The 45,136-nt window shown below is 62.2% G+C and carries 49 protein-coding genes; 29 read left to right on the forward strand and 20 right to left on the reverse strand.

What is annotated here, in order from left to right; genetic code table 11:
* From V7787_RS37230 to def, 5 genes are all read right to left on the reverse strand, one after another.
* Nucleotides 1-298 (reverse strand): tetratricopeptide repeat protein (locus tag V7787_RS37230; RefSeq protein WP_336092625.1); only part of this gene is annotated, 298 nt, incomplete at its 3' end.
* An 11-nt stretch (nucleotides 299-309) separates the two neighbouring features.
* Nucleotides 310-1,683 carry a Trk system potassium transporter TrkA gene (gene trkA, locus V7787_RS37235; protein ID WP_010951472.1) on the reverse strand — a complete coding sequence of 458 codons (1,374 nt, stop codon included), beginning with the start codon at nucleotides 1,681-1,683 and terminating at the stop codon, nucleotides 310-312.
* 23 nt (nucleotides 1,684-1,706) lie between these two features.
* The gene (gene rsmB / locus V7787_RS37240) at nucleotides 1,707-3,017 is read right to left on the reverse strand and encodes a 16S rRNA (cytosine(967)-C(5))-methyltransferase RsmB (RefSeq protein WP_064492539.1); all 1,311 of its coding nucleotides are present in this window, start codon (nucleotides 3,015-3,017) and stop codon (nucleotides 1,707-1,709) included.
* Nucleotides 3,014-3,946, reverse strand: a complete 933-nt coding sequence (fmt, locus tag V7787_RS37245) for a methionyl-tRNA formyltransferase (RefSeq protein WP_064492538.1) — start codon at nucleotides 3,944-3,946, stop codon at nucleotides 3,014-3,016. The genes rsmB and fmt overlap by 4 nt, the downstream gene beginning before the upstream one ends.
* A gap of 60 nt (nucleotides 3,947-4,006) precedes the next feature.
* Nucleotides 4,007-4,513, reverse strand: a complete 507-nt coding sequence (gene def / locus V7787_RS37250) for a peptide deformylase (RefSeq protein ID WP_003253111.1) — start codon at nucleotides 4,511-4,513, stop codon at nucleotides 4,007-4,009.
* A 206-nt stretch (nucleotides 4,514-4,719) separates the two neighbouring features.
* Between def and dprA the strand changes: the two genes are divergently transcribed.
* The 4 genes from dprA to V7787_RS37270 all read left to right on the forward strand — a co-directional run bounded on the left by dprA (nucleotide 4,720) and on the right by V7787_RS37270 (nucleotide 7,992).
* Nucleotides 4,720-5,817 (forward strand): DNA-processing protein DprA, encoded by a 1,098-nt coding sequence (gene dprA, locus V7787_RS37255; protein ID WP_019436826.1) that lies wholly within the window; start codon nucleotides 4,720-4,722, stop codon nucleotides 5,815-5,817.
* A 42-nt stretch (nucleotides 5,818-5,859) separates the two neighbouring features.
* Nucleotides 5,860-6,417 (forward strand): L-threonylcarbamoyladenylate synthase, encoded by a 558-nt coding sequence (locus V7787_RS37260; RefSeq protein WP_010951476.1) that lies wholly within the window; start codon nucleotides 5,860-5,862, stop codon nucleotides 6,415-6,417.
* Between the two features lie 334 nt (nucleotides 6,418-6,751).
* Nucleotides 6,752-7,246, forward strand: a complete 495-nt coding sequence (locus tag V7787_RS37265) for a hypothetical protein (protein ID WP_064492537.1) — start codon at nucleotides 6,752-6,754, stop codon at nucleotides 7,244-7,246.
* A 428-nt stretch (nucleotides 7,247-7,674) separates the two neighbouring features.
* Entirely contained in the window at nucleotides 7,675-7,992 is a 318-nt protein-coding gene (locus V7787_RS37270; protein WP_064492536.1) for a hypothetical protein, read from the forward strand.
* A 127-nt stretch (nucleotides 7,993-8,119) separates the two neighbouring features.
* Here V7787_RS37270 and V7787_RS37275 read toward each other — a convergent pair whose 3' ends face one another.
* Nucleotides 8,120-9,097 carry an NADPH:quinone reductase gene (locus V7787_RS37275; protein ID WP_064492535.1) on the reverse strand — a complete coding sequence of 326 codons (978 nt, stop codon included), beginning with the start codon at nucleotides 9,095-9,097 and terminating at the stop codon, nucleotides 8,120-8,122.
* A gap of 134 nt (nucleotides 9,098-9,231) precedes the next feature.
* On the opposite strand from V7787_RS37275, the gene hemF reads away from it, so the two are divergent.
* Nucleotides 9,232-10,143 (forward strand): oxygen-dependent coproporphyrinogen oxidase, encoded by a 912-nt coding sequence (gene hemF, locus V7787_RS37280; RefSeq protein WP_014754944.1) that lies wholly within the window; start codon nucleotides 9,232-9,234, stop codon nucleotides 10,141-10,143.
* A gap of 25 nt (nucleotides 10,144-10,168) precedes the next feature.
* A complete protein-coding gene (gene aroE, locus V7787_RS37285) occupies nucleotides 10,169-10,993 on the forward strand; it encodes a shikimate dehydrogenase (protein WP_003253098.1) in 825 nt (274 codons plus the stop codon).
* Nucleotides 10,994-11,122: 129 nt separating this feature from the next.
* Here aroE and V7787_RS37290 read toward each other — a convergent pair whose 3' ends face one another.
* From V7787_RS37290 to betC, 3 genes are all read right to left on the reverse strand, one after another.
* Nucleotides 11,123-12,688 carry a SulP family inorganic anion transporter gene (locus V7787_RS37290; RefSeq protein WP_064492534.1) on the reverse strand — a complete coding sequence of 522 codons (1,566 nt, stop codon included), beginning with the start codon at nucleotides 12,686-12,688 and terminating at the stop codon, nucleotides 11,123-11,125.
* Between the two features lie 144 nt (nucleotides 12,689-12,832).
* A complete protein-coding gene (gene choX / locus V7787_RS37295; protein WP_003253093.1) occupies nucleotides 12,833-13,756 on the reverse strand; it encodes a choline ABC transporter substrate-binding protein in 924 nt (307 codons plus the stop codon).
* A 14-nt stretch (nucleotides 13,757-13,770) separates the two neighbouring features.
* A complete protein-coding gene (betC, locus tag V7787_RS37300) occupies nucleotides 13,771-15,288 on the reverse strand; it encodes a choline-sulfatase (RefSeq protein ID WP_064492533.1) in 1,518 nt (505 codons plus the stop codon).
* 108 nt (nucleotides 15,289-15,396) lie between these two features.
* Between betC and V7787_RS37305 the strand changes: the two genes are divergently transcribed.
* A complete protein-coding gene (locus tag V7787_RS37305) occupies nucleotides 15,397-16,296 on the forward strand; it encodes a choline sulfate utilization transcriptional regulator (RefSeq protein WP_064492532.1) in 900 nt (299 codons plus the stop codon).
* Nucleotides 16,297-16,328: 32 nt separating this feature from the next.
* Here V7787_RS37305 and V7787_RS37310 read toward each other — a convergent pair whose 3' ends face one another.
* A complete protein-coding gene (locus V7787_RS37310; protein ID WP_064492531.1) occupies nucleotides 16,329-16,946 on the reverse strand; it encodes an NAD(P)-dependent oxidoreductase in 618 nt (205 codons plus the stop codon).
* Between the two features lie 52 nt (nucleotides 16,947-16,998).
* Between V7787_RS37310 and V7787_RS37315 the strand changes: the two genes are divergently transcribed.
* A complete protein-coding gene (locus V7787_RS37315) occupies nucleotides 16,999-17,331 on the forward strand; it encodes a DOPA 4,5-dioxygenase family protein (protein WP_020189868.1) in 333 nt (110 codons plus the stop codon).
* A gap of 120 nt (nucleotides 17,332-17,451) precedes the next feature.
* On the opposite strand, the gene trpA is transcribed toward V7787_RS37315, so the two are convergent.
* Both trpA and trpB read right to left on the reverse strand, forming a co-directional pair.
* Nucleotides 17,452-18,261 carry a tryptophan synthase subunit alpha gene (trpA, locus tag V7787_RS37320; RefSeq protein ID WP_064492530.1) on the reverse strand — a complete coding sequence of 270 codons (810 nt, stop codon included), beginning with the start codon at nucleotides 18,259-18,261 and terminating at the stop codon, nucleotides 17,452-17,454.
* A complete protein-coding gene (gene trpB / locus V7787_RS37325; RefSeq protein WP_010951489.1) occupies nucleotides 18,258-19,475 on the reverse strand; it encodes a tryptophan synthase subunit beta in 1,218 nt (405 codons plus the stop codon). The genes trpA and trpB overlap by 4 nt, the downstream gene beginning before the upstream one ends.
* 110 nt (nucleotides 19,476-19,585) lie before the next feature.
* Here trpB and V7787_RS37330 point away from each other — a divergent pair, with 110 nt between their 5' ends.
* Nucleotides 19,586-20,482: a LysR family transcriptional regulator gene (locus V7787_RS37330; RefSeq protein ID WP_064492529.1), complete on the forward strand. Its 897-nt coding sequence runs from the start codon at nucleotides 19,586-19,588 to the stop codon at nucleotides 20,480-20,482.
* Here the strand turns inward: V7787_RS37330 and V7787_RS37335 are convergent.
* The gene (locus tag V7787_RS37335) at nucleotides 20,479-20,802 is read right to left on the reverse strand and encodes a DUF883 family protein (protein WP_003253078.1); all 324 of its coding nucleotides are present in this window, start codon (nucleotides 20,800-20,802) and stop codon (nucleotides 20,479-20,481) included. The two genes, V7787_RS37330 and V7787_RS37335, sit on opposite strands and share 4 nt — an antisense overlap.
* A 150-nt stretch (nucleotides 20,803-20,952) precedes the next feature.
* Here V7787_RS37335 and V7787_RS37340 point away from each other — a divergent pair, with 150 nt between their 5' ends.
* Together V7787_RS37340 and V7787_RS37345 are read left to right on the forward strand one after the other, a co-directional pair.
* Nucleotides 20,953-21,168, forward strand: a complete 216-nt coding sequence (locus V7787_RS37340) for a dodecin (protein ID WP_003253076.1) — start codon at nucleotides 20,953-20,955, stop codon at nucleotides 21,166-21,168.
* A gap of 100 nt (nucleotides 21,169-21,268) precedes the next feature.
* Nucleotides 21,269-21,490, forward strand: a complete 222-nt coding sequence (locus V7787_RS37345; RefSeq protein WP_064492528.1) for a DUF1161 domain-containing protein — start codon at nucleotides 21,269-21,271, stop codon at nucleotides 21,488-21,490.
* A 71-nt stretch (nucleotides 21,491-21,561) separates the two neighbouring features.
* On the opposite strand, the gene V7787_RS37350 is transcribed toward V7787_RS37345, so the two are convergent.
* The gene (locus tag V7787_RS37350) at nucleotides 21,562-22,566 is read right to left on the reverse strand and encodes an LLM class flavin-dependent oxidoreductase (protein ID WP_064492527.1); all 1,005 of its coding nucleotides are present in this window, start codon (nucleotides 22,564-22,566) and stop codon (nucleotides 21,562-21,564) included.
* A gap of 152 nt (nucleotides 22,567-22,718) precedes the next feature.
* On the opposite strand from V7787_RS37350, the gene V7787_RS37355 reads away from it, so the two are divergent.
* Together V7787_RS37355 and V7787_RS37360 are read left to right on the forward strand one after the other, a co-directional pair.
* On the forward strand, nucleotides 22,719-23,144 hold the full coding sequence (locus V7787_RS37355) for an OsmC family protein (RefSeq protein WP_003253070.1): 426 nt from the start codon (nucleotides 22,719-22,721) through the stop codon (nucleotides 23,142-23,144).
* Nucleotides 23,145-23,219: 75 nt separating this feature from the next.
* On the forward strand, nucleotides 23,220-23,453 hold the full coding sequence (locus V7787_RS37360; RefSeq protein ID WP_020191563.1) for a DUF1161 domain-containing protein: 234 nt from the start codon (nucleotides 23,220-23,222) through the stop codon (nucleotides 23,451-23,453).
* Nucleotides 23,454-23,488: 35 nt separating this feature from the next.
* Here the strand turns inward: V7787_RS37360 and V7787_RS37365 are convergent, their stop codons facing one another.
* Nucleotides 23,489-23,902: a PA0061/PA0062 family lipoprotein gene (locus V7787_RS37365; protein ID WP_064492526.1), complete on the reverse strand. Its 414-nt coding sequence runs from the start codon at nucleotides 23,900-23,902 to the stop codon at nucleotides 23,489-23,491.
* A gap of 55 nt (nucleotides 23,903-23,957) precedes the next feature.
* Nucleotides 23,958-24,371, reverse strand: coding sequence for a PA0061/PA0062 family lipoprotein (locus V7787_RS37370; protein WP_020191562.1), 414 nt, complete (start codon nucleotides 24,369-24,371; stop codon nucleotides 23,958-23,960).
* An 85-nt stretch (nucleotides 24,372-24,456) separates the two neighbouring features.
* Between V7787_RS37370 and V7787_RS37375 the strand changes: the two genes are divergently transcribed.
* Nucleotides 24,457-25,533: an aminopeptidase gene (locus V7787_RS37375; protein ID WP_064492525.1), complete on the forward strand. Its 1,077-nt coding sequence runs from the start codon at nucleotides 24,457-24,459 to the stop codon at nucleotides 25,531-25,533.
* Between the two features lie 106 nt (nucleotides 25,534-25,639).
* Here the strand turns inward: V7787_RS37375 and V7787_RS37380 are convergent, their stop codons facing one another.
* Both V7787_RS37380 and V7787_RS37385 read right to left on the reverse strand, forming a co-directional pair.
* Nucleotides 25,640-26,290, reverse strand: a complete 651-nt coding sequence (locus V7787_RS37380; protein WP_064492524.1) for an HAD family hydrolase — start codon at nucleotides 26,288-26,290, stop codon at nucleotides 25,640-25,642.
* 121 nt (nucleotides 26,291-26,411) lie between these two features.
* Nucleotides 26,412-26,960, reverse strand: coding sequence for a gamma carbonic anhydrase family protein (locus V7787_RS37385; RefSeq protein ID WP_004575263.1), 549 nt, complete (start codon nucleotides 26,958-26,960; stop codon nucleotides 26,412-26,414).
* A gap of 66 nt (nucleotides 26,961-27,026) precedes the next feature.
* On the opposite strand from V7787_RS37385, the gene prlC reads away from it, so the two are divergent.
* From prlC to V7787_RS37415, 6 genes are all read left to right on the forward strand, one after another.
* The gene (gene prlC / locus V7787_RS37390) at nucleotides 27,027-29,114 is read left to right on the forward strand and encodes an oligopeptidase A (protein WP_019436839.1); all 2,088 of its coding nucleotides are present in this window, start codon (nucleotides 27,027-27,029) and stop codon (nucleotides 29,112-29,114) included.
* Nucleotides 29,111-29,392, forward strand: a complete 282-nt coding sequence (locus tag V7787_RS37395; RefSeq protein ID WP_010951500.1) for a YheV family putative zinc ribbon protein — start codon at nucleotides 29,111-29,113, stop codon at nucleotides 29,390-29,392. Before prlC ends, V7787_RS37395 begins: the two co-directional genes overlap by 4 nt.
* Before the next feature lie 124 nt (nucleotides 29,393-29,516).
* On the forward strand, nucleotides 29,517-31,511 hold the full coding sequence (locus V7787_RS37400; protein ID WP_064492523.1) for a M3 family metallopeptidase: 1,995 nt from the start codon (nucleotides 29,517-29,519) through the stop codon (nucleotides 31,509-31,511).
* 70 nt (nucleotides 31,512-31,581) lie between these two features.
* Entirely contained in the window at nucleotides 31,582-32,640 is a 1,059-nt protein-coding gene (locus V7787_RS37405; protein ID WP_064492522.1) for a PA0069 family radical SAM protein, read from the forward strand.
* A 305-nt stretch (nucleotides 32,641-32,945) separates the two neighbouring features.
* Nucleotides 32,946-33,665, forward strand: coding sequence for a carbonic anhydrase (locus V7787_RS37410; RefSeq protein WP_003253046.1), 720 nt, complete (start codon nucleotides 32,946-32,948; stop codon nucleotides 33,663-33,665).
* A 192-nt stretch (nucleotides 33,666-33,857) separates the two neighbouring features.
* Entirely contained in the window at nucleotides 33,858-35,390 is a 1,533-nt protein-coding gene (locus V7787_RS37415; protein WP_020191557.1) for a SulP family inorganic anion transporter, read from the forward strand.
* Between the two features lie 281 nt (nucleotides 35,391-35,671).
* Here the strand turns inward: V7787_RS37415 and V7787_RS37420 are convergent, their stop codons facing one another.
* Nucleotides 35,672-36,313 (reverse strand): hypothetical protein, encoded by a 642-nt coding sequence (locus tag V7787_RS37420; protein WP_064490959.1) that lies wholly within the window; start codon nucleotides 36,311-36,313, stop codon nucleotides 35,672-35,674.
* A gap of 369 nt (nucleotides 36,314-36,682) precedes the next feature.
* On the opposite strand from V7787_RS37420, the gene coxB reads away from it, so the two are divergent.
* The 4 genes from coxB to V7787_RS37440 are packed head-to-tail and all read left to right on the forward strand — an operon-like array spanning nucleotide 36,683 to nucleotide 40,923.
* Nucleotides 36,683-37,810 (forward strand): cytochrome c oxidase subunit II, encoded by a 1,128-nt coding sequence (gene coxB, locus V7787_RS37425; protein ID WP_010951505.1) that lies wholly within the window; start codon nucleotides 36,683-36,685, stop codon nucleotides 37,808-37,810.
* A gap of 43 nt (nucleotides 37,811-37,853) precedes the next feature.
* Nucleotides 37,854-39,443 (forward strand): cytochrome c oxidase subunit I, encoded by a 1,590-nt coding sequence (gene ctaD / locus V7787_RS37430; protein WP_010951506.1) that lies wholly within the window; start codon nucleotides 37,854-37,856, stop codon nucleotides 39,441-39,443.
* Nucleotides 39,444-39,452: 9 nt separating this feature from the next.
* Nucleotides 39,453-40,019, forward strand: coding sequence for a cytochrome c oxidase assembly protein (locus V7787_RS37435; RefSeq protein ID WP_003253035.1), 567 nt, complete (start codon nucleotides 39,453-39,455; stop codon nucleotides 40,017-40,019).
* A gap of 16 nt (nucleotides 40,020-40,035) precedes the next feature.
* On the forward strand, nucleotides 40,036-40,923 hold the full coding sequence (locus V7787_RS37440) for a cytochrome c oxidase subunit 3 (protein WP_020191170.1): 888 nt from the start codon (nucleotides 40,036-40,038) through the stop codon (nucleotides 40,921-40,923).
* 32 nt (nucleotides 40,924-40,955) lie between these two features.
* Here V7787_RS37440 and V7787_RS37445 read toward each other — a convergent pair whose 3' ends face one another.
* Nucleotides 40,956-41,159 carry a twin transmembrane helix small protein gene (locus V7787_RS37445; RefSeq protein ID WP_020191169.1) on the reverse strand — a complete coding sequence of 68 codons (204 nt, stop codon included), beginning with the start codon at nucleotides 41,157-41,159 and terminating at the stop codon, nucleotides 40,956-40,958.
* Between the two features lie 51 nt (nucleotides 41,160-41,210).
* Here V7787_RS37445 and V7787_RS37450 point away from each other — a divergent pair, with 51 nt between their 5' ends.
* The 5 genes from V7787_RS37450 to V7787_RS37470 are packed head-to-tail and all read left to right on the forward strand — an operon-like array spanning nucleotide 41,211 to nucleotide 45,094.
* Nucleotides 41,211-41,948, forward strand: coding sequence for an SURF1 family protein (locus V7787_RS37450; protein ID WP_064490960.1), 738 nt, complete (start codon nucleotides 41,211-41,213; stop codon nucleotides 41,946-41,948).
* Entirely contained in the window at nucleotides 41,917-42,498 is a 582-nt protein-coding gene (locus V7787_RS37455) for a hypothetical protein (protein ID WP_064490961.1), read from the forward strand. The genes V7787_RS37450 and V7787_RS37455 overlap by 32 nt, the downstream gene beginning before the upstream one ends.
* Nucleotides 42,499-42,507: 9 nt before the next feature.
* A complete protein-coding gene (locus tag V7787_RS37460) occupies nucleotides 42,508-43,587 on the forward strand; it encodes a COX15/CtaA family protein (RefSeq protein ID WP_014861530.1) in 1,080 nt (359 codons plus the stop codon).
* A complete protein-coding gene (gene cyoE / locus V7787_RS37465) occupies nucleotides 43,572-44,465 on the forward strand; it encodes a heme o synthase (RefSeq protein ID WP_064490962.1) in 894 nt (297 codons plus the stop codon). Before V7787_RS37460 ends, cyoE begins: the two co-directional genes overlap by 16 nt.
* The gene (locus tag V7787_RS37470; RefSeq protein ID WP_020191164.1) at nucleotides 44,462-45,094 is read left to right on the forward strand and encodes an SCO family protein; all 633 of its coding nucleotides are present in this window, start codon (nucleotides 44,462-44,464) and stop codon (nucleotides 45,092-45,094) included. The genes cyoE and V7787_RS37470 overlap by 4 nt, the downstream gene beginning before the upstream one ends.
* Nucleotides 45,095-45,136: the final 42 nt, after the last annotated feature.

Consider the following 45,136-nt stretch of genomic DNA (forward strand, 5'->3'; position numbering starts at 1 on the left):
TGAGCTTCTTCAGGAATACGGTCATTTCTTTTTCGGCCTGCTTGTCACCATGGGCCTGCGCCGCCACGATCCCGTCTTCCCACGCCTTGCGCGCCGCCGCCAGCTCGCCCTGCAGCTGATAGGCCTTGCCCAGCAGCTTCCATGCTGCCGAGTATTTCGGATCCTGCTCTACACAGCGCGCCAGGTGCACCGCTGCTTCAGCGCCGTTGCCTTCATCCAGCCAGGCCTTGCCCAGGCCAAACCTCAGCAGCGGGTTATCCACACCTTTGGCCAGCATCTTCTCCAGCGATTCGCGCATGCCCTCTTCTCCTAGAAGAAACTCAAGCCGACGTGGAACAGCTTCTCCACATCGCGAATATGCTTTTTATCCACAACGAAGAGGATCACATGGTCCCCTGATTCGATCATGGTGTCGTCATGGGCAATCATCACCTCTTCATCACGGATGATCGCACCAATAGTGGTGCCCGGTGGCAGCGTGATGTCCTCGATTGCCTTGCCGACCACCTTGCTCGACTTCGAGTCCCCGTGTGCCACCGCCTCGATAGCCTCGGCTGCACCACGGCGCAGCGAGTGCACACTGACGATGTCGCCACGACGGACGTGCGCCAGCAGTGTGCCGATGGTGGCGAGCTGCGGGCTGATGGCAATGTCGATATCGCCGCCCTGCACCAGGTCGACATAAGCCGGGTTGTTGATGATGGTCATCACCTTGCCTGCGCCCAGGCGCTTGGCCAGCAAGGACGACATGATGTTGGCTTCATCATCGTTGGTCAGGGCCAGGAAAATATCGGCGTCGGCGATGTTCTCTTCGAGCATCAGGTCTTTGTCCGAGGCGCTGCCCTGCAGCACTACAGTGCTTTCCAGGGTATCGGAGAGGTGCCGACAACGCGCCGGGCTCATCTCGATGATCTTCACCTGATATCGGCTTTCGATGGCCTCCGCCAGGCGCTCGCCGATCTGCCCGCCGCCGGCGATGACAATGCGTTTATTGGTTTCGTCGATGCGGCGCAGTTCGCCCATCACTGCACGGATATCCTTCTTCGCGGCAATGAAGAACACCTCGTCGTCGGCTTCGATCACCGTGTCGCCACGCGGGGTGATCGGCCGGTCACGGCGGAAGATGGCCGCCACGCGGGTGTCGACGTTGGGCATATGCGCACGGATCTGGCGCAATTGCTGGCCGACCAGCGGGCCGCCGTAGTAGGCCTTCACTGCCACGAGCTGGGCCTTGCCCTCGGCGAAATCGATCACCTGCAGCGAGCCTGGGTGTTCGATCAGGCGCTTGATGTAATTGGTCACCACCTGCTCGGGGCTGATCAGAACGTCGACCGGGATATGGTCGTTGTCGAACAGCTCTTCGCGGGTCAGGTAGGACGATTCGCGCACCCGTGCAATCTTGGTCGGGGTATGGAACAGCGAATAGGCCACCTGGCAGGCAACCATGTTGGTCTCGTCACTGTTGGTTACCGCCACCAGCATGTCGGCGTCGTCGGCACCGGCCTGACGCAGTACCGTCGGCAGTGAGCCACGGCCCTGGACGGTGCGGATGTCCAGGCGGTCGCCGAGGTCGCGCAGGCGGTCGCCGTCGGTGTCGACCACGGTAATGTCGTTGGCTTCGCTGGCCAGGTGTTCAGCCAGCGTACCGCCTACCTGCCCTGCGCCGAGGATGATGATCTTCATGCGCTACTCCCTATCCTTTGTTCTTATCCGCGCGAGGCGGCGATCTTGATCAGCTTGGCATAGTAGAAACCGTCGTGGCCGCCTTCCTGGGCCAGCAACTGACGGCCGTGGGGCTGGCGCAGGCCGGCTTCGGTCGCCAGGTCCAGCTCACGAGCGCCCGGGGTGCGCGCGAGGAAGGCTTTGATCACTTCAGTGTTCTCGGTCGGCAATGTGGAGCAGGTGGCGTATAGCAGCATGCCGCCCACTTCCAAGGTCGGCCACAGGGCATCGAGCAGCTCGCCTTGCAGTGTGGCCAAAGCCGGAATGTCGTCGGCTTGGCGGGTCATCTTGATGTCCGGGTGGCGGCGAATCACGCCGGTGGCCGAGCACGGCGCGTCGAGCAGAATGCGCTGGAATGGCTTGCCGTCCCACCAGCTGGCAGTGTCGCGGGCATCGCAGGCGATCAGCTCGGCGTCCAGTTGCAGGCGGTCGAGGTTTTCTCGCACGCGGGTCAGGCGCTTGGCTTCGAGGTCGATGGCCACCATGTGCGCCAGGCCAGCCTCGGCCTCCAGCAGGTGGCAGGTCTTGCCGCCCGGTGCGCAGCAAGCATCGAGCACGCGTTGGCCGGGGGCCAGTTCCAGCAGGTCGGCAGATAGCTGCGCGGCTTCGTCCTGCACGCTCACCCAGCCTTCGGCGAAGCCTGGCAGGCCGCGCACGTCGCAGGCTTCAGCCAGCACGATGCCATCCCGGCTGTACTGACATGCGCTGGCGCCAATGCCTGCTTCGGCCAGCAGTGCCAAGTAGGCATCGCGGCTATGGTGACGGCGGTTGACCCGCAGAATCATCGGAGGGTGGGCATTGTTGGCGGCGCAGATGGCCTCCCACTGCTCTGGCCAGAAGGCTTTCAGCGCCTTCTGCAGCCAGCGCGGGTGCGCGGTACGCACCACCGGGTCGCGCTCCATGCCGGCGAGCAGTTCCTCGCCTTCGCGCTGGGCACGGCGCAGCACGGCATTGAGCAGGCCCTTGGCCCACGGCTTCTTCAGTTTGTCGGCACAGCCCACGGTCTCGCCGATGGCGGCATGGGCCGGAATGCGGGTGTAGAACAGCTGGTACAGGCCGACCAGCAGCAGCGCCTGAACATCGGCATCGGCTGCCTTGAAGGGCTTTTGCAGCAGCTGTGCGGCCAGCAGGTCGAGGCGTGGCTGCCAGCGTGCGGTGCCGAACGCCAGGTCCTGGGTCAGGCCGCGGTCGCGTTCATCTACCTTGTCCAGTTGCGCCGGCAGCGAGCTGTTCAGCGAAGCCTTGCCGCTGAGCACAGCGGCCAGCGCACGGGCGGCGGCGAGGCGTGGGTTCATTGGCCCAGCACCTTGCCAGCGGCGAACTTCTCGCGGCGGCTGTTGAACAGGTCACTGAAGCTCAATGCCTTGCCGCCAGGCAGTTGCAGGCGGGTCAGGCTCAGGGCTTGGTCCCCGCACGCAACTACGAGGCCGTCCTTGCTGGCGGAAAGTATCTCGCCTGGGGCGCCTTGGCCTGTGGACAGGTTGGCGGCCAGCACCTTGACGCTTTCACCATCCAGAGTGCTGTGACACACCGGCCATGGGTTGAAGGCGCGGATCAGGCGTTCCAGCTCGACAGCGGGGCGGGTCCAGTCGATACGCGCTTCGTCCTTGTTCAGTTTGTGCGCGTAGGTGGCCAGGGCATCGTCCTGTATTTCGCCTTGCAGCGAACCGTCAGCCAGGCCGGCGATGGCCTGAACCACTGCGGGCGGGCCCATTTCGGCCAGGCGATCGTGCAAGGTGCCGCCGGTGTCCTCGGCGCTGATCGGGGTGACTACCTTGAGCAGCATCGGGCCGGTGTCCAGGCCGGCCTCCATGCGCATCACGGTCACGCCGCTTTCGGCGTCGCCAGCTTCCACGGCACGCTGGATCGGCGCGGCACCGCGCCAGCGTGGCAGTAGGGAAGCGTGGCTGTTGATGCAACCCAGGCGCGGGATATCCAGCACCACCTGCGGCAGGATCAGGCCGTAGGCGACCACTACCATCAGGTCTGGTTTGAGTGCGGCCAGTTCGGCCTGCGCATCGGCGTTGCGCAGGGTCTGCGGCTGGAACACCGGGATGTCATGGGCCACGGCCAGTGCCTTGACCGCACTTGGCATCAGCTTCTGGCCACGGCCGGCCGGGCGGTCGGGCTGGGTGTAGACGGCCACGATCTCGTAGGGGCTGTCGAGCAGGGCCTTGAGGTGTTCGGCGGCAAACTCTGGAGTACCTGCAAAGACGATGCGCATGGAGTTCTCGCTTCAAAAAAGAAAAAGGCTTGCCGGAGCAAGCCTTCAGGAAGGTGGGGATCAGGCTTGCTGGCGATGCTGCTTTTCCAGCTTCTTCTTGATCCGGTCGCGCTTGAGCTGCGACAGGTAGTCGACGAACAGCTTGCCGTTGAGGTGATCGAATTCGTGCTGTACGCACACCGCCAGCAGGCCTTCGCATTCCAGTTCGAACGGCTTGCCGTCGCGGTCCTGGGCCTTGACCCGGACACGCAGCGGACGGTCGACGTTCTCGTAGAAGCCCGGTACCGACAGGCAGCCCTCCTGGTACTGGCCCATGTCATGGGTCAGCTCTTCGACCGACGGGTTGATGAAGACGCGCGGTTCGCTGCGGTCTTCGCTGAGGTCCATGACCACAACCTGCTTGTGCACGTTCACCTGGGTAGCGGCCAGGCCGATGCCAGGGGCTTCGTACATGGTTTCAAACATGTCGTCGATCAGCTGACGCAGGGCGTCGTCGAACTCCGTCACCGGTTTGGCGAGGGTGCGCAGGCGCGGGTCCGGGAATTCGAGAATGTTCAAGATGGCCATAAGGTCAGGCAGTCACTGTGCGTTCGGTTGAAAACTGAGCACACATAATAAAGGGAAACGGGGATTTCGGCACCTGGCAAGCTCGTCTAGGGTGACTATGGGCTTGATAGCCCCCAATCAATGGACAGCTTTTCAAAGTGTTACTCACAGAGTTATCCACAGGTTGTGCCACGTAATTGGCCCCCTTTCGATCAAGGATGATCTCAATGCCCAGTCACCATTCGTCGCCCTGCCCGCCTGCCGAACTGGAGGCACGCTTACGCCTGCATCGCCTCCCCGAGGCTGGACTGCGACGCTTTCGAACGTTGCTCGAAGCCTTCGGCAGTGCCTCCTCCGCGCTCAGTGCTCCCGCTTCGGCCTGGCGAGCGCTGGGCATTCCCCAAGCCACCATCGATGCCCGGCGCAGTGCCGAGGTACGCGATGGCGCACTGGCCGCAATGGCTTGGCTGGAGCGCCCTGGCCAGCATTTGCTGATGTGGGACGGCCCAGACTACCCAGCTTTGCTGGCAGAAATCGACGATGCCCCGCCGCTGCTTTTTGTCGCTGGCGAACCTGCCTTGCTCGATCGTCCTCAGCTGGCGATCGTGGGCAGCAGACGTGCCACACCCCCGGCGCTCGACACCGCCCGGGCATTTTCCCGCTACCTCGCGCAGGCTGGTTTCACCATTACCAGCGGGCTGGCGGTAGGTGTCGACGGTGCCGCTCATCGGGCCGCGTTGCAGGCTGGCGGCGGCACGATTGCCGTGCTCGGGACGGGGTTGCAAAAACTTTATCCACAGCGCCATAGGGACCTTGCGCAGGCGATGATCGACAACGGCAGTGCGCTGGTTTCCGAGTATCCCCTGGATGCCGGGCCGCTGCCCGGCAACTTCCCCCGGCGCAACCGCATCATCAGTGGCCTGTCGCTCGGTGTGCTGGTGGTCGAGGCGAGCCTCGCCAGCGGCTCGCTGATCACGGCGCGCCTGGCGGCGGAACAAGGCCGCGAGGTGTACGCCATTCCGGGCTCCATTCATCACCCGGGGGCCAAGGGCTGTCACCAGCTGATCCGTGATGGGGCGCTGCTGGTGGAAACTGTGGAGCAGATCCTGGAAAGCTTGCAGGGTTGGCAGAACCTGCCGCCTGCGGTTGTGGACAGATTCGACCACCCCCTGCTCGCCCTGCTGCATGCCGCACCCCAGACCAGTGAAAGCCTGGCCCACTGCAGCGAGCAGCCGCTGGCCGACGTGCTGGCGCAGTTGACCGAGCTGGAGCTGGAAGGCCGGGTCAGCAATGAAGCCGGGCGTTGGTTTGCCCGTGCGGGCTAAGTACACTGCTCACATGCAAGGTATATAGGCGGAGAAACAGCAATGGTGAGCAGTTTTCGTGTGCAACAAGCCGCACGTGAGATCCGGGCGGGCGCGGTGATCGCCTACCCGACGGAAGCGGTCTGGGGCCTGGGCTGCGACCCATGGAACGAGGACGCGGTGTATCGCCTGCTGGCGCTGAAGTCGCGTCCTGTGGATAAAGGGCTGATTCTGATCGCTGACAATATCCGTCAGTTCGACTTCCTGTTCGAGGACTTCCCCGAAGACTGGATCGACCGCATGAGCAGCACCTGGCCGGGGCCGAACACCTGGCTGGTGCCGCACCAGGACCTGTTGCCCGAATGGGTGACCGGGCAGCATGACACGGTAGCGCTGCGGGTCAGTGATCACCCGGTGGTGCGTGAGCTGTGCGCGCTGGTGGGGCCGCTGATTTCCACCTCGTGCAACCCTGGCGGGCGCCCGGCGGCGAAGACCCGCTTGCGGGTTGAGCAGTACTTCCATGGCCAGTTGGACCTGGTGCTGGGTGGTGCGCTGGGCGGGCGGAAGAACCCGAGTGTGATTCGCGACCTGGCAACCGGCGAAGTCGTTCGCCCGGGTTGATACCAATCCACACGCCTGGCTCGGGTCTCGGGCCCCTGTGGGAGCGGGCGCGCCCGCGAAGAATACAACTCGGTGCCTGGCACGGGCTTCGCCCGTGTTCGCGGGCATGCCCGCTCCCACGAGGTTAGGGCCAATTCACCGCAGATTTTTCTGATTATGTCTCGAATGGCTGTCCGGTACTGAGTTTGGGAAATTTCTTACTCCCTGCGTCCCCAGTCTTCACCTTCCCTGCATAAACCCCAGCCTCTAGCTTGCTAGCCATGCGTCGCACGTGCGGCGCTCGATCTTTGACGCTAGCAAGAACCGTCGCCAATCGGCGGGAGTACTGGGGAACATGCCGCTATTCGAAAATGCCGAGTACCTGATAAGGGCGAATCTTGAGCAGCTTGCGTCCAACCACCGGGTCAGGGCGGTGGAAATTGGTAGGTTCACCGCTGATCAGTTTGACGCGATCAATAGGCAGAAGGACGGGCAGGATTTGCCACAGCTTGAGGACCCAGGCATCGTTTTCATCGGTAGCCATGCCTACAGAAGCCGGGTAGTACGAGATGGTTACACCATCGATGACATGATTCTGCAGATCAAGGCAGCACTGGCTGCGACGTCGATCTGGAAGAGTGCCACGCACATGACTGCCCTTCGCAGCACGTTTGGTCGCGATGATGGCTATGGTAACGAGGTCTTCGATGAGGCGATTTTTGAACTGACGGCCCGCAAGCCCAAGGCAGAGCTCTATTCCATCATCCCGAAAGGGGATAGAAACAAGCCAAAAAATAAAGGCCGCTTAAGCGGCCTAAATGGCGGGGATGCACTCGCCCGGATAACTTGAAACTCAACCGGCGCACCAGCACATCCTCAAGCAGAAAGGCTACGCTTCCGAATCTGTACGGTCAAGCCGGGATCTTTTTCTCGCGTGCTATAGATGGGCCTTCTGTGGCTTTCTACGTGATCAGGGTTTTCTGATTTTTGCCAAAATGTCTGTCCAGCTGGGCACTTCGGAAATATCCTACGACCCGCGTCTCCTTACATCACCTTCTAAGTGGGAACCTCTGCCTCTAGGCTCTATCCGTCGCCGAATAACTTGGCGATCGGGTGTGGTAGCCCGGATGCATTTTTTCCATGACAGTCTATGGTGGCTGTGCGTGGGAGGCTTTCGAGCCTGCCTGGATTGGAAAATGCCCGGGTCTACCACCTCGCGTACAGTCGCCACCCATTCACGTGGTAGTGAGGGTTGGCGGCCTTGAGGAGCATTTTCCAATGATGAAGAAAATAGTCCCCGATCCACCTCTCCCATGCACCTCCACCCGCCCCTTCGGCCGCTGCGATGCCGGCCACGATCCACTCTTCACCGTCAACCCAAACATTTCTGCCGAGGACGCTCTGGTCCACGTAGCCCTTTACCTGCGCAGCGCTTACGAAACCGGCTACAAAGCTTTGGACTACATGCGTGAAGAAGGCCGTGGCATGTTCTGGTCGAACCTGCATGCGATTGAGATGGCAGAGGGTGTGATCGAGGCGATACTCGATGGCATCGAGTCGTCTCCACCGCCGACAAACCGACCCTCACAGGCATAGCGAAGCTATCGAAGCCGACGCAGTACCTGTGGGAGCGGGCTTGCCCGCGAACACCGGCAAAGCCGGTGCCATCCATCGCGGTGGCTTCTTCGCGGGTAAACCCGCTCCTACAGGGGATGTGTGTGGCTCAGGGGATTAGTACAGTCGATCCTACAGTCCGCCGCGCCGACAGCTCTGCCTGCGCCTTGGCCGCCTCGCTCAGTGGATACCGCTGCTGGATATCCACAACCAGCTTTCCGCTCGCAATCATCGCAAACAGGTCATCGGCCATGGCCTGGGTGTTCTCGGCATTGTTGGCATAGGTGGCCAAGGTCGGCCGGGTGACATACAGCGAGCCCTTCTGCGCCAGAATCCCCAGGTTCACCCCGCTCACTGCACCGGAAGCGTTGCCAAAGCTCACCATCAACCCACGCGGGCGCAGGCAGTCCAGGGAGGTCAGCCAAGTGTCGGCGCCCACGCCGTCATACACCACAGGGCATTTCTTGCCGTCGGTCAGCTCCAGTACGCGCTTGGCCACATCTTCACGGCTGTAGTCGATGGTCGCCCAAGCCCCCAGCGCCTTGGCCCGCTCTGCCTTCTTGGCAGAGCTCACGGTGCCGATCAGCTTGGCGCCCAGGGCCTTGGCCCACTGGCAAGCCAGCGACCCTACACCACCGGCTGCGGCATGGAACAGGATCACATCACCCGCCTTCACCTCATAGGTCTGCTTCAGCAGGTACTGTACGGTCAAACCCTTGAGCATCACCGCTGCCGCCTGCTCGAAGCTGATGGTGTCCGGCAGCTTGACCAGGTTGGCTTCCGGTAGCGTATGCACCTCGCTGTAGGCGCCCAGCGGGCCGCCGGCATGTGCCACACGGTCTCCTACCTTCAGCCGGGACACGCCTTCGCCCACGGCCTCTACCACACCTGCCGCTTCGGTACCCAGGCCAGAAGGCAGGGACGGCGGCGCATACAGCCCGCTTCGGAAGTAGGTATCGATGAAGTTCAGGCCGATCGCATGGTTACGCACGCGCACCTGCTGCGGCCCGGGCGGGGTGGGTTCGAATTCCACAAACTGCAGCACTTCCGGGCCGCCATGCTGGCTGAACTGGATACGCTTGGCCATCTCGCACTCCTGTAGTCGGGATCGGGAAAGGCCTTCTATCGGACGCCTTTGCTTGGTCGTCGTCAACTGCGGCGCGCGCGCTGGCGGTGGTATGCTACGCGGCGAATTCTTCCCTGCCCGTTCCTGGTGACCCGATGACTAGCCGCACCGAGGCCGTGAAAGCCTACCTGCTCGACCTGCAAGACCGCATCTGCTCTGCCCTCGAAACCGAAGACGGCGGTGCCCGCTTCGTCGAGGACGCCTGGGTGCGCGAAGCCGGTGGCGGGGGCCGCACGCGGGTGATCGGCGACGGTAAGGTGATCGAGAAAGGCGGAGTCAACTTCTCCCATGTGTTTGGTGCCGGCCTGCCTCCCTCGGCCAGCGCCCACCGCCCTGAACTGGCGGGCCGTGGCTTCGAGGCCCTGGGGGTGTCGCTGGTGATCCACCCGCACAACCCGCATGTGCCTACTTCCCACGCCAATGTGCGGTTCTTCATCGCCGAAAAGGAAGGTGAAGAGGCCGTATGGTGGTTCGGCGGCGGCTTCGACCTGACGCCGTACTATGGCAACGAAGAAGACTGCATCCACTGGCACCGCGTGGCCGAACAGGCCTGCGCACCGTTCGGCGCCGACGTGTATCCGCGTTACAAGGCCTGGTGCGACCGCTACTTCCACCTCAAGCACCGTGGCGAGCCACGCGGCATCGGCGGCCTGTTCTTCGACGACCTGAACGAGTGGGACTTCGACACCTGCTTCGCTTTCATCCGCGCCATCGGCGATGCCTACATCAACGCCTACTTGCCGATCGTCCAGCGCCGCAAAGACACGCCTTACACCCCGCAACAGCGCGAGTTCCAGGAATACCGCCGCGGCCGCTACGTGGAGTTCAACCTGGTCTATGACCGCGGCACCCTGTTCGGCCTGCAGTCCGGTGGCCGCACCGAATCCATCCTCATGTCGCTGCCACCGCAGGTGCGTTGGGGTTATGACTGGAAGGCCGCGCCCGGCAGTGAAGAAGCGCGCCTGACAGAGTACTTCCTGCAGGACCGCGACTGGCTCGGCCAGTAAGCCTGTGGATAAACAAGGAGCCGTCATGGACCAGTACGTCGTTTTTGGTAACCCCATCGGCCACAGCAAGTCGCCGCTGATCCACCGCCTGTTCGCCGAGCAGACCGGTCAGGACCTGGAATATGCCACGCTGCTGGCGCCACTGGACGAGTTCAGCGACTGCGCGCGCGGCTTCTTCAAGCAAGGCAGTGGCGGCAATGTCACCGTGCCGTTCAAGGAAGAGGCCTACCGCCTGTGCGACAGCCTGACCCCGCGTGCCCGGCGCGCAGGCGCAGTGAACACGCTGAGCAAGCTGGCTGATGGCACCCTGCAGGGCGACAACACCGACGGCGCTGGCCTGGTGCGCGACCTGACGGTGAATGCCGGGGTCGAGCTGGCGGGCAAGCGCATTCTCATCCTCGGTGCCGGTGGCGCCGTGCGCGGCGTGCTGGAGCCTATTCTGGCGCACAAGCCGCAGTCGCTGGTGATTGCCAACCGTACCGTGGAAAAGGCCGAGCAGCTGGCGCGCGAGTTCGATGAACTGGGGCCGGTGGTGGCCAGCGGGTTTGCCTGGTTGCAGGAACCTGTGGATGTGATCATCAACGCCACCTCGGCGAGCTTGGCCGGGGAATTACCACCGATTGCCGACAGCTTGGTCGAGGCGGGTCGTACGGTTTGCTACGACATGATGTATGGCAAGGAGCCGACGCCGTTTTGCCAGTGGGCTACCAAGCTGGGGGCTGCCAAGGTACTGGATGGGTTGGGGATGCTGGCTGAGCAGGCAGCTGAAGCCTTCTTTATCTGGCGTGGCGTGAGGCCGGATACGGCGCCGGTGTTGGCTGAACTGCGCCGGCAACTCGCTCGGGGCTGAGATGGCCGGGGCCGCTTGGCGGCCCTATCGCGACGCAAGGCCGTTTCCACAAAGTACGTCGTACGCCGATCCTCTGTGGGAGCGGCCTTGCGTCGCGATGGGCTGCAAAGCAGCCCCAGAATCCCAACCTCATTCCTCAAACCGGATCGGGCACAACTCCACCCCTTCCAGCTTCTGCAACTCCTCGATCACTTGGGGCCTGGCCCGGTGCAAGGTCAAACTCCCCCCCAATCGCCGCAACCTTCGTGCCTCACGGTGCAACATGTCCACACCCGAGTAATCGATGAAATTCACCTGCCGGGCATCGATCACTACATGCGGCCCCTGGCAGCGCTGCAAGCGCACCTGCAGGTAATGCGCCGCACCAAAGAAAATCGACCCACCTACCCGCAATACATCCGCGTCCCCTTCACGGCTTTGTTGGATCCGTGGTCGTGAGGTGCGCTTCAAATAGAAGAACAGCGAAGCCAGTACCCCGGCATAGATGGCCGTCTGCAGCTCCAGCAGCAATGTCGCTGCCGCCGTCAGCGCCATCACCAGAAACTCCGAGCGGCTGACCCGGAACAATGCACGGATCCCTCGGTGGTCCACCAACCCCCAGCAGATCAGCAGAATACTGCCGGCCATGGCCGGTATCGGCAGGTGCGCGATCAGGCCGGCGCCAGTCACCGCGAACAACGCCACCCACAGCGCCGAAAACACCCCGGCCATGGGCGAGCGGGCGCCCGCCTCGTAGCTCAGGCCCGAGCGGGTGAAGGAGCCGGCAGACAAGTAACCCGAGAAAAAGGCACCAGCAATGTTCGACAGGCCCTGTGCGCGGATTTCCTGGTCCGGGTCGATCAGTTGTTCTGAACGTGCCGATAACGAGCGAGCAATCGACAGACTGGTGACCAACCCCAGCATGCCTACCGCCACGGCGCTGGGCAGCAGACGCAACATGAGCTCCACGTCCAGCAAAGGCAGCGGGCTGAAAGGCGGGAGTTGCCCGGTGAACGCTGCCACCCGCGGTACATGGCCAAAGAAGCCCGGCATCAGCCAGGCCAGCAAGCTGACCAGGATCAGGCTTATCAACAGGCTCGGCCAGCGTGGGCGCCAGAGTTTGAAGGCCACACCGATCACGACGGTGGCCAGGCCCAGCAGCAAGGAAGGCAGGTCGACCTCGCCTGCGTGGCTGGCCAGGTCTTGCACGGTCATCAGCGCGGTGGCCTGGCTGGGCAGGGCCATGCCCAGCAGGTTGGGTAGCTGGCCCAAGGCAATGACGATGGCGGCACCCAGCGTGAAGCCGAGCACCACGGAATGGGAGACGAAGTTGACCAGCGCACCGAAGCGCAACAGCCCGAGCAGCAGCTGGAAAATGCCGCCGAGGAAGGTCAGCAGCAACACAAGCGTGATGTAGTCAGCGCTGCCGGCCACGGCCAGCGGGCTGATGCTGGCGTAGAGCACGATGGAAATGGCAGCGGTCGGGCCGCAGATCAGGTACCAGGAAGAACCCCACAGGCAGGCGATAAGTACCGGCACGATGGCGGCGTAAAGCCCGTATTCGGCGGGCAGGCCGGCGATCAGGGCGTAGGCGATGGATTGCGGCAGGGCGAGGATGGCGCCGCTCAAGCCTACCAGCAGGTCCTGGCGCAGGCTGCGGCCCGATTGGCGGGGAAGCCAGGTGAGGAAGGGCAGCAGTAAAGAGAGGCGATGCATGGGTTATCCACAATCCTTAAGGGGTCGCCAAGCCCTGTGGGAGCGGGCATGCCCGCGAAAAAGCCAACGCGTTGCTTGGCACCGGCTTTGCCGGTGTTCGCGGGCGCGCCCGCTCCCACAGGGTTGGTGTGTTGCTTTGTGAGATTACAGTTTGGCTTTGACGGCCTCCAGGGCATCCCCATCGGCCTTGGTGGTAACTCCGGCCAACCACCCATCCAACCGTTCAGGATGCGCTTTCACCCAGGCCTTGGCCGCTTCATCGAAGCTGATCTTCTTGTCTACCACCTCGGCCATGATGCTGTTTTCCATGTCCAGTGTGAACTTGAGGTTACCCAGCAGCTTCGCGGCATTCGGGCAGGCTTGTGGATAACCCTTGCGCGTCAGCGTATATACCTCGCCCTTGCTGCCGAACCACTTTTCCCCACCGGTCAGGTAATGCATTTTCAGCTTCACGTTCATCGGGTGCGGGGTCCAGCCAAGGAAGGTGATGAATTGTTGCTTCTTCACCGCCCGGTCGACCTGGGCCAGCATCGCCTGCTCGCTGGACTCCACCAGCTTCCACTGGCCGAGGTTGAATTCATTCTTGTCGATGATTGCCTTGAGCGACAGGTTGGCCGGGGCGCCGGAGCCGATTCCATACAGCTTTTTGTCGAACTGCCCGGCGTGTTTCTGCAGGTCAGCGAAGTCCTTCACCCCGGCATTCCACACATAGTCGGGCACTGCGAGGGTGAACTCGGTTCCCTCCAGGTTGCGCGACAGCTGCTGCACATCGCCATTGGCGATGAACTTGTCATGGAAGCCTTGCTGCGCCGGCATCCAGTTGCCGAGGAAGGCGTCGACCTGGCCGTCCTTGAGGCCGCCGTAGATGATCGGTACGGCCAGGCTGTCGATCTTCACCTGGTAACCCAGGCTTTCCAGTAACAGGCGTGCCACGGCATTGGTCGAGGCAATATCACTCCAGCCGGGGTCGGCCATTTTCACGGTACTGCATTGCGCATCGCTGTCTGCGGCGTGGGCCGTGGTGGCGCTCAGGGCCAGGACGAACACGGCGGCGGAGAACTTGTGCATGGCGGCCTCTCTTCTCAATCCAGGGGGGCGGGCTGTGGATAACGTGCCTTGCGCTCGAGGTCATCGAGATCGATGTGGTTGCGCATGTACTGTTGGCTGGCGTCCACCAGTGGTTGGTGATCCCAGCTTTTCAGCTTGCCGATGGCCAGCGCTTCGGCCACCAGGCGGCGGCGGCGCTGGCTGGCCAGCACCTGCTGGCGCAGGCTGGGGATGTCCCAGCGCTGTTGCGCTTCATCGACAAATGCCTGCAGCAGCACCTGGTGGTCCGGGCTGCCGGTGAGGTTCTCCCGCTCGTGCGGGTCGCGGCTCAGGTCATAGAGTAGGCATGGGTCGTCTTCGCTGTACACGAACTTGTAGGGCCCGCGGCGGATCATCATCAGCGGGCCGACGGTGCCTTCGGCCATATACTCGCCGATCACCTCGTCGTGACCGCCCTGCCCTTGCAGATGGCCCAGCAGTGAGCGGCCGTCCAGCTGCAGGTCTTTATCCACAGCGCCGCCAGCCAGTTCGACCAAGGTTGGCAACAGGTCGCAGGTCGACACCGAGGCAGTGACCCGGCCCGCCGCGAAGCGCTTCGGCGCATGGATCAGCAGCGGCACCCGCGCCGACATTTCGAACCAGTGCATTTTGTACCAGAGGCCACGTTCGCCAAGCATGTCGCCGTGGTCGCCGGAAAACACGATCACTGTGTCATCGGCCAGGTTGCATTCCTCCAGGGTCTGCAGCAATTGGCCGATGTTGTCATCGATATAGCTGCACGCGCCGAAGTAGGCGCGGCGGGCGTCGCGAACCTTATCCACAGGCAGTGGCTTGTTCCACAGGTCGTAGACCTTCAGCAGGCGCTGCGAATGCGGGTCGAGTGCTGCCTGGCTGAACTCGGCACGGGGCATGGGGATATCCACACCTTCGTAGCGGTCCCAGTAGCGTTTGGGAATGGTGTAGGGGTCGTGCGGGTGCGTCATCGAAACGGTCAGGCAAAATGGCCGGCCATCGTTTTCGCGCACATGGTCGTACAGGTACTGACGCGCCTTGAACACTACCTCCTCGTCGAAATCCAGCTGATTGGTGCGCACGCATGGACCGGCCTGCAGCACCGAGGACATGTTGTGGTACCAGCTTGGACGCACATCGGGTTCGTCCCAGTTCACCGCCCAACCGTAGTCGGCCGGGTAGATGTCGCTGGTCAGGCGTTCTTCATAGCCGTGTAACTGGTCCGGGCCGCAGAAGTGCATCTTGCCCGACAGCGCGGTGCGGTAGCCCAGGCGACGCAGGTAATGGGCGTAGGTCGGCACATCGGCAGGGAAGTCGGCCGCGTTGTCGTAGGCGCCAATGCGGCTGGGCAACTGACCGCTGACCAGGGTGAAGCGTGATGGCGCGCACAGTGGGCTGTTGCAGTAGGCCGAGTCGAACACCACGGCTTGCTCGGCCAGATGGCCGAGGTGCGGCATCTTGATGGGCGAAGGGCCGTAGATCGGCAGCAAGGGCGCGGCCATCTGGTCGGCCATGATGAACAGGATATTCGGACGCGTCATAGTGGCTTCCATCGTTGAGGGTTATGCGAACTGCTTGCCTACCAAGATGCGACTGTGGATAACATGGGTAAAGCCCATGGCGGGCAATGACTGGGATTAGCCAAGCTTATGTTTGAGCACCTTGCTGGGTTGTCGCTGGATACCTTGCGCGTATTCGAGGCCGCTGCGCGCCTACGTGGCTTTACTGCTGCGGCGCTGGAGTTGGGTACCACGCAGCCGGCAGTGAGCCAGCAGGTGAAGCGCCTGGAGGCACAGTTGGGCACGCGCCTGTTTGACCGTATTTACCGGGGCATCGAGCTGACCGAGGCTGGCCAGTTGCTGTTCGAACAGGTGCATCAGGGGCTGCAGTCCATGGATGACGGTATTGCCCAGGCCGGCGGGCGCGGCCAGCGCGAAGTGCTGCAGGTCGCCACCGACTTTGCCTTTGCGGCGTTCTGGCTGATGCCAAGGCTGCAGCGCTTTCATGAGGCTTATCCTCAGGTGGATGTGAGCCTGGTGACGGGTGAGCGCAGCCAGGGCATGTTGCGCCCGGACATTGATGTGGCGGTGCTGTTTGGCGATGGACGCTTTCACCAAGGAGAAAGCCGCTGGCTATTCGATGAGGAAGTGTTCCCGGTGTGCAGCCCCCATCTGACTCATGGCAAAGCCTTGTCAGCTGTGGCTTTGCAACGATTGCCGCTGCTGCATTTGAAGGGCGAGCAGGCCAGCCGCTGGTTTGACTGGGCGGGGGTATTTCGTGGGTTTGGTGTGGAAAGCTCACCGCCGGCGGGGCAGCTGCGGTTTGATAACTATACCTTGCTGATTCAGGCAGCGATTGCCGGGCAAGGGGTGGCGATTGGCTGGGCGCACCTGGTGGATGGGTTGGTGGAGCAAGGGTTGCTGTGCCGGCCGCTGGAGGGGAGTTTGCGCTCGGAACGCGGCTATTACGTAGTCTTACCGCCGCGCAAGCGGCGTGGGGCGTTGATCGAGCGGTTCGTGGATTGGTTGGAGCAGGAGCGCAGCCTTTGAGATTTTGGGGCCGCTTTGCGGCCCCCGGCAATTTAGACCACGAAGTTCAGGTGCTCGCCCCGGTGCAAGTCCAGCTCCAGCATGTCCACCATCCCCGCTGCGATCCTGGACAATCGCCGCAACGGCTCAGCCAGCCCAGGCTCCAGCGTGCCTTCGGTACTGCGAAAATGCTCCATGCCCAACCCGGCCAGTTCCTCCGGTGCATTGATCAGCGTCCAGTGCAAGGCACTGCGCTGCAACCCATCAACCACCTGGGCCACGCATTCCCGTTCCACCTCGCTGTACTTGCCCGGCTCATCCAGCACATCGAAATCGCCCACAAGCAGTAGCCGGCGTATAGTCGTACGCGAAAGCCCCGCCACCAGCGCCTCGCTCAAGCGTGCCTGCCCCGGCAGGTCACCCGGCGCCAGCGCTGGTAACAGGGCGATCACCGCCGAGCCGCCCGCTGCGCCCTGCTCCGCCTGGTGGGCATCACCCAGCCCCCCTATCTTGAAGTGCAGGCCCGGACGCGGCGAATGGCGGTTGAGGTCGTCGACCACGGCGATGACTTCGTGCTGGCGCGACAGCAGCTCGACCATCAGGGCATTGCCCAGGCTGCTTTCAGGCCCGAACAGGACCAGTTTGAACACTGGGGTTTCGGCGTTTTTCACTGCATCACTCCCGTTGCAGGTGGTGATGGTTGGACCGCAATCAGGAGTTATCGTGCAGAGGATCAAGGGTTATCACGCCCACGTTTATTACGACGCAGCCACCATGGAGCAGGCCCGCGAACTGTGCGAGGAGGCGGCGCGGCTGTTCCCGGTGACCATGGGGCGCATGCATCAGAAACCGGTTGGGCCGCATCCGGACTGGAGTTGCCAGCTGGCGTTCGGGCCCGAAGTGGTGGGAGTGGTTTTGCCTTGGTTGGCGCTGTACCGCAAGGGCCTGGTGGTATTCATGCATCCGGAAACCGGGGATGAACTGGCGGATCACCGGGATCATGCGATCTGGATGGGGGCCGTGCGGCCATTGAATCTGTCGGTTTTTGGGGGCTAGGCGGGGGTTGCCTGTGCTGGCCTCTTCGCGGGTGAACCCGTTCCTACAACGATATCGCAGAGCCAGAGGGTGGCACTGGCCCCGTAGGAGCGGGTTTACCCGCGAAGCAGACGACGCGATTTAGCGGCGTGCGCCACGCACCCCTTCAGCCAATGCCGAGCACAGGCTCAATACATCAGTCACCGCCTGATCGGCGCTTTTGGCCTGGGCGATCTTGTCGACCAGTGCCGAGCCCACCACCACACCATCCGCCAAGCGGGCAATGTTCGCAGCCTGTTCCGGCGTGCGAATGCCGAAGCCAACGCTGATCGGCAGATCGGTATGCCGGCGCAGGCGGGCAATGGCTTCGGTCACATGCTCGGTGGTCGCCGAACCGGCACCGGTCACACCAGCCACCGACACGTAGTAGACGAACCCGGAGCTGCGCTCCAGCACGCGCGGCAGGCGCGCGTCGTCGGTGGTCGGGGTGGTCAGGCGGATGAAGTCGATGCCTGCGGCCTGGGCCGGGGTAGCCAGTTCGGCGTCGTGCTCTGGCGGAAGGTCGACGATGATCAGGCCATCGACGCCCGCTGCCTTGGCTTGAGCCACGAACGTGTCCACGCCAAAGCGGTGAATAGGGTTGTAGTAACCCATCAGCACGATCGGCGTGGTCTGGTTATCCACACGGAATTCGCGAACCATCTGCAGGGTCTTGGCCAAGGTCTGGCCAGCTTCAAGGGCGCGCAGGGTGGCCAGCTGGATGGCCACGCCATCGGCCATCGGGTCGGTGAACGGCATGCCCAGCTCGATCACGTCGGCGCCAGCAGCCGGCAGGCCCTTGAGGATCTGCAACGAGGCGTCGTAGCCCGGGTCGCCAGCTGTGACGAAGGTGACCAGTGCCGAGCGGCCTTCGGCCTTCAGCTCGGCGAAGCGTTGTTCAAGACGGCTCATGCCTGTTTCTCCTGGGCGGCCATGTGGTTCATGACGGTTTGCATGTCTTTGTCGCCGCGGCCCGACAGGCACACGACCATCAGGTGGTCCTTGGGCAGCTTCGGTGCGCGCTTGATCGCTTCGGCCAAGGCGTGGGAGCTTTCCAGGGCTGGAATGATGCCTTCCAGACGGCAGGTTGCGTGGAACGCATCCAATGCTTCGTCGTCGGTGATGCTGACGTACTCGACGCGCTTCACCTCATGCAGATAGGCGTGCTCCGGGCCGATGCCCGGGTAGTCCAGGCCTGCGGAAATCGAGTGGGCATCGGTGATCTGGCCGTCTTGGTCCTGCAACAGGTAGGTGCGGTTGCCGTGCAACACGCCCGGTACGCCGCCGTTCAGGCTGGCGGCGTGCTTGTCGGTGTGTACGCCGTGGCCACCGGCTTCAACGCCGATGATCTGCACGCTCGGCTCTTCGAGGAACTCATGGAACAGGCCCATGGCATTGGAGCCGCCGCCGACGCAGGCAACCAGGCTGTCTGGCAGGCGGCCTTCCTTCTCTTGCAACTGGGCACGGGTCTCTTTGCCGATGATCGACTGGAAGTCGCGCACCATGGCGGGGTACGGGTGTGGGCCAGCCACGGTGCCGATCAGGTAGAAGGTGTCTTCGACGTTGGTAACCCAGTCACGCAGGGCTTCGTTCATGGCGTCTTTCAGGGTGCCGGTGCCGGCGGTAACCGGCACGATCTCGGCGCCCAGCAGCTTCATGCGGAACACGTTGGCCTGCTGGCGCTCGATGTCGGTGGCGCCCATGTAGATCACGCAAGGCAGGCCGAAGCGCGCGGCGACAGTGGCGGTGGCGACACCGTGCATGCCGGCGCCGGTTTCGGCGATCAGGCGCTTTTTGCCCATGCGCTTGGCCAGCAGCACCTGGCCGATGCAGTTGTTCACCTTGTGCGCGCCGGTATGGTTGAGCTCTTCACGCTTGAAGAAAATCTTCGCCCCGCCGCAATGCTCGGTCAGGCGCTCGGCGAAGTACAGCGGGTTGGGGCGGCCGATGTAGTCGCGCTGAAAGTAAGCCAGCTCTTCAAGGAACTTGGGGTCTGCCTTGGCCGCTTCGTATTCGCGGGCCAGGTCCAGCACCAGTGGCATCAGGGTTTCGGCCACGTAGCGGCCGCCGAACGAGCCGAACAGGCCATTGGCGTCGGGGCCGGGGCGGTATTGGGACTGGGTCATGGGGCGCTCCGGGGCGTAGTGAATGAGTGATGAGCTTTACTCTAACCACGGCAAGCTCGGCTGAAAACCGATAAGATTGCGTAAACTTGTCAGAAAAACTCACAGGTAAAATGGCCCACGACCTCCCTCCCCTCAATGCCCTGCGCGCCTTCGAGGCTGCCGCCAGGCTGAACAGTGTCAGCCAGGCGGCGGAAGCGCTGCACGTCACCCACGGCGCTGTCAGCCGGCAGATCAAGGTGCTTGAGGAGCATCTGGGCGTAGCCCTGTTCGTCAAGGACGGGCGTGGCATCAAACTCACAGATGCCGGTATGCGTCTGCGCGATGCCAGCGGTGAGGCCTTCGACCGGCTGCGCAGCGTGTGTTCCGAGCTCAGCCGTGATGTGAGCGAGGCGCCATTCGTGCTGGGCTGCTCGGGCAGCCTGCTGGCGCGGTGGTTTATCCCGCGACTGGGCCGGTTGCAGGCGGATTTGCCTGAGCTGCGCTTGCACCTGTCGGCGGGTGAGGGCGACTTGGACCCGCGGCGGCCCGGGCTGGATGCGTTGCTGGTGTATGCCGAGCCACCGTGGCCGGCGGACATGCAGGTGCACGTGCTGGCCGAAGAATGCATCGGGCCGGTGCTCAGCCCACATTTCGCAGGTTTCCAGCGCTTGCAGGGGGCGCCCGCCAAGGCATTGTTGGGCGAAGCCTTGCTGCACACCACTTCACGCCCGCAAGCGTGGCCTACCTGGGCGGTGCAACAGGGCCTGGACCCGACGGCCATTCACTATGGTCAGGCTTTCGAGCACCTGTATTACCTGCTGGAGGCTGCCGTGGCCGGATTGGGCGTGGCGATTGCACCGCAGCCACTGGTCGCCGATGACCTGCGGGCGGGCCGTTTGAGTGCGCCTTGGGGCTTCTCACCTACCCAGGCGGCGCTGGCATTGTGGGTGCCACGGCGCGCCGCAGACGGGCGCGCCGAGCAGTTGGCGCAGTGGTTACGGGCGGAACTTGCGCGGCAGAGCGCTTAGTTTCGCTTGCATATCAGGTAGGCCGCCAGCAGGCCCAGCGCACCAATGGCCACACCGGCGGTGGTGTATGGGTGCTCCTGGGCGTAGTCCCGGGTGGCTATGCCGGTCTGTCGGGTGCGCTGCTTCACTTCCTCGTACGCATCGCTCAGTAGGCTGCGCGAATGACGCAGTGCGCTTTCAGCGTTGCTGCGGATTGCCTTCACCGACTTCTGGGACTCTTCCGACGCATCATGCTTGAGGTGTTCCAAGCTTTTCAGAAGGCTCTCGATCTCCGCTTCCATGCTTTCCAGGGATGTTTTACGCAGCGAGTTGCGGTGCATGTTGACTCTCCTTTGCAGTATGGGCTGTAAGGATTGCGACCCTTGGGCTGCGTGAAAGTGCGATCGAACTTTCGCTGACAGTGACCGCTCGCAGGTAAACCAGGCCTGCGCTGCTAGGCTGAATCTCACTGTCAACCACGGAGAGCACTCATGACCGATCATCACACCTACAAGAAAATCGAACTGGTCGGGTCTTCGCCCACCAGTATCGAAGAGGCGATTAACAATGCTCTGGCCGAAGCCGGTAAAAGCATCAAGCACCTGGAATGGTTCGAAGTGGTCGATACCCGCGGCCATATCCGCGACAACAAAGCGGCGCACTTCCAGGTCACGCTGAAGGTCGGCTTCCGTATCGCCAATAGCTGAAACAACGTTGGGTTGTATGATCCCGGCGTGATGAGGTATTCAGAAAAGGGGCGCCTTGGTGGGGCCCCTTCTGATTTCATCTGCACAAGGAACGCGAGTGATGAACAAACTGATTCTGGCGCTGGGCCTGATGACCCTGGCCGGTGGTGCGCTGGCAGCGGGCAAACCGTGCGAGGAACTGAAGGCGGAAATTGCGGCCAAGCTGGATGCCAAGGGCGTCACTGGCTACAAGCTGGAGATCGTCAAGAAAGGCGAGCCGGCGGGCAAGGTGATTGGTAGCTGCGAGGCCGGTAGCAAGGAGATTGTTTACCGCCGCGGCTAATGTGTTTGCTCATTCGCGGGCTTGCTCGCTCCCAAGTCAACCTATGGGAGCGGGCGAGCCCGCGACGAGGGTCACTCGGTCTTGAGGGCCTGCGCCATCAGCTCATATGACCGAATGCGGTCCGCATGCTCATACAGGTCACAGGTAAAGATCAGCTCATCCGCACCCGTCTGTTCCAGCAGCACTTCTACCTTGGCCTTTACCTTCTGCGGGCTGCCGATCATGGCCAGCCCCAGGAAGCTGCCCACCGTCTCTCGCTCATGGGGCAACCACAGCCCATCCATGCTTTCCACGGGTGGCTTCTGCATCAGGCTCTGCCCACGAATCAGCGCCAGGATGCGCTGGTAGACCGAGGTGGCCAGGTATTCGGCCTTCTCGTCGGTCTGCGCCACCACCATGGGAATGCCCAGCATCACATACGGCTTGTCCAGCGTGGTCGAGGGCTTGAAATGGTTGCGGTACACGCGAATGGCCTCGTGCATGTAGCGTGGCGCGAAATGCGAGGCGAAGGCGTAGGGCATGCCGCGCATGCCCGCCAGCTGGGCACTGAACAGGCTGGATCCCAGCAACCACATCGGCACGTCGGTGTCGTACCCCGGTACGGCGATCACTTTTTGATCATCAGTGCGTGGCCCGAGGTAGCGCGAAAGCTCCTCGACATCGTCCGGGAAGTCGTCCGGGCCGCCAGCGCGGTCGCGTCGCAGGGCATAGGCCGTCATCTGGTCCGAACCCGGTGCACGGCCCAGGCCAAGGTCGATACGCCCCGGATACAGGCTGGCCAAGGTGCCGAACTGCTCGGCGATCACCAGTGGCGCATGGTTGGGCAGCATCACCCCGCCAGAGCCCACGCGAATACGTGAGGTCCCCCCGGCCAGGTAGCCGATCAGCACCGAAGTCGCCGAACTGGCGATGCCGTCCATGTTGTGGTGCTCGGCCACCCAGAAGCGGTTATAGCCAAAGCGCTCGACATGCTGCGCCAGGTCCAGCGAGTTGCGCAGCGATTGCGCGGGGCCAGCGTCGGCGCGTACGGGCACCAGGTCCAGGGTGGAAATCTTCAGGTCACGCAGCTGCGTCATGGAGCCTCCGCAAAAGTGATTGGCCAGAGGCCTTTTTGACTCTGTATGGGCGCGTTCGTTGGATTCAATGCCTGCAAGCATATTGCTCTGAACTTGCGGCAGGCGGCAGGCCTCTGAACCCTAGGTAAGCAACCCAGTGACCAGGAGGCATCATGAAAAAGACAGCATCGGCGATCTGGCAAGGTGGCCTGAAGGATGGAAAAGGTCTGCTTTCTACCGAAAGCGGCGCACTCAAGCAGAACCCTTATGGCTTCAACACACGTTTCGAGGGCACGCCCGGCACCAACCCGGAGGAGCTGATTGGCGCGGCCCATGCCGGTTGCTTCTCGATGGCGCTATCCATGATGCTCGGCGAGGCGGGGCTTACCGCAGAGCGGATCGACACGGCTGCAGAGGTGACGCTCGACAAGCAAGCTGACGGTTTTGCCATTACCGCGGTGCATCTGGTGCTCAGGGCCAAGGTACCTGGGGCCAGCGAGGCTCAGTTCCTGGAGATTGCCAACAAGGCGAAGGAAGGCTGCCCGGTGTCCAAGGTTTTGAATGCAAAGATCAGCCTGGATGCGGCGCTGGTGGGGTGAAACGGTGCAACGGTGGTGGTTTGCTGTAGTCTAAAGAACGTCGGCAGCGCCACTGCCCTTTCCAGGAGCCGTTCCATGATTCGCGTAGCTATCGCTGTGTTGGCTTCCCTTGTCGCCACGTCTGCGCTGGCGGCCGTCAAGCCATGCGAGGAGCTGAAAGCCGAGATCGAGGCCAAGATCCAGGCCCAAGGGGTTTCGTCCTACACGCTGGAGATCGTGCCCAACAGCGAGGTCAAGGACCAGAACATGGTCGTCGGGACCTGCGATGGCGGGACGAAGAAGATCATCTATCAAAAGAACGATCGATAAGCATCAGGGCCCGGGGCTGCGAAGCAGCCCCACACTCACGGGATGCAGAACACGTCGCTAGGCTCGTTCACCACCACCTTGCGGTTGGCGTCATACAGCAGCACCTGCGGCTCCATCACCGGCGCCCGCGCTTCCAGGCGATAGCGCTCGCCGGCCTTGAAGTTGTCAAAGCGGACGGTCAGGTAGCAGGTTCGGTCCCTGGGTTGTGACATGAGGCCGCCCGAGTAGATTTCATAATCGAAGCGCACCACCAGTTCATGCTTGCCCGGTGTCACCTGAAAGTAACGGCCATCGTCCAGGCGCTTGCCATCGAGGCGGTCGGCCATGATCACCCGACCGGGGGTCATGGTGTACAGATCGACCCAAGCCTGCTTGGGGTCGACGGGCGGCAAGGGGCTGGCGCAAGCCCCCAGTGTACTGAGGGCGATCAGCATCATGGGCTGGCGCATGGCAAAACTCCCACTTGCGATTTACAAGTAACAAGCATAGCGCCGTTTGTGCAGTTCAGGTGCGCTGACAACCCGCCGGCAGCCCTTGACCCAGCAGTTTTTGCTGGTGGTCGTAGAGTTTTATCCAAGGGCGGAAGCCAATGCTGCCAGCCTGCAGCTGATAACGCTGCCCGGCGCTGAAGTCCTTGAAGGTCAGCTTGACCTGGCAATCGCGCCACAGTGGCTCATCGACGGGGCCGATATTGCTGGGGTTAACCGGAAACTGATAGCGCACGGTCAGTTCGTGGCTGCCGGGTTGAACCTCGAAATAGCGGCTGTCAGCCCAGTCACGCTCATCGACCTGCACGGCGTCTAGCGAAGTATTGTCGTAGCGGGTGAGGTCGATCCAGGCCTGGTTCGGGTCTGGGTCTGGCAATGTTGAACAGGCAGAGATCAACAACACTGAGCCGGCGACCAATAATGCACGCATGGCGAAACTCCCCCTTGGCGAGATAGTCTTGGAGCGAAATGGTCTTGAGCGAGTCAGACAGTCCCGGATGCTTCGACTTTTTCTTATGCAGCGCTCAGGCCTTGGGGCACTCGACCGCATTTTCACCCGTTTGGTTCCGCTGCTTGCGGCGTTCCTGCTGAACGGTTGCAGCAATGTCTCCTACTATGGGCAGCTGGCCCAGGGCCAGTGGCAGTTGCTGCGGGCGCGGCAGCCTGTAGAGCAGGTATTGGCCGACCCTGCTACCCCTGCACCCTTGCGCGCGCACCTGCAACAGGCCGAACAGGCGCGGGTGTTTGCCAGCCAGCAATTGAAACTGCCAGACAACCGCAGCTACCGGGTATATGCCGACCTTGGCCGCCCCTACGTGGTATGGAATGTGTTCGCCACACCCGAGTTGTCGTTGCAACCGGTAACGCACTGCTTTCCGATTGCCGGGTGCGTGGCGTACCGCGGCTACTACCAGCAAGGCGCGGCGCGAGGTGCGGCGGCGTTGATGCGTCAGGATGGCCTGGATGTGTACGTGGGCGGCGTGGAAGCATATTCGACCCTGGGTTGGTTCGATGACCCGATTTTGTCGTCGATGGTGGGCTGGGGCGATGAGCGCCTGGCTACGTTGATCTTTCATGAACTGGCCCACCAGCGCTTCTATGTGCAGGACGATACCGAGTTCAATGAATCGTTTGCCTCGTTCGTCGAGCAGGAAGGCACGCGGCAATGGCGGGCGGCGCGTGGGCTGGCGGCGGTTGACGCAGGGCAGAGGCAGCAGCAGCGTGACCAGTTCATCCGCCTGGTGCTGGCCTGTCGTGAGCGGTTGCAGGCCATTTATGCCGGGCCTTTGGATGATGCGCACAAGCGCCGGGCCAAGCAGGCCGAGTTTGAGCGTTTGAGGCGTGAATACCGGCAGGTGCGTGATGGCCAGTGGGGTGGTGACAAGCGCTATGACGCGTGGATGTATGGGCCGATGAATAATGCCAAGTTGTTGCCGTTCGGGCTCTATGACCAGTGGGTGCCGGCGTTTGCGGCGCTGTTTCGTGAGGTGGGTGGGGATTGGGTTCGGTTTTACGCGCGGGTCGAGCATTTGGGGCGGTTGCCGATTGAAGAAAGGAAAGCGGCGTTGCAGCGTCTGATGGTTAGCCTTTGAGATTTTGGGGCCGCTTTGCGGCCCATCGCGACACAAGGCCCCCACAAAGGCCCTGCGTACGCCGATCGAGGTGGGAGGGCCGGCTGCAAAGCAGCCCTGCTGGTGCTCAAGCCTTGATAAAAGCCTGATGCAAATCGGCTACCGTGGCGAAGTGGAAAGCGGGTTCTTCTGCCATCAGCTCTTCCCGGCTCCCAAACCCGTATCCCACCGCGACGGCTTGCAGCCCGTTTCTGCGCGCGCCGATCAGGTCATGCTTGCGGTCCCCGATCATCAGGGTTTGCGCCGGGTCCAGCCCTTCTTCATCCAGCAAATGGCGAATCAGCTCGACCTTGTTGGTGCGCGTGCCGTCCAGTTCACTGCCGTAGATCACCTTGAAGTGATGATCGAAAGCAAAGTGCCGGGCGATTTCGCGGGCGAACTCCCACGGTTTGGAGGTGGCAATGTACAGCGTGCGGCCCTGCCCGGTCAGGGCCTCAAGCAACTCCGGCACACCTTCGAACACGAGGTTCTCGTATAGACCGGTCACGCGGAAACGCTCCCGGTAGAAGTTCACCGCATCCCAGGCCTTGGCTTCGTCGAAGCGGTAGAACTGCATGAAAGCCTGCAGCAGGGGTGGGCCGATGAAGTGTTCGAGGCGGGCCAGGTCTGGTTCGTCGATGCCCAGCTTGGCCAGGGCGTACTGGATCGAGCGGGTGATGCCCAGGCGTGGGTCGGTCAGGGTGCCGTCGAGGTCGAAGAGGATGTTTTGCTGGTGCATGTACAGGGTTCCACTTGAGTGCTGCGTGGCCTTCTTCGCGGGCATGCCCGCTCCCACAGGTACAGCGCAGGCCTTGATGGCTCCACTGAACCTGTGGAAGCGGGCGTGCCCGTGAATGCGGTCATTCAGGTTGATCGTAGCCTTCGGCCAGGTGCTGGTCCTTGAGCTTCACGTAGTTGCCGGCGCTGTAGGAGAAAAATGCGCGCTCCTTGTCGTTCAGCAGCCGGGCCTGTTTCACCGGGCTGCCCATGTACAGGTAGCCACTGACCAGGCGTTTGCCCGGCGGCACCAGGCTGCCAGCGCCAATGATTACTTCGTCCTCGACGATGGCACCATCCATGATGGTGCTGCCCATACCCACCAGGATACGGTTGCCCAGGGTGCAGCCATGCAGCATCACCTTGTGCCCGATGGTCACTTCGTCGCCGATGATCAGCGGGAAACCGTCCGGGTTGAAAGGCCCGGCGTGGGTAATGTGCAGCACGCTGCCGTCCTGCACGCTGGTGCGCGCGCCAATGCGGATGCGGTGCATGTCGCCGCGCACCACGGTCAACGGCCAGACCGAACTGTCTTCACCGATCTCCACGTCGCCCAGCACCACCGCCGAACGGTCGACGAAGGCCCTGGGCCCAACTTTCGGAGTGTGTTGCTGGAAGCTGCGAATGGCCATGATAGCGTCTCTCATCTGTGCCGATAGGCAGGCTGCCTGCTGCGGTCGGCGTCGATTGTAATTAAGATGGGGCAGTGTTTCTTCTGCCAAGGTATCCAAACCGTGACTGCGAACAACCCGCTTCTGCAATCCCACGATCTGCCGCCCTTCTCGCAAATTCGTGCCGAACACGTGTTGCCGGCGATCGAAGCGATCCTGGCCGACAACCGTAAAGCCATTGCCGAGATCCTTGAAAAGCAGGGCAAGAACCCTACATGGGCCGGCCTGGTGCTGGCCATGGACGAACTGAACGACCGCCTGGGCGCCGCCTGGAGCCCGGTCAGCCACCTCAATGCGGTGTGCAACAGTGCCGAGTTGCGTGAGGCCTACGAGTCGTGCCTGCCGGCGTTGAGCGCCTACTCTACCGAACTGGGCCAGAACCGCGCGCTGTTCGAAGCCTACCAGGCGCTGATCGACAGCCCTGAGGCTGCCGGCTTCGACGTGGCGCAAAAGACTATCCTCGAGCACGCCTTGCGTGACTTCCGCCTGTCGGGTATCGACCTGCCGGCGGACAAGCAGCAGCGTTACGCCGAAGTGCAGAGCAAGCTCAGCGAGCTGGGCAGCCGTTTCTCCAATCAGCTGCTTGACGCCACCCAGGCCTGGACCAAGCATGTTACCGACGAAGCTGCGCTGGCCGGCCTGACCGATTCGGCCAAGGCGCAGATGGCCGCTGCAGCCCAGGCCAAGGGCCTGGACGGCTGGCTGATCACCCTTGAGTTCCCCAGCTACTACGCGGTGATGACCTACGCCAGCGACCGCGCCCTGCGCGAAGAGCTCTACGCCGCCTACTGCACCCGCGCCTCCGACCAGGGCCCGAATGCCGGCCAGTTCGACAATGGCCCGGTGATGCGCGAAATCCTCGACCTGCGCCAGGAGCTGGCCGAACTGCTGGGCTACAAGAACTACGCCGAGCTGAGCCTGGCCACCAAGATGGCCGAGTCCAGCGACCAGGTGCTGAGCTTCCTGCGTGACTTGGCCAAGCGTTCCAAGCCGTTCGCCGCCCAGGATCTGCAACAGCTCAAGGCCTACGCTGCCGAACAAGGCTGCCCCGAGCTGGCCAGCTGGGACGCCGGCTACTTTGGCGAGAAGCTGCGCGAGCAGCGCTACAGCGTGTCGCAGGAAGCCCTGCGCGCCTACTTCCCGATCGACAAGGTGCTGGGCGGCCTGTTCAGCATCGTGCAGCGCCTGTACGGCATCGAAATCGCCGAGCTCAAAGGCTTCGACAGCTGGCACCCGGACGTACGCCTGTTCGAGATCAAGGAAAACGGTCAGCACGTTGGCCGTTTCTTCTTCGACCTGTACGCCCGCGCCAACAAGCGTGGCGGCGCCTGGATGGACGGCGCCCGTGACCGTCGCCGCACCGCTGGCGGCCAGCTGCAAAGCCCGGTGGCCAACCTGGTGTGCAACTTCACCCCGGCCGCGCCCGGCAAGCCCGCGCTGCTGACCCACGATGAAGTCACCACCCTGTTCCACGAATTCGGTCACGGCCTGCACCACATGCTGACCCGCATCGAGCATGCCGGCGTGTCCGGCATCAACGGCGTGGCCTGGGATGCGGTCGAGCTGCCAAGCCAGTTCATGGAAAACTGGTGCTGGGAGCCGGAAGGCCTGGCACTGATTTCGGGTCACTACGAAACTGGCGCCGCCCTGCCCCAGGACCTGCTGGACAAGATGCTGGCCGCGAAAAACTTCCAGTCGGGCATGATGATGGTGCGCCAGCTGGAGTTCTCGCTGTTCGATTTCGAGCTGCACGCCAGCCATGGCGACGGCCGCAGCGTATTGCAGGTGCTCGAAGGTGTGCGTGACGAGGTGTCAGTCATGCGCCCGCCGGCTTACAACCGTTTCCCCAACAGCTTTGCGCACATTTTCGCGGGCGGTTACGCGGCGGGCTACTACAGCTACAAGTGGGCCGAAGTGCTGTCGGCTGACGCCTTCTCGCGCTTCGAGGAAGAAGGCGTGCTGAACGCCGAGACCGGCCGCGCCTTCCGCGAGGCGATCCTGGCCCGTGGGGGTTCGCGCGAGCCGATGGAGCTGTTCGTCGACTTCCGTGGCCGTGAGCCTTCCATCGATGCATTGCTGCGCCACAGTGGTCTCACCGAGGACGCTGCAGCATGAGTGAGGTAGCTGTGAACAAGACCAAGAAGCGCTTCATTGCCGGTGCCGTGTGCCCGGCGTGCAGCGAGCCCGACAAGCTGATGATGTGGAACGAAGACGGCGTACCGCACCGCGAGTGTGTGGCCTGCGGCTTTACCGACACCCTCAACGAGCAGGGCTTGTCGGTGCCGAAGGAACTGGGCACGCGGGTCAACCACCTGGCGCCGAAAGCCGCGCCGGCCAAGGTGCAGACCGTGCAGTTCTTCCCAAATCCGAAGCTGAAAAAGCCGGCTGAGTAATACGGTCATGCCGCCCGGGTGCAATGCCCGGGCTGGCATGGACAGGTGTTAGATAGTCAGGCCACCTGGCGCACGCTGGCCATGCAAGCTCTCTTGCTCATTTCTATCAGCAAGGTGATGCCCCATGGCCAACCCTCTTCTGCAAGATAGCCATATCCCCGTCGATTACTCTTCCATCACCCTCGAAAACATGCAGGCGGCATTCGCTCACGTGCTGCAGGCACACGAGAACGGTGTCCAACGCATCATCCGTGATCAACGAACCATGCCCACCTGGGATGACATGGTGCTGGCGGTGGATGGGCTGGATAGCCGGCTGCTGGCAGTGTTGTATGCCGCCTCACCACTGGTCGGCCGGGATACGGCGTGGGCCAACGTCATCATTGATTTCTACGGGAAAGTGACGGCGCGCTTCGAGCAAAAATTCGCCAACACGGCTTTGCATGACCTGTATGCACGCTTGGCCGGCAGTGACATCGGCAAGCAACTGGATGTCGGGAAGCGTGCCACTTTGCGTTGGCACCTGGGCAAGTTCGCCGCTAGCGGGGCTTTACTCGACACCGCAGGCAAAGCGCATCTGGCAGACCTTCAAGCGCAGATTGGCACTGCACGCGAGGCGTTCCGCAGCAACATCGACCGGCCTGGGTTGAATATCACCGATGAAGCGGAGCTGAGCGGCATCCCGCAGCGGGTACGTGACGAATTGGCTGCAAGTGCACAGCAAGCAGGTAAGCAGGGGTGGTTGATTGCGTGTGACAAGGTGACTACGCGTGAGGTGCTCAAACATGCTGACAACCGCCAGCTCCGTGAGCGCGTGTACCGGGCTTTTCACGCCCGTGGCGTCAGCCATGATCGGCAACAGGACAACCGCACGTATCTGCAGCAACTGGCGCAATTACTTGAGGAGAAGGCCCTCCTGCTCGGTTATTCCGGCCATCTGGAGCAGAGCCTGCAGGTGAAGAGTGCGGGTTCGGTAGCCCAGGTGTGCGGCTTTCTCCACGATCTGGCCGATCATGTGCGACCTGCCATGTTGCGGTGGCGTTCGCAGGTGGAGTGTTGGGCTGCCGAGCAGGGCCTGGGCAAACCCCAACCCTGGGATTTCGAGTACCTGCGGTGTGCTTCGCGCAGCGAGTTTCCTGCCGAAGCGCTGCGCGATTACTTCCCGCTGAATACTGTTGTCAGTGCGTTGCAGCAATTGGCGCAGACGTTGTTTGGTGCAGTGCTGCAGCCCAAAGCGCTGCCTGTCTGGGATGACAGCGTGCAGCCGTTCGAGGTGTGGCAGGACAGCGCTTTCATTGGCTTTCTGTATCTGGATGCCGTGCAACACGCAGGCAAGCAGCCAGACGCGGTGTTCACCACCTATGCAAGGAATCGCCGGGTCGATGCAGAGGGTATCTACCAGGCCGCCTCGGTGGTGGTGTTCAGTGATGTGCCGCAAGCGCTGTCAGGTTCACAGCCGTTGCTCGATCATTTGTCACTGCGCAAGCTGTTCCATGAATTCGGCCATGCCCTGCACCACCTGCTGGTACGTACGACGAACCACGTCATGTCCAATGTGACCGAGCTGGGCACCGATGGTGTGGAGTTGTTCGGCAAGTTGTTCGAACGTTGGGTCTGGGACGCGGACTACCTGGTGGCGATCTCGGCGCGCACCCACGACGGCCACCAACTATCCCGCAAGCAAGCTGATGAGTGCCTGCGGCAGCTACGGCAGCAGAGCGTGGAGGAGATCGCGGGTGATCTATGCCTGGCGCTGTTCGACATGGACCTGCATGGCACTCCAAACGATGGCAGGACCATTGAACAGCGACTGGGTGATGCCCGCGAGCGTTGCGGTTACTGGCCACTCGCTGATTTCGAACATCCGGCGCATGCCTTCGACCACCTTGTGAACGGCTACGATGCGGGTTACTACGCCTACCTGTGGTCGGATGTGCATGCCTTCGATGTGTTCACCCGCTTCAAAGCCGAGGGCCTGTTGAACGGAGCCACGGGTCGGGCACTGCAGGAAGCACTGTTCGCCCCAGGGGCATCGCGCCCATTGCGTGAAGGCATCGAGGCGTTTCTTGGGCGGCAATCGAGCCAGGCAGCGTATCTCGGCTGGCATGGCCTGAAGTAGTCAGACCAGAGGTGCTGGAAAGATCCCGGCATGCACGATACTGTATATGAATACAGTATTCAGGTGAGCCATGATTCCTCCAGCACCGCAAAAGGGCCGTGGCACGGCGCACAACCCACACAACCGCTTTGCCCCTGGTCGTTCGGTGGCGGAAGATGATGGCTGGTACCAGGAAGTGCCGCAAACCCAGGGTACCGAGGTGCGGATCGAGACAGCCAAGTCGGTGATCAGCCGCAACACTTCACCCGACCTCCCTTTCGATCGTTCCATCAACCCTTACCGTGGCTGCGAGCATGGCTGCATCTACTGCTATGCCCGCCCCTCACACGCCTACTGGGACCTTTCTCCCGGCCTGGATTTCGAGACCAAACTGATTGCCAAGACCAACGCCGCCGAGGTGCTGGCACAGCAATTGAGCAAACCGGGCTACGTGTGCGCGCCGATCAATCTGGGCTCCAACACCGACCCGTACCAGCCGATCGAGCGGGAACAGTTGCTGACCCGGCGCTTGCTCGAAGTGTTACTGCGTTTTCGTCACCCGGTGACCATTGTCACCAAGGGTTCACTGGTGCTGCGCGACCTCGACCTGCTGGCCGAGATGGCCCGCCAGCGCCTGGCACGGGTGATGATCAGCCTGACCACGCTGGACGACGGCCTCAAACGGGTGCTCGAACCCCGAGCAGCCTCACCCGGTGCGAGGTTGAGGGCCATCCGGGTATTGCGTGAAGCGGGCGTACCTGTGGGTGTTTTGTGTTCGCCGATGATTCCGATGATCAACGACAGTGAACTGGAACGCCTGCTGGAGGCGGCCAAGGAGGCTGGCGCACAGAGTGCGGCCTACATGATGCTGCGCCTGCCGCTGGAAGTGGCGCCGTTGTTCGAGCAGTGGTTACAGGACCATTACCCGCAGCGGGCGGCGCATGTGTTGAGCCTGATCCGCCAGAGCCGCGGTGGCGAGCTGTATGACAGCCGGTTCGGTGTGCGCATGCGTGGTGAAGGGGTATTTGCCGAGTTGCTGGCGCAGCGCTTTGCCAAGGCGATGAAACGGCTGGACTTCGAAGGGCGCGAGGCGCAGGCGCTGGATTGCTCGGCGTTTTGCCCTCCGGGTGGGCAGATGGCGCTGTTCTGACATGAACCCACCCCCCACAGGGGGCTGCGCATTGCTCACAACGCAACTAATAACAACCAATAATTGCGCTAATACATATTGGCAGTTGATGTTTTTTTGCTATTATCCAGTTCCCGCCTTTTTCATCTGGAACGCCCGTTCTAGAGCCTTCGAATTAAGTTTCAGTTAAGTTTTCCCCGCTAGCGTAGGTAACAAGTCCACACCGACTGTGATCTATGGCCCGTGCGTGTCATCTAAAACCCTGCATAGCCTGAATCTTTCACCGGTAAAATGGATTTACCTACACACCGTCAAGAGGATGAATCATGCCCGTCAAGGACCCATCCAAGGTCGTACCGCAGGTCCCCGCGGAAAGCGCCGATGCTGCCCTTAAGCACATCGTCGACGGCTTCCTGCGCTTTCACCATGATGTTTTCCCTGATCAGCAAGAGCTGTTCAAGAAGCTCGCCACCGCGCAAACACCACGCGCGATGTTCATCACCTGTGCCGATTCGCGCATCGTTCCCGAGCTGATCACCCAGAGCTCGCCAGGCGACCTGTTCGTGACCCGTAACGTGGGTAACGTGGTACCGCCTTATGGCCAGATGAACGGCGGCGTTTCCAGCGCCATCGAGTACGCCGTAATGGCGCTTAAAGTTCACCACATCATCATCTGTGGCCACTCCGACTGTGGTGCCATGCGTGCGGTACTCAACCCGCAGTCGCTGACCAAGATGCCTACCGTTGGCGCCTGGTTGCGCCACGCTGAAGTGGCCCGCACCGTGGTCGAGAACAACTGCTCCTGCGGCAGCGAACACGAGACGATGCAAGTGCTGACCAAAGAGAACGTCATCGCCCAGCTGCATCACTTGCGCACCCATCCTTCGGTGGCTTCGCGCCTGGCAGCCGGTGAGCTGTTCATTCATGGTTGGGTGTACGACATCGAGACCAGCAAGATCGAAGCCTACGACGCCGCCAGCGACAGCTTCCTGCCCTTGGCCGCGGGTGAACCCGTTCCCTGCGCCACTCCGAGAGGCCGCTACTAAGCGACCCGTCCGCCGCTAGAACCTTGATAGCCGGCTGCACCCTGCAGGGGTGTGGCGCGGCCTTCGGCTGCCTTGAATTCCCTGACTGCCCTGCCGGCGTGCTCGCTGGCGGCCCGCGCCTGCGCGCTTGTCAGGGGCAAACGTGCCCACGGCCAGGGGAATGGCCGTGCGACTAGAGAAAGGAGAAACACGGTGAACATTACACAGTTGAAAGCGGCCCTGCCGCGTGAGTTGCTGGCGTCGGTGGTGGTCTTCCTTGTGGCCTTGCCGTTATGCATGGGCATTGCGATCGCTTCTGGCATGCCGCCGGCAAAAGGCCTGATTACTGGGATTATCGGCGGCATTGTCGTCGGTTTCCTTGCTGGATCGCCGCTACAGGTCAGCGGCCCTGCTGCCGGTCTGGCGGTACTGGTGTTCGAGCTGGTACGCCAGCACGGCATGGCCATGCTCGGGCCAATCCTGTTGCTGGCCGGCCTGTTGCAGTTGCTTGCCGGTCGCTTGCGCCTGGGCTGCTGGTTCCGCGTGACCGCGCCGGCGGTGGTTTACGGCATGCTCGCCGGGATTGGCGTGTTGATCGTGCTTTCGCAGGTGCATGTGATGTTCGACACCGCACCGCAACCGTCGGGCCTGCAGAACCTGCTGGAGTTCCCGGCAACTTTGTCGGCTGCCCTGCCACAGGAGAGCACCGGCGCCGGCTGGATGGCCGGTGCGCTGGGCCTGGGGACCATCGCCATCATGTGGGGCTGGGAGCGCTTGCGGCCGCAGCGGCTGCGTTTCGTGCCGGGTGCATTACTCGGCGTGGCCAGCATGACCGCTATCAGCATGTGGCTGGCCTTGCCGGTGAACCGCGTGCAGGTACCGGCCGACCTGTCCGAGGCCATCGACTGGCTTCGTCCGGAGGACCTGTTGCAGCTGGCAGACCCTACCCTGCTGGTCGCCGCCTTTGCCTTGGCGTTCATTGCCAGCGCCGAAACCTTGCTGTCGGCCGCAGCAGTGGACCGCATGCACAGCGGCCAGCGTTCGGACTTCGACCGCGAACTGTCGGCCCAGGGCATCGGCAACATGCTGTGCGGGGTGCTGGGTGCCCTGCCGATGACCGGGGTAATCGTGCGCAGCTCGGCCAACGTCCAGGCGGGGGCGCAAACCCGGGCGTCGGCAATCTTCCATGGCTTGTGGTTGCTGGCCTTCGTGGTGGCGCTGAGCAGCGTGCTGCAGCAGATCCCGGTAGCGAGCTTGGCGGGGGTGTTGGTGTTTACCGGGGTCAAACTGGTCGACTTCAAGGCGTTCCGCGGGCTGGGCCGTTATGGGCGCATGCCGATGTTTACCTACGCGGCGACTGCGCTGGCGATTATCTTTACCGACCTGCTGACCGGTGTGCTGCTGGGCTTTGCCTTGACCTTGCTGAAGCTGGCGTTCAAGGCGGCGCGGCTGAAGATCAACCTGGTGAGCCTGGCCAAGGATGGGCACATGGAACTGCGCCTCAGTGGTGCGGCGACCTTCCTGAAGGTGCCGGCGCTGACCCAGGTGCTGGATACCGTACCGGCGGGCACCACGCTGCATGTGCCGCTGGGGAACCTGAGCTATATCGACCACTCGTGCCTTGAGTTGCTGGAGGACTGGAGCCGCAGTAATTCTGCCAATGGGTCACGATTGCTGATAGAGCAGCGGCGCCTGAAGCGTCGGATCGAGGGGCGGTTGCGGACGACGGCGGGGGTTGGGGCGTAGGAGCGGGTTTACCCGCGAATACGGTAGCGGCGGCAACGGTGAGCGGCGGGTGGAGATTGGCCAGCAGGGCCGGCCTTTTCGCGGGTGAACCCGCTCCTACGACGGCCTGTGGCGAACCATCGATGCATGTGTAGGAGCGGGTTTACCCGCGAATACGGTAGCGGCGGCAACGGTGAACGGCGGGTTGAGATTGGCCAGCAGGGCCGGCCCTTTCGCGGGTGAACCCGCTCCTACCACGGCCTGCGCCGAACCACCGATGCACCTAGGCCGTGACAGGTATATCAGGCCGGCTGACCCAGCTCGACACCCAGTTGGCGCGACAGGCACGGCCAGCGCTTCCACGCCGCGCCAGTTGCCGGGCTGCTCAGCTTCTCTCGATAAGCCTCCACCGATTCAACCGCAAAGCTCTCGTCATTGAGCATTTCGTCGACCGAATGGTGCACCACCTCATCCAGCTGGTTGGCAAAGCTTTCGCCAATCAACTGGTGGGCAATCAGGTTGGCGACCGTGGTGTCGACCGGGATCAACGGCTGCTGGAAGTGGCGGATGTACAAGTCATTCACCTCTTCCACCAGGCGGTGCGCCAGGTACGCTTCATCCAGAAGGCAGTCCAGGCCTACATGCCCTTGCATCACGCTGGGCGGCTGCAGGAAGTAGGCTTCGGCAATTTTCAGTACAGGTTTGATCTGCGATTCGATCCCGGCTTCGCGGGCGACCTCGTGGGCGGCCTCCAGCAATTCCGGAACCTGATCGATGTAGGCGCTGACGAAGCGCGCCAAAGTACCCTGGGCGTCCTGCTCAGGCAGTTGGATCGAGGGGTGCAGGTGGGGCAGTTGCAGCTCGAGACGCTCTTTCAATTGGCCGGTCTGGCCTTCATGTTGATGGGCTTGGCTTACCTGCTCGCGTACAGCAGCGATGTTCATGACAACTCCAGGGACATTACGTTTCAAACGGAAGACACTAAATTAGCTCGGTATACAGAATACCTAAGACGTATTTGTTATAAGCCTCGCAAACGTGTGCGCTATCAGGCATATCGACGTGCCATTATTACGCCATGCCCTGTCAAGCACGCGGTTTTCCGGCCATTCGGCCATTTCATGAAGTTCATTTCACAGGCTTCATTGCGTGCCATTGGTCGCTGTCTATACTCCCGTTGAACGTGATTCGTTGATGAGGCCCGACTGCTTTTAGCAGGGGCTCGGTCGTCGAAGCCATGCAGTCTTGACCGCCGTTCCCTCTTGCCGCAGGCCACGCCTCCGGGACAACAAGAATTAGAAGGGGAACCCGCAATGATGCGACATCCACATGTCTGGATGGGCCTCCTGTTGTGGTCGGTTTTTGGCCAGGCAAACGCCGCCTGGACCGTGAACATGCACCCAGGGGCGACGGAAGTCTCCAACGCCGTCTTCGACCTGCACATGACCATCTTCTGGATCTGCGTGATCATTGGCATCGTGGTGTTTGGCGCGATGTTCTGGTCGATGGTCATCCACCGCCGCTCCACTGGCCAGCAGGCCGCGCATTTCCATGAGCACACGTGGGTGGAAATTCTCTGGACGGTGGTGCCCTTCCTGATTCTGGTGGTGATGGCCATTCCGGCTACCAAGACCTTGATCGACATCTATGACGCCAGCGAGTCGGACATCGACGTCCAGGTCACCGGCTACCAGTGGAAATGGCACTACAAATACCTGGGCCAGGACGTGGAGTTCTTCAGCAACCTGGCCACCCCCACCGACCAGATCCACAACAAGGCGCCGAAGGATGAGCATTACCTGCTGGAAGTCGACCAGCCGCTGGTGCTGCCGGTGGGCGCGAAAGTGCGCTTCCTGGTCACTGCTGCCGATGTGATCCACTCCTGGTGGGTGCCGGCCTTCGCGGTCAAGCGCGACGCCATCCCAGGCTTTGTCAACGAAGCCTGGACCCGTATCGAAAAGCCAGGCATCTACCGCGGCCAGTGCACCGAGCTGTGCGGCAAGGACCACGGCTTCATGCCGGTGGTGGTCGAGGTCAAGTCCAAGGCCGACTACGACACCTGGCTGGGCGAGCGCAAGGCTGAAGCCGCCAAGCTCAAGGAGCTGACCAGCAAGGAATGGACCCTGGAGGAGCTGGTGGAGCGAGGCGACAAGGTCTACCACACCACCTGCGTGGCCTGTCACCAGGCCGAAGGCCAGGGCCTGCCGCCAATGTTCCCGGCGCTCAAGGGCTCGAAGATTGCCACCGGGCCGAAGGAAGGCCACCTGAGCATTGTCTTCCATGGCAAGCCCGGCACGGCCATGGCCGCTTTCGGCAAGCAGCTGTCGGAAGTCGACATCGCTGCTGTGGTCACCTACGAGCGCAATGCCTGGGGCAACAACAAAGGCGACATGGTGACGCCGAAGGACGTGCTGGCGCTGAAGCAGGCAGAAGCCAAGTGAACCGGGTTACTCGCGGCAATCAATGGATTGCAGGAGACAGGACATGAGTGCAGTGATCGACGACCACGCCCACGGCCATGACCATGCGCACGGCCCGGCCAAGGGCCTGATGCGCTGGGTGCTGACCACCAACCATAAAGACATCGGCACGATGTACCTGTGGTTCAGTTTCATCATGTTCCTGCTGGGTGGCTCGTTTGCCATGGTGATCCGCGCCGAGCTGTTCCAGCCGGGTTTGCAGATCGTGGAACCGGCGTTCTTCAACCAGATGACCACCATGCATGGCCTGATCATGGTGTTTGGCGCGGTGATGCCGGCCTTCGTCGGCCTGGCCAACTGGATGATTCCGCTGATGATCGGCGCGCCCGACATGGCACTGCCACGGATGAACAACTTCAGCTTCTGGCTGCTGCCGGCGGCCTTCCTGCTGCTGGTCTCGACGCTGTTTAGCCCGGGCGGAGGGCCGAACTTTGGCTGGACGTTCTACGCACCGCTTTCCACCACCTATGCGCCAGCCAGCGTCACTTTCTTCATCTTCGCCATCCACCTGATGGGTATCAGCTCGATCATGGGGGCGATCAACGTGATTGCCACCATCCTCAACCTGCGTGCCCCCGGCATGACGCTGATGAAAATGCCGCTGTTCGTCTGGACCTGGCTGATTACCGCGTTCCTGCTGATTGCGGTGATGCCAGTACTGGCTGGCGTGGTAACCATGATGCTGATGGATATCCACTTCGGTACCAGCTTTTTCAGTGCCGCAGGTGGCGGTGACCCGGTGCTGTTCCAGCATGTGTTCTGGTTCTTCGGCCACCCTGAGGTTTACATCATGATCCTGCCCGCCTTCGGTGCGGTCAGCTCGATCATCCCGGCATTCTCACGCAAGCCGCTGTTCGGTTATACCTCGATGGTGTATGCCACCGGCGCCATTGCCTTCCTGTCATTCATCGTCTGGGCCCACCATATGTTCGTGGTCGGCATCCCGGTGGTCGGCGAGTTGTTCTTCATGTACGCCACCATGTTGATTGCCGTGCCCACCGGGGTGAAGGTATTCAACTGGGTCAGCACCATGTGGGAAGGTTCGCTCACCTTCGAAACGCCGATGCTGTTCGCCATCGCCTTTGTCATCCTGTTCACCATCGGTGGTTTCTCCGGGTTGATGCTGGCGATCGCCCCGGCAGACTTCCAGTACCACGACACTTACTTCGTGGTGGCGCATTTCCATTACGTACTGGTGCCTGGTGCAATTTTCGGCATCTTTGCCTCGGCCTACTACTGGCTGCCGAAATGGACCGGCCACATGTACGACGAAACCCTCGGCAAACTGCACTTCTGGCTGTCGTTCGTCGGCATGAACATGGCCTTCTTCCCCATGCACTTCGTAGGCTTGGCCGGCATGCCACGGCGCATCCCCGACTACAACCTGCAGTTCGCCGATTTCAACATGGTGTCGTCGATCGGCGCGTTCATGTTCGGCGCCACGCAGATCTTCTTCCTGTTCATTGTCATCAAGTGCATCCGCGGTGGCGCGCCGGCACCGGCCAAACCCTGGGATGGCGCCGAGGGCCTTGAGTGGTCGATACCCTCGCCTGCGCCCTACCACACCTTCCAGACACCCCCGGAAGTGAAATAGGAACCCGCCATGAACGGCCTGTCGGTGAAACGCCTGGTAACGCGCCTGTTGATGCTGACGGTGGTGATGTTCGCCTTCGGCTTCGCGCTGGTGCCGATCTACGACGTCATGTGCAAAGCCTTCGGTATCAACGGCAAGACCGGCGGCCAGTACGAAGGTAGCCAGGTCAGTGACCCGACGCGTGCTGTGCGGGTGCAGTTCATGTCGACCAATGCCAGCGACATGGTCTGGGACTTCTACTCCACTGCCGACCAGCTGGAGGTCAACCCGGGGGCGGTGAACCAGATGATCTTCATTGCCCACAACCCGACCGACCGGCCGATGAGTGCGCAGGCAATACCCAGCATTACCCCGGCCGAGGCCGCGGCCTACTTCCACAAGACCGAGTGCTTCTGCTTTACCCAGCAGGTGCTGCAGCCCGGCGAACGCATCGAGATGCCGGTGCGCTTCATCGTCGACCGCGACCTGCCGGCCAGCGTGAAGCACCTGACACTGGCCTACACCTTGTTCGACATCACCGCTCGCCACCCGCCGGTCGCGCACGTTGCGGCGCAGGACGTCCAAGGCGCCCGTTAAGGGAAGGAGAACAGCAATGGCAAGTCATGAGCACTACTACGTTCCGGCGCAGAGCAAATGGCCGATCATCGCCACCATCGGCATGTTCATCACGGTATTCGGCCTGGGCACCTGGTTCAACGACATGAAGGCGGGCCACCCGGATTCCCACGGGCCGCTGATTTTCTTCGTGGGTGCGTTGTTTCTGGCCTACATGCTGTTCGGCTGGTTTGGGGCAGTGGTCAAGGAGAGCCGCGCCGGGTTGTACAGCCCGCAACTGGACCGCTCGTTCCGCTGGGGCATGAGCTGGTTCATCTTCTCCGAAGTGATGTTCTTCCTGGCCTTCTTCGGTGCGCTGTTCTATGTGCGCGTACTGGCGGGGCCGTGGCTGGGTGGCGAAGGAGCCAAAGGTGTTGCACACATGCTGTGGCCAACCTTCGAATTCACCTGGCCGCTGCTGCATACCCCCGACCCCAAGCTGTTCCCACCCCCCAAGGAAGTGATCGACCCGTGGCACCTGCCGCTGATCAACACCATCCTGCTGGTCAGTTCCAGTGTGACAATCACCATTGCCCACCACGCCTTGCGCCGTGACCACCGCGGCCCGCTGAAATTCTGGATGGCGCTGACCATTGTCCTGGGCATCAGCTTTATCGCACTGCAGGCCTTCGAGTACCACGAGGCCTATACCAAGCTGGGGCTGACACTGGGCTCAGGCATCTACGGTGCGACGTTTTTCATGCTTACCGGGTTTCACGGCGCCCACGTGACATTGGGCACGATCATTCTGATCGTGATGTTCGTGCGCATTCTGCGCGGGCATTTCAACCCGGAAAAACACTTCGGCTTCGAGGCAGCCAGTTGGTACTGGCACTTCGTCGATGTGGTGTGGGTGGGGTTGTTCATCTTTGTCTATGTGTTGTGAATACGAAAACCCTGTAGGGGCAGGTGAGAACTTCAGAAAGGGGCGTGGGAGACCAGTTGACCGCTGATCAAGCCCCAGGCGACCAGGCCTATGGTCAGGGCTGCCAGGGTCACCCGTATGGTCAGCGCCTTGAGCAGACGGGTCGAGTTTTCATCATCCTTGACCAGAAACACCAGGCCACTGAACAGGCTGGCAATCGTGGCCAACAGCATCAGGACAATCGCGGCCTTGAGCATGGCGTTACTCCCGGGGGATGCGGTGATGTGGATAAGTATAGCGAGGCGCCCGTGAGGCCGTTTCGCCCAGGCTGGGTACCGACGCTGGTGGTGCTTGCATTGCTGCCGGGGCTGATTGCGCTTGGTTGCTGGCAACTCGGCCGTGCCGAGGAAAAGCGCGTGCTGCTGGCCACCTATGCAGAACGGCGGGTTGAAGCACCGATCGCCACCGCCCAGCTCTTCTCTAAAGAAGACAACGCCTTCCGCCGCGTGCACCTGTATGGCCGCTTCGACGCCGAGCACAGCGTGCTGCTGGACAACCGCATGCGCGACGGCAAAGCCGGTGTCGAGCTGCTGCAGCCCTTCCACGACCAAGCCAGCGGCCTGTGGTTGCTGATCAATCGTGGCTGGCTGCCATGGCTGGACCGCCGGGTGCCGGTGCGTTTCGAAACCCCTGCCCAGGCCTTGGCGCTGGATGCCTCTGTGTATGTCGTGCCCGGTAGCACCTTCCAGCTGCACCCGGACCCCATCGGCGGGCAATGGCCGCATCTGTTGACCGCTATCGATGCCGCGCAGCTATGGCAACAGCTTGATCGCGAAGGCTTCGCTCAGGAATTGCGCCTGGAGCCGGGCCCTGCGAGCTATCGCCTGGACTGGCCGGTTGTCGCCATGAGCCCCGAAAAACACGTCGGCTATGCCGTGCAGTGGTTTGCCCTGGCTACCGCTCTGGTTCTGCTCTACCTCTACTTCGGCTGGCATCAAAACAAGGAGAAACGCCATGGCCACCGCCACTCCACTGGACGCGCCTGAACGTAGCAAACCCAGAGCCCGTGGGCGTTTGCAGCTTTTGCTGATCCTGCTGGTGGTGCTTGGGCCAATGGTTCTGGCCACCAGCATGTACAAGCTCAAATTCTGGGTGCCGGAAGGCCGCAGCTACCATGGCGCCATGATTGGCAATGGGGAAAGCCGTGCCGATCTCGGCGTGGCGGGGCAGGACGATCGCTGGCAGTTGCTGGTCAGCGCACCCCAGGCCTGCACCGAAGACTGTCAGCGCCTGGTGTACCTGGCTCGGCAGATTCAGGTCGGGCTGGGGCGTGATGCCAGCCGCGCCAGCCATGCGCTGGCCGCTGCCCAGCCGCTGAGTGCCGACTACCAGGCACTGCTCGGCCGCGAGTACCCGCAGTTGCAGCGCTACCCGCTGGATGCGCAACGTTATCAGCAGAAGGTTGTCGAGCCCGGCCCGCAGCTGTGGATCGTCGACCCGCACGGCAACCTGGTGCTGCGCTACGACGGCAAGGTCAACGGCAAGCATGTGCTGGATGACCTGCGCCACCTGCTCAAGCTGTCCAATATCGGCTAGGAGCCTGCCATGGCCAGACCTGGATTTCGCCTTGCTGTGTTCGCCACCCTGCTGGCACTGCTGGTCGTCCTGCTCGGTGCCTATACCCGCCTGACCCACGCCGGCCTCGGTTGCCCCGACTGGCCCGGGTGCTATGGCTTTATCAGCGTGCCCAAGACTGACGCGCAGTTGGCCCATGCCGAGCTGCACTTTCCTGAGCACCCGGTGGAAGCTGCCAAGGGCTGGGCCGAGATGGTCCACCGCTACTTTGCCGGTAGCCTGGCCGTGGTGATCGCCCTGCTCGCGTTCCAGGCAATGCGCCGGCATGCCCGCGATGGGCAGCCTTATCGCCTGCCAATGCTGCTACTGGGTGTGGTGCTGGCCCAGGCAGCCTTCGGTATGTGGACGGTCACCCTGAAGCTATGGCCGCAGGTGGTCACGGCGCACTTGCTGGGTGGCTTTACCACGTTGAGCTTGCTGTTTCTGTTGTCTCTGCGTCTGTCCCGGGCCTTTGCGCCCTTGCCGAAACTGCCGCTGAGCCTGCGCCGGATCGCTGCGCTGGCGCTGCTGGTGGTAATCGGCCAGATCGCCCTGGGCGGTTGGGTCAGCGCCAACTACGCCGCCGTGGCCTGCATCGACCTGCCGACCTGCCATGGCCAGTGGTGGCCAGCGGCGGACTTCAGCAACGGCTTCCACCTGACCCAGCACGTCGGCCCCAATTACCTGGGCGGACAGCTGGACAGTGATGCGCGTACGGCCATCCACATCAGCCACAGGCTGGGTGCGCTGCTGGTGACCTGCGTGCTGCTGATGCTCAGCTGGAAGCTGCACCGCTGTGGTCTCCCCGGCCTGGCGCGGCTGGTGCTGCTGGCGCTGGCCTTGCAAGTGGGCCTGGGCATCAGCAACGTGGTGTTCCACCTGCCGCTGGCTGTGGCTGTTGCGCACAATGCCGGCGGGGCGATGCTGCTGCTGAGCATGGTGCTGGTGAACTACCGCATTCGAGTGGTCGACAAGGTTCGAGTGGGTGTCGGCCATGGCTGGCGTCTGCGGCCGGTGGTCGGGGTGGGCATTTCCCATCATATGAGGAACGACTCGTGGCGACGCTTCTAAGCGTACGACGGGCCCACTGGCGCGATTACCTCGAGCTGACCAAGCCCAAGGTGGTGGTGCTGATGCTGATCACCTCGCTGGCGGGCATGTTCCTGGCCACCCGGGCGGGCGTCAGCTGGAGCGTGCTGTTGTTCGGCAACCTGGGCATCGGCCTGTGCGCGGGTGGCGCAGCGGTGGTCAATCATGTGGTGGATCGGCGCATCGATGCGCTGATGGCACGCACCCACAAACGGCCTTTGGCCCAAGGCCGAGTCGAGCCCCTGCCGGCGCTGTTGTTCGCCTTGGCCCTGGCGTTGCTGGGCATGGTCCTGCTGCTTGTGTTCACCAACGCCCTCACCGCCTGGCTGACCCTGGCCTCATTACTCGGTTATGCGGTGCTCTACACCGGCTTTCTCAAGCGCGCCACGCCACAGAACATCGTCATCGGTGGCCTGGCCGGTGCCGCTCCGCCGTTGCTCGGCTGGGTGGCGGTAAGCGGCCATGTCAGCGCCGAACCCTTGCTGCTTGTGCTGATCATTTTCGCCTGGACCCCGCCGCATTTCTGGGCGCTGGCCATCCACCGCAAGGAGGAATACGCCAAGGCCGATATCCCGATGTTGCCGGTGACCCACGGCGAGCGCTACACCAAACTGCATATCCTGCTGTACACCCTGATCCTGTTGGCAGTGAGCCTGCTCCCGTATGTCATCCACATGAGTGGCCCGCTGTACCTGGTCTGTGCCCTGGCCTTGGGCCTGCGCTTCCTGCAATGGGCTTGGGTGTTGTACCGTAGCAGCCGGCCGCACGCGGCGATCGGCACCTTCAAGTACTCTATCGGCTACCTGTTCGCGCTGTTCATCGCGTTGCTTCTTGACCACTACCTGTTGCTGAACCTATGACCCGAACCCAGAAAACCGTCTTCATCCTCGTTGCCCTGGTCGCGTTGATCATGGGCCTGACCGTCAACAAGGTGCTTAATGGTCGTGACCAGCCCAACCCTGCCGAGCTGATCGATGCGGGCATCATCCTGCTGCCGCAGAGCCGCGCCGTGGCTGATGTCACCATGACCAACCAGGACGGCCAGCCGGTGCAGATGGATGACCTCAAGGGCAAATGGTCGCTGCTGTTCTTTGGCTACACCTACTGCCCGGACATCTGCCCGACCACCCTGGCCCAGCTGCGCCAGGTGAAGAGCGAGTTGCCCAAGGATGCCGTCGACCGGCTGCAGGTGGTGTTGGTGAGTGTGGACCCTAACCGCGACACGCCGAACCAGCTGAAGCAGTATCTGGGCTATTTCGACAAGGACTTTGTCGGCGTGGCGGGGTCGATCGAGGATACCCAGAAGCTGGCCAATGCCTTGAGCATTCCGTTCATTCCGGCGGATACCAGCAAGCCGGGGTATACCGTGGATCACAGCGGTAATCTGGCGATCGTCGGCCCGGATGGGAGACAGCGGGGGTTCATTCGGGCGCCGTTCAACAACCAGAAGCTGGGGGCGCAGTTGCCGGGGCTGGTCAAGCGGGATTGAGAGTGCTGGGCCTGCTGCGCAGGCCTTTCGCGACATAAGCGT

It is taken from the genome of Pseudomonas sp. CGJS7 (assembly GCF_036961695.1).

Bases quoted from the DNA above. Each gene is read 5' to 3' on its own strand.
- betC (WP_064492533.1), bottom strand. From the start codon at position 15,288: ATGACGCGTCCGAATATCCTGTTCATCATGGCCGACCAGATGGCCGCG.
- choX (WP_003253093.1), bottom strand. From the start codon at position 13,756: ATGCACAAGTTCTCCGCCGCCGTGTTCGTCCTGGCCCTGAGCGCCACC.
- V7787_RS37350 (WP_064492527.1), bottom strand. From the start codon at position 22,566: ATGACGCAGCTGCGTGACCTGAAGATTTCCACCCTGGACCTGGTGCCC.
- V7787_RS37410 (WP_003253046.1), top strand. From the start codon at position 32,946: ATGCCCGTCAAGGACCCATCCAAGGTCGTACCGCAGGTCCCCGCGGAA.
- coxB (WP_010951505.1), top strand. From the start codon at position 36,683: ATGATGCGACATCCACATGTCTGGATGGGCCTCCTGTTGTGGTCGGTT.
- V7787_RS37270 (WP_064492536.1), top strand. From the start codon at position 7,675: ATGATGAAGAAAATAGTCCCCGATCCACCTCTCCCATGCACCTCCACC.
- V7787_RS37340 (WP_003253076.1), top strand. From the start codon at position 20,953: ATGACCGATCATCACACCTACAAGAAAATCGAACTGGTCGGGTCTTCG.
- V7787_RS37395 (WP_010951500.1), top strand. From the start codon at position 29,111: ATGAGTGAGGTAGCTGTGAACAAGACCAAGAAGCGCTTCATTGCCGGT.
- V7787_RS37330 (WP_064492529.1), top strand. From the start codon at position 19,586: ATGGCCCACGACCTCCCTCCCCTCAATGCCCTGCGCGCCTTCGAGGCT.
- V7787_RS37355 (WP_003253070.1), top strand. From the start codon at position 22,719: ATGAAAAAGACAGCATCGGCGATCTGGCAAGGTGGCCTGAAGGATGGA.
- V7787_RS37370 (WP_020191562.1), bottom strand. From the start codon at position 24,371: ATGCGTGCATTATTGGTCGCCGGCTCAGTGTTGTTGATCTCTGCCTGT.
- V7787_RS37365 (WP_064492526.1), bottom strand. From the start codon at position 23,902: ATGCGCCAGCCCATGATGCTGATCGCCCTCAGTACACTGGGGGCTTGC.
- rsmB (WP_064492539.1), bottom strand. From the start codon at position 3,017: ATGAACCCACGCCTCGCCGCCGCCCGTGCGCTGGCCGCTGTGCTCAGC.
- V7787_RS37470 (WP_020191164.1), top strand. From the start codon at position 44,462: ATGACCCGAACCCAGAAAACCGTCTTCATCCTCGTTGCCCTGGTCGCG.
- V7787_RS37290 (WP_064492534.1), bottom strand. From the start codon at position 12,688: ATGCATCGCCTCTCTTTACTGCTGCCCTTCCTCACCTGGCTTCCCCGC.
- V7787_RS37420 (WP_064490959.1), bottom strand. From the start codon at position 36,313: ATGAACATCGCTGCTGTACGCGAGCAGGTAAGCCAAGCCCATCAACAT.
- trkA (WP_010951472.1), bottom strand. From the start codon at position 1,683: ATGAAGATCATCATCCTCGGCGCAGGGCAGGTAGGCGGTACGCTGGCT.
- V7787_RS37460 (WP_014861530.1), top strand. From the start codon at position 42,508: ATGGCCAGACCTGGATTTCGCCTTGCTGTGTTCGCCACCCTGCTGGCA.
- V7787_RS37385 (WP_004575263.1), bottom strand. From the start codon at position 26,960: ATGGCCATTCGCAGCTTCCAGCAACACACTCCGAAAGTTGGGCCCAGG.
- trpA (WP_064492530.1), bottom strand. From the start codon at position 18,261: ATGAGCCGTCTTGAACAACGCTTCGCCGAGCTGAAGGCCGAAGGCCGC.
- V7787_RS37265 (WP_064492537.1), top strand. From the start codon at position 6,752: ATGCCGCTATTCGAAAATGCCGAGTACCTGATAAGGGCGAATCTTGAG.
- V7787_RS37435 (WP_003253035.1), top strand. From the start codon at position 39,453: ATGAACGGCCTGTCGGTGAAACGCCTGGTAACGCGCCTGTTGATGCTG.
- aroE (WP_003253098.1), top strand. From the start codon at position 10,169: ATGGACCAGTACGTCGTTTTTGGTAACCCCATCGGCCACAGCAAGTCG.
- hemF (WP_014754944.1), top strand. From the start codon at position 9,232: ATGACTAGCCGCACCGAGGCCGTGAAAGCCTACCTGCTCGACCTGCAA.
- V7787_RS37455 (WP_064490961.1), top strand. From the start codon at position 41,917: ATGGCCACCGCCACTCCACTGGACGCGCCTGAACGTAGCAAACCCAGA.
- V7787_RS37440 (WP_020191170.1), top strand. From the start codon at position 40,036: ATGGCAAGTCATGAGCACTACTACGTTCCGGCGCAGAGCAAATGGCCG.
- V7787_RS37400 (WP_064492523.1), top strand. From the start codon at position 29,517: ATGGCCAACCCTCTTCTGCAAGATAGCCATATCCCCGTCGATTACTCT.
- V7787_RS37305 (WP_064492532.1), top strand. From the start codon at position 15,397: ATGTTTGAGCACCTTGCTGGGTTGTCGCTGGATACCTTGCGCGTATTC.
- V7787_RS37345 (WP_064492528.1), top strand. From the start codon at position 21,269: ATGAACAAACTGATTCTGGCGCTGGGCCTGATGACCCTGGCCGGTGGT.
- trpB (WP_010951489.1), bottom strand. From the start codon at position 19,475: ATGACCCAGTCCCAATACCGCCCCGGCCCCGACGCCAATGGCCTGTTC.
- def (WP_003253111.1), bottom strand. From the start codon at position 4,513: ATGGCCATCTTGAACATTCTCGAATTCCCGGACCCGCGCCTGCGCACC.
- V7787_RS37405 (WP_064492522.1), top strand. From the start codon at position 31,582: ATGATTCCTCCAGCACCGCAAAAGGGCCGTGGCACGGCGCACAACCCA.
- ctaD (WP_010951506.1), top strand. From the start codon at position 37,854: ATGAGTGCAGTGATCGACGACCACGCCCACGGCCATGACCATGCGCAC.
- V7787_RS37375 (WP_064492525.1), top strand. From the start codon at position 24,457: ATGCAGCGCTCAGGCCTTGGGGCACTCGACCGCATTTTCACCCGTTTG.
- V7787_RS37445 (WP_020191169.1), bottom strand. From the start codon at position 41,159: ATGCTCAAGGCCGCGATTGTCCTGATGCTGTTGGCCACGATTGCCAGC.
- V7787_RS37335 (WP_003253078.1), bottom strand. From the start codon at position 20,802: ATGCACCGCAACTCGCTGCGTAAAACATCCCTGGAAAGCATGGAAGCG.
- prlC (WP_019436839.1), top strand. From the start codon at position 27,027: ATGGGGCAGTGTTTCTTCTGCCAAGGTATCCAAACCGTGACTGCGAAC.
- V7787_RS37275 (WP_064492535.1), bottom strand. From the start codon at position 9,097: ATGGCCAAGCGTATCCAGTTCAGCCAGCATGGCGGCCCGGAAGTGCTG.
- V7787_RS37260 (WP_010951476.1), top strand. From the start codon at position 5,860: ATGGTGAGCAGTTTTCGTGTGCAACAAGCCGCACGTGAGATCCGGGCG.
- fmt (WP_064492538.1), bottom strand. From the start codon at position 3,946: ATGCGCATCGTCTTTGCAGGTACTCCAGAGTTTGCCGCCGAACACCTC.
- dprA (WP_019436826.1), top strand. From the start codon at position 4,720: ATGCCCAGTCACCATTCGTCGCCCTGCCCGCCTGCCGAACTGGAGGCA.
- V7787_RS37380 (WP_064492524.1), bottom strand. From the start codon at position 26,290: ATGCACCAGCAAAACATCCTCTTCGACCTCGACGGCACCCTGACCGAC.
- V7787_RS37360 (WP_020191563.1), top strand. From the start codon at position 23,220: ATGATTCGCGTAGCTATCGCTGTGTTGGCTTCCCTTGTCGCCACGTCT.